The sequence below is a fragment of the Vibrio sp. Vb0598 genome, from assembly GCF_033338935.1.
Lineage (GTDB): Bacteria > Pseudomonadota > Gammaproteobacteria > Enterobacterales > Vibrionaceae > Vibrio > Vibrio alginolyticus.
Genome location: NZ_JAWOTP010000025.1, coordinates 1 through 57671, shown reverse-complemented (window position 1 = coordinate 57671; position 57671 = coordinate 1). Strand labels below are relative to the sequence as shown.

Below are 57671 nucleotides of genomic sequence, written 5' to 3'. Positions count from 1 at the left end.
AACAAGGCGAAGCTGAAGCGTAATTCACGTTTTATAAGTGACGAATAGCCACAGTGCTGACGTCACCGACTCAAATAAAATGCACAGAGCGTCTACCATTCGATGCAATGTGCATTTTTTATTTCTGACAAAAGTTCCTAGTTCCTAATCGCCAGAAGGCGTAAAATTTGACGATTAGGAACTAGATTCTACTAGTAGCAAGACAATTAGGCGGTAGCATGACACAAGCAAATACAAACAATGCTTACGGTAAAGACATCGCAATGACTGTGATTGGCGCAGGCTCATACGGCACCTCTTTGGCGATCTCACTCGCTCGTAACGGCGCGAACGTTGTCCTTTGGGGACACGAGCCAGAGCACATGGCTCGCCTAGAAGCAGACCGAGCTAACCATGCCTTCTTACCAGGTGTTGATTTCCCTGAAAGCTTGATCATTGAATCGGATTTAGAAAAAGCCGTTCAAGCAAGCCGAGATTTGTTGGTTGTGGTTCCAAGCCATGTCTTTGGCATCGTGCTAAACAGCTGTAAACCATTCTTGCGCGAAGACTCTCGCATCTGTTGGGCAACCAAAGGGCTTGAACCTGAAACGGGACGCCTGCTGAAAGACGTCGCTTATGACATTATCGGTGAAAACTACTCACTAGCAGTATTGTCTGGCCCAACGTTTGCGAAAGAGCTCGCAATGGGTATGCCGACTGCAATTTCAGTTGCGTCTCCAGATTCTGAATTTGTTGCGGATCTACAAGAAAAAATCCACTGTAGCAAAACCTTCCGCGTATATGCCAATAGTGACTTTATTGGTATGCAATTGGGCGGCGCTGTGAAAAACGTTATTGCGATTGGTGCGGGTATGTCTGATGGTATCGGTTTTGGCGCCAACGCCCGTACTGCATTAATTACTCGTGGCTTGGCTGAAATGAGTCGCCTTGGTGCTGCGCTAGGTGCACAGCCAGAAACCTTTATGGGCATGGCGGGTTTAGGCGATCTTGTCCTGACATGTACCGATAACCAATCACGTAACCGACGCTTTGGCTTGGCATTAGGCCAAGGTAAAGACGTTGATACGGCTCAAGAAGAAATTGGCCAAGTGGTTGAGGGTTACCGCAATACAAAAGAAGTATGGCTACTTTCTCAACGTATGGGTGTTGAGATGCCGATAGTTGATCAAATTTATCAAGTATTGTATCAAGGAAAAGATGCGCGCTTAGCAGCGCAAGATTTACTTGCTCGTGACAAAAAAGCCGAAGGAAAGTAGCAATCTACCGCCCTTTGCAGCTCATCTGAGAAAAATTGAAGTTGTCGGGTCACGGAAGAACCACTCTGGATATTGAGAATGAAACACTGCGAAAAACAAAAAGTCTGGAACAAAATTGTCTCAGAAGCCCGTGAAATGTCAGAACAAGAGCCTATGCTGGCGAGCTTCTATCATGCCACCATTATCAAGCATGAAAGTTTGTGTGCCGCTCTGAGTTATATTCTGGCTAACAAATTGAACACCGCTTCCATGCCAGCGATGGCTGTGCGTGAAGTGGTTGAAGAAGCCTTTGCGGCTGATCCAACCATCACTGACGGCGCGGCTTGTGATATTTGTGCCACGGTCAATCGCGACCCTGCTGTTTCAATGTACTCAATGCCATTGCTGTACCTAAAAGGCTATCACGCACTGCAAGGCTACCGAGTAGCAAACTGGCTGTGGAAGCAAGGTCGTCACGCTCTTGCGACTTACCTACAAAATCAGATTTCGGTAGCATGTCAGGTCGATATCCACCCTGCAGCGCGCATTGGTAGTGGTATCATGCTCGACCATGCAACAGGCATCGTGATTGGTGAAACTGCCGTGGTCGAAAACGACGTGTCTATACTGCAAGATGTCACCCTTGGTGGTACTGGTAAAGAATGCGGTGATCGTCACCCGAAAATTCGCGAGGGTGTGATGATCGGAGCTGGTGCAAAGATTCTTGGCAATATCGAAGTCGGTGAAGGCGCGAAAATCGGATCTTGCTCTGTGGTATTGCAAGCCGTGCCTCCTCACACAACGGTGGCTGGCGTGCCTGCAAAAATCGTCGGACGTCCAAAAACGGACAAACCCTCTCTCGATATGGATCAAGGCTTTAACGGCAAGTCGCAAAGCTTTATCCATGGAGATGGTATTTAATCGTCAACAAACCTTTTTGACAACAACGTGGTAGGTAACTCTCAAGTGCGAAAACAAAATCACCCTGTTCTACGCTCGGCTATTTTATTAACTTGTGCTTTATCTGCCACTTATCCCATTACCTCCTCTGCTGTGAGTCAGCAAGAGCTCAAAGGCGTATCCAGTGAGATAAGCCGTCAGCGCAAATCGCTCTCTTCCCAAGAAAAGCAGCTCAATGAGTTACAGAAATCACTAAAAGATCAAGAGCTTGGTATTTCTAAGCTTGAGCGTGAAATACGACAAACCAAGTCTAACCTCGCACAAGCAGACAAAAACATAGAAAACCTGGAAGAGAAAATTGCCTTGCAAGAAGCACAGCGTCAAGAGCAAGAAGAAGAACTCAAACAGCTGCTGCAAACGTATTACGTAACCGAGCGAGCGAAGGCCAATGGTCACTTGTTAAATCAAGGTGTGGAAGAAGACCGCATGAGCCAATACTTCCAGCATTTAGCTAAAGCACGTGCTGAAGTGATTGATGCGATCACCAAAATAACCCAAGAATTAGCGCACAACAAAAACCAGCTCGAGCTAGAAAAAGAGCAAATCGAGACTCTGCTCAAGCAGCAATCCGAAAAACGTACAGCGCTAGCGAGTACACAATCCAAGCGTAAGCAAACCCTGAATAAAATTCAGAGCAGTATCAAGAATGACAAACGCTACTTAGCCGAGCTGCAACGCAACGAAACCCGTTTAAAAGCAGAGATCGCCAAAGCAGCGAAGCGTAATGCGGTGCCAATGGACGGACTCGGCAAACAGCGCGGTAAGTTGCCTTGGCCACTCAAAGGCAGTGTGTTACACAACTTTGGTACGCGACAAACTGGGCAGGTAAACTGGAAGGGTATGGTGTTGTCTGCCAACTATGGTCAACAAGTGAAAGCCGTTTATCCTGGTACTGTCGTATTTGCTGAGTATCTGCGCGGATACGGTTTAGTGGTACTGCTCGACCACGGAAAAGGTGACATGACCCTCTATGGTTACAACCAAGCGTTAACTAAAAAAGAAGGCGATCGAGTCACCGCCGGCGAAGTGATTGCTCTCGCGGGTGATACGGGTGGTCAAGACAGGCCATCGCTGTACTTTGAAATTCGTCGTAATAGTGAAGCGCAGAATCCGAAATCTTGGTTAAAACGCTGATGATCTGACTCATAGACTTATAATAAAAAAGGAGCCACTCGGCTCCTTTTTTGTATTCATGTTTTGGAAAATGCTATGCGTAGTAGGTTTCTACCGCATCAATAAAAGCATGCACATCATCTTTGCTTAACGCGTTGATTCCTGCCGCCGCCTCTCGCCCCCCACCTGTCGGGAACTGACCACACACGGCAACGGCACCTTGTTTATTGTTTAATGGGGCGCGGAGTGAAACCGTATAAGTACCATCTGCATTTTCAGTAAGTACCGCATGCGCAGAGTCAGGGGTTTGGTTTGCTAGCCAGTTGCCATAAACACCATTGATTCGGCGTGATGCCGCCGTGTTTGGTAACTCAAACAACTTTAGCTTACCGCTCTCATGCATGGCAGGCACTGCGAGAGCCGCCTCCATGTCTTGTTGGTAAGCCGATTGCAATTGGTAGTATGGCGAGGCCGTATCTTCAATAGCTTCAAATGGTGACATGTACTTCAGCAAAGCTCGGTACAGCTCCGCAGGATGAAAGTGTAAATCTTCGACTTTCGAGCCGTAGCCGTTGTAGTTAATTAAAGTACCCAGCTCTTTTAGCTGCTCTTTCTGTTGCTGCGACAAGCCCGCGTTATTCGCTAACTCATCGGCTTTAGCAATCATGTTATCGCCATAAGCCGCCGTAATCGCCCAGTCATGAAAACGCCCATCAAGCAACTTATCGACAATCAACGCCGTGCACATGTTGGCATCGAGATCGATGTGCGCATACAAATTACCATGCTGAGGAATGTCACCCGCTTTGTGATGGTCGGCGTAAAAGACGTGAGCGCCTTGAGCCAAAGCTTGCTCTAGACCTGCCATGTTCTTTTCCATCGAAATGTCTAACACAGTCAGCTCATCACCCGCTTGCACGTCTACTTTTTCCACCAGTTTGATGTCGCGCTTTACACCGGTTATTAACTGGGCATCGACAGGATCAGCCAAACGTAATTGCAGAAGAGCAATGATGCCATCAGCATCACCATTAAAAATGTCGTACTTCATGGGGCGATAGTTCCTTTATCGAGAATCTTATCCCTGCAAGGGTTTTTAGCGTATGGGACTATTGTGCGCGGCATATTTGACAAGTCAACTCGAGCCACGACTCGAAAATGAGAGTGACTCTCGAAATATTAAGCAGTTTGACGTTTAACTGTGTAGATTGCTAACCGCATCTTCTAATAACAGTAGCTGCTCTAAGCCCTGCTCAGTTGCTAATGGCTTAACGACATTAAGCATCTGCAGCATCCCTTGCTTCACCATTTGCTCGGTAATGTTGGTTTTTGAAGCCATCGCGGATTGATACGCCAACCAACTACACGCAATCAAGTGTAATGTACATACCAATGACTTCAACTGTTGTTGATCGACATTCAACAGCTTCATCGTTACGAACTCTTGCATAATAGCAATGAGGTTCGCTTGCAGCTTCTCTTGCACATCGATGTACTGCTCGTGTAGCTGTTCATCTCGTGACAAGATTTCTGGTAGGTTTGCGTAGAAAAAGCGGTATTTCCACATCAAGGTAAAAATAGAGTCTAGGTAGCTCTTCAGCATAGTCAGGCTCTCTTGCGAACCTTGAATAGGGGTAAATCTTTCTAAAAGTTCTGCTGAATAAAGCGCAAAGATCTCACGAACGATTTCTTGCTTATTGCGGAAGTGGTAATACAGATTACCAGGGCTAATTTCGATGTGATCGGCAATGTGATTGGTGGTGATGTTTCGCTCACCATGTTGGTTGAACAACTCCAGTGCCGCGTAGACGATTTTGTCGCGCGTTTTCATTGTTATCGTGTTCCCTCTTCATTAACGAATCGAGTATAGCGACTTCACCAACCTAGGTCGATAGAGGCTCCAAATACGGTAACATAACAGACCAGTTAAGATGCCAGTTGAGTTGGCGACAAGGTCTAACCAAGAAGTTTGTCGCCCTACATACCCTTGCAACCACTCAATAACGGCGCTGAATAGCAAAATACTAATCGCCACCGCCCAACGTTGACGCCAACGCCACACACAAAAACAACCTAAAAACGCAAAGCCGCTGTACGCCATAGCGTGCTGCATTTTGTCGAGATACGCGATATTGCCCCAGTCTTGCAGTTCACCTGAACTCAGAGATAAAAAAGCGATCAATATGGCGTAGCTAAAGATAACGAAACGTGCAGCCGTCAGGTTCATTGGACGTCCTTATGCAATTGGAAATGGAAAGGCCGTCACTTGATCAATGTGGTCACAGCCTAGCGCCAGCATGATCAAACGATCGATACCCAACGCGACCCCTGCACAATCTGGCAACCCTGCTTCCAGTGCAGAGATCAGATGATAATCGATCGGCTGTGGTTTTAAACCCATTTCGATACGCTTTGCGTTATCTTGTTCAAAGCGCGCTAATTGCTCTTTCGGGTTATCCAGTTCATGAAATCCGTTCGCCAGCTCTATCCCCTTAAAGTACACTTCAAAACGATCCGCGACGCGATGATCTTGAGGATTGATTTTCGCAAGCGCCGCCTGTGATGCAGGGAAGTCGTACACAAAAGCCGGCACGTCCTGACCAATTTTGTTTTCTACTCCCACGCTAAATAGTAGTTGCAGCAGCGTATCGCGATCTTCTTCTGGCTCAGCAATGTCACTCAAACCCAGCTTGCTTGCCGCCGCTTTCAGCTCAGTCATCGAGCCTTCCAGTGGACACACACCCAACACATCAATGAAGGCTTGCTGATACGTCATGCGCTGCGCTGCGCCACACTTCAATACCAGCTGCAACAGGTCATCCATTTCATCCATCAATTTATGATGGTCAAAGCCAACGCGATACCACTCCAACATCGTGAATTCAGGGTTGTGGTAGCGACCATTCTCTTCATTACGAAATGCTTTGTTGATTTGATAAATACAACCGCTGCCCGCAGCCAAAAGGCGCTTCATATGGAATTCTGGGCTGGTCATAAAAAACAGCTTACTGCCATCGGCATAGCCTGGGCCAACAAACTCGGTTTGGAAAGTATGCAAATGGATGTCAGTCACGGTTGCGTGACTCATGGCTGGCGTATCGACTTCCATCACCTGTCGGTCAGCGAAGAATTGTCGAATCGACGCGATTAACGTCGCACGTTGACGAAGTTGGTCAATGGAAGCAGTAGGTTGCCAGTTGGTTTGCATAACAAGTCTCTCAAACTTTAATTCAGCGAGGAAAGGCTCATTCTACATGCTTTTTACTCTTCAAGAAGAGAGGAATATCCCTTCTTCTTTTTACTAATGTGCTCGCCAATTTGAGGCAAGAATTACTCGTGCCGCAGAACAAAAAACACTCAGTTAAAATCCTATTATCCATGCGGTTAATGTCACGCAACACGGGTTTAACATCCCTAATATTAATGCTTGAGGACCAAAACCTCGATGCCGTGATAGCAGTCACATAACCTATAAATTCTATGCCCTTAAGTGCATTACCGAAGCAAAAACCCAATTACATCAATTTTTCTGCCATGTGGCTCATCTACACTAACCCTACTACTTTTGGGGAGTTCTTTTTAAGGAGCGCCTCGTAATGACAATAACAAGCGGATTTCCGCAATCACACACTGGAGGATAACTGTGCAAATTATCACCACAGATATCGCAGTCATCGGCGCAGGCGGCGCTGGTCTTCGTACTGCTATTGCAGCGGCTGAAGCAAACCCAGACTTAGAAGTCGCTCTGATTTCTAAAGTTTATCCAATGCGCTCCCACACGGTCGCTGCAGAGGGTGGCTCAGCAGCAGTTATCAAGGATGAAGATAGCTTAGACAACCACTTCAACGACACTGTTGGCGGTGGTGACTGGCTATGTGAACAGGATGTTGTTGAATACTTTGTAGAGAACGCGACTCGCGAAATGATCCAAATGGAGCAATGGGGTTGCCCATGGAGTCGTAAAGAGAACGGTGAAGTCAACGTACGCCGCTTTGGTGGTATGAAGGTTGAACGTACTTGGTTCGCTGCAGACAAAACTGGCTTCCACATGCTTCATACGCTATTCCAGACATCAATGAAGTACAGCAACATCAAACGTTTTGATGAGTACTTTGTGGTGGATCTGCTTGTTGATGAAGGCGAAGTTCAAGGTCTGATTGCTATTCACATGTCTGAAGGCGAGCTTGTTACTATCAAAGCAAAATCTGTTGTTCTAGCAACAGGTGGCGCGGGCCGTGTTTACCACTGTAACACCAACGGCGGTATCGTAACGGGCGATGGTATGGCAATGGCTTACCGTCACGGCGTTCCTCTACGTGATATGGAATTCGTTCAATACCACCCAACCGGTCTTCCAGGCACAGGTATCCTGATGACGGAAGGTTGTCGTGGTGAAGGCGGTATCATCGTTAACAAGAATGGCTACCGTTACCTACAAGATTACGGCATGGGCCCTGAAACTCCAGTTGGCCAACCGAAGAACAAATACATGGAACTGGGTCCTCGTGACAAAGTTTCTCAAGCTTTCTGGCACGAACAACAGAAAGGCAACACCATCAAACACCCACTGGGTGACGTGGTGCACCTAGACCTTCGCCACCTTGGTGAAGAGTACCTACAAGAACGTCTACCGTTCATCTGTGAGCTAGCAAAAGCTTATGTAAACGTGGACCCTGCAAAAGAGCCAATTCCAATTCGTCCAACCGTTCACTACACCATGGGTGGTATTGAAACGGACGGCGGTTGTGAAACTCGCATTAAAGGCCTATTCGCGGTGGGTGAATGTGCGTCTGTTGGTCTTCACGGTGCAAACCGTCTAGGGTCTAACTCACTGGCTGAGTTCGTGGTATTTGGCCGCGTAGCGGGTGAAAATGCAGTGAAACGCGCAGCAGAATTCAAAGGTTGGAACGACGCGGCAATTGACACGCAAGTCAAAGCCGTTGAAGAGCGCATCGCGAAACTGATGAACCAAGAAGGCGACGAAAACTGGGCAGAAATCCGCACAGAAATGGGCCACACCATGGAAGCGGGTTGTGGTATCTACCGCCAAGAAGATTTGATGCAAGCGACTATCGACAAGATCACTGAGTTGAAAGAACGCTACAAACGCATCAGCATCAAAGACAAAGGTAAAGTGTTCAACACTGACCTTCTGTACGCCATTGAAGTAGGCTACGGCCTAGAAGTCGCAGAAGCGATGGTTCACTCTGCGATTCTACGTAAAGAATCTCGCGGTGCGCACCAACGTCTAGACGACGGTTGTACAGAACGTGATGACGTGAACTTCCTAAAACACTCACTTGCTTTCTACAAGCCAGAGTCAGCACCAAGTATCGATTACAGCAATGTGACCATCACTAAGTCACAACCAAAAGCTCGTCTATACGGTGAAGCAGCAGAAAAAGCCGCGGCTGAAGAGAAGAACGCAGAGGAGCAAGCATAATGTCAGCAAATCGCATTCAAAAAGTAGACATCCTGCGTTACGACCCAGAAAAAGATGCAGAACCATACAAGCAAACATTCGAAGTCCCATTCGATGAAACCATGTCTGTACTTGACGCACTTGGTTACATCAAAGACCACCTAGACAAAGATCTGTCTTACCGTTGGTCTTGTCGTATGGCGATCTGTGGTTCTTGCGGCATCATGGTGAACAACGTACCGAAACTTGCTTGTAAGAGCTTCCTACGTGACTACCCAGACGGTGTGACTATCGAGCCTCTAGCGAACTTCCCAATCGAGAAAGACTTGATTGTTGATATGACGCCATTCATCGAGCGCCTAGAAGCAATCAAACCATACATCATTGGTAACGATCGTAAACCAGAAGACGGTACGAACTTGCAAACGCCAGAACAGATGGCGAAATACAAACAGTTTGCTGGCTGTATCAACTGTGGTCTGTGCTATGCAGCATGTCCTCAGTTTGGTCTTAACCCAGAGTTCATCGGTCCTGCTGCACTAACGCTAGCCCACCGCTACAACCTAGACAGTCGTGACAACGGTAAAGATGAGCGCATGAAGCTTATCAACGGTGAAAACGGTGCTTGGGGTTGTACGTTTGTTGGTTACTGTTCTGAAGTTTGTCCGAAGAACGTTGACCCAGCAGCGGCAGTAAACCAAGGCAAAGTGGAGTCTTCTATGGACTTCGTGATTGCTATGTTGAAACCTGATGGTTCACCAAAGAAAGTGGAGGCATAAGGATGAGCAATCGTAAACCTTACGTTCGTGAAGTAAAACGCACTTGGTGGAAGAACCATCCTTTCTACCGCTTCTACATGCTACGTGAAGCTACGGTGCTTCCGTTAATTCTATTCACTCTGTTCCTAACTTTCGGTTTAGGTTGCTTGGTGAAAGGTCCTGAAGCATGGCAAGGTTGGTTAGCGTTCATGGCGAACCCAATCGTAGTCGCAATCAACATCGTTGCACTACTCGGTAGCCTATTCCACGCTCAAACTTTCTTCAGCATGATGCCACAAGTAATGCCAATTCGTTTGAAAGGCAAACCAGTGGACAAGAAGATCATCGTATTGACTCAGTGGGCCGCGGTTGCGTTCATCTCACTGATCGTTCTCATCGTGGTGTAAGGAGCTGAGCAATGAAACCGAATTATAGTGTAAACACATCACCAAAACGTTCTGATGAGCCAATCTGGTGGGGTCTGTTTGGCGCAGGTGGTACTTGGTTCGCGATGATCACGCCAATCACCGTTCTTGTGCTAGGTATCTTGGTCCCACTAGGCGTGATTGACGCAGAAGCGATGAGCTACGAGCGTGTCTCTGCCTTCGCAACCAGCATCATCGGTGCGCTATTCATCATTGGCACGCTAGCATTGCCAATGTGGCATGCAATGCACCGTGTACACCACGGCATGCACGACCTTAAATTCCACACTGGTGTGATTGGTAAAATTGCATGCTATGCATTTGCAGGCCTCATCACTGCACTAGCAGTTATCTTTATCTTCATGATTTAAGAGACTGACCAAAAAAGAAAAAGCTGGCTAAATGCCAGCTTTTTTATTGCTTTGGGTTACCCATGATCTTTTTGCTTTTTAAGCTTTTGACCACCCATGATCTTATTGCTGTGCGACCTTCTTTGTCTGGTCCATAAGACCCAGAGCACCAAAGCCAGTAATCACATCTAGGTTTGTTTTCAAGCCCGTTTCGTCACTTCCACCAATGTAATTTTGTGGCATCTGAACTTGGAAGTTTTGCAAATTGTTGTACAGCGAGTTCGCTACGTCTCGATTCAATTCTGCCAAGTAAACTTCACGGTTTGCTCCTAACGCCGCATACTTACCTTTTAGGACTTCAGATTCTGCGCGACCTTTCGCTAATATCGCTTTCGCTTCAAACTCAGCAGAAAGTGCGTTCGCTTTTTGAATCGCTAAGTTAGCCTCTGCGATAGCTAGCTCTTTCTCCTTCTCGACTTCAGCAAGTCGTTTGGTTTTTTCCACTTCAACGATTTCACGCTCTGCAATCTGACGTGCAACTTCCACTTCTTTTTGCTGAGCAATAATTGCGAGTTCTTTACCACGCTGAGCGTCTTGCACCTCACGTGTTCGTTGAATCTCTTTGCGTAACTGCTCGGTCTCTGCCTGTGCTTTCGACGTTTCTTGTTCCTGAATCGCGCGAATACGATCCGCCACTAAACGCTTTTTATCTGCCAATAGCTGATCTAATTGCTTTTCTGGCTGCGGGTCACCAATGGTCACCTGCGTCACTTGAATACCGTATTGTTGTAACGGATTGTCTTGACGAATCGGTTGCCCGGTTTTGTCTACGACAGGTACGGTTTTCCAAACCAGTTGATTGGTGCGCTGTAATTGGTTCGGATTAGCTTGATTCGCCCCAACAGGCGCAAGATCCAACTCTTCCACTTCAACCTGACGTCGCTCTGTTAGATAAATCCCCTCTCGTAACTGATCGCCAAGTTTCGATTTGAACTGGTTCAAACCACCTTGGAAAAACTCTTCACCCGTGTATTGGGTTGCGGTAATCACCGTTACGTTACGTGCGTTCTTTACAAGCAGCGCATCGATCAAGTTACTGTTGTTGCGGAACTCTTTATGCATCTTCTTCACCGCTTCAGGGTCATTACTGAGCTTAAAGCGGAATGTTACGGGGATCTGACCAATATAGGTGTCGGCAAATCGAACCTGAATCGCATCAAGACGTTGATAAAAATCTTCGCCCTTGCTGTTACCGAATGACACGGTGATCACTTGGTCATACTTGGTGATTTTGGACAGAAATGGCATACGAAAATGAATGCCAGGTTCAGTAAACACATCCAACTCACCAGTAATATTATTCTGATGCACGTAGCTGTAACCCGCATCGGTCATCAGCACCGAGCTATTAATCGTTAAGCCTATTGCCAACAGCGGTACGCCAAATACGGCTGCTTTTAATCCTTTATGTAGTAACTGACGTCTTTCTTCCACCTTTAAACCCCTTCCTAAACCTCTGCTTTCCATTTTGTTCTCCTTTTTTGGATTGTTACTGAGTTAAATCGATAAAAATCAGATTGCTATGCAACTCAGCAACAAGTACTAATGTATCAAAATGTTACATTAAGGAATAATCGACAGATTCATGGAATAAATAAGATTTTTACGAATAATACAAAATCATCAAAAATTTGCGGAGGATATCGATGTTTTACGCAGAGGGATTAAAAGAGAAGAATCACAGGCAATAAAAAAGGCCGCCGAAGCGACCTTTCTAACAATCATATAAAGTGCTTACTTCACACGACCTACGTATTCAGCAGTACGAGTATCTACGCGAATCACTTCACCAATTGAGATGAACAGAGGAACACGAACAACAGCGCCAGTTGATAGCGTCGCTGGTTTACCGCCAGTACCTTGAGTATCACCTTTCAGGCCTGGGTCTGTGTCTACAACTTCTAGCTCAACGAAGTTTGGTGGAGTAACAGTAATTGGGTTACCGTTCCAAAGAGTGATCATACAAGTGTTGTTTTCTACCAACCACTTAGCGTTTTCACCTACCGCTTTTGCATCCGCTGCGATCTGTTCAAACGTTTCACTGTTCATAAAGTGGTAGAATTCGCCGTCTGAATATAGATAATCTAGGTCGATATCCATTACGTCTGCCACTTCACAAGTGTCACCAGACTTGAATGTTTTCTCTAGCACTTTACCAGAAAGAAGTTTACGAATTTTAACACGGTTGAACGCTTGGCCTTTACCTGGTTTAACGTATTCGTTTTCCAGAATTACACAAGGCTCGTTATCAAGCATTAACTTAAGACCGCCTTTAAATTCATTGGTGCTAACTGTAGCCATTTTTTCCTCTTACATTCTTAGAGCTAAATTCAATGCCGCACATAATAACCCGAAAAGTCGAATCTGTTGAGCAAAACTGGCTCAAACAGTTGGCGAATGGGATCTCTGATCCTGCAAAATTGCTCGAAATACTGGAAATTGATCCTTCACCGTGGCAAGACGGGTTTGCCGCGCGCAAGCTGTTTGCACAGCGTGTACCGCAAAGTTTTGTCGATAGGATGGAGAAAGGCAACCCTAAAGACCCTCTTTTACGTCAGGTTTTACCACTGAGCGACGAATTTGAGGTGCATCCGGGTTACTCCAATGATCCATTGGAAGAGCAGGACAATGAAGTCCCTGGCCTGCTACACAAGTATCGCAACCGCGCCCTGATGATTGTCAAAGGTGGCTGCGCGGTAAATTGCCGTTACTGCTTTCGTCGTCACTTCCCTTATCAAGAGAACAAAAGCGGGAAACAAGCCTGGACCAAGTGCTTAGAGTACATGGCACAACAACCAGAGTTGAACGAAGTCATCTTCTCAGGTGGTGATCCATTAATGGCAAAAGACGATGAGATTCATTGGCTTTTAGAGCACATTGCTCACATTCCTCACATCAAACGTCTGCGTATTCATAGCCGTTTACCTGTGGTGATTCCTGCTCGAGTCACTGATGAACTATGCCAACTTCTGCAAGCATCAAGGTTACAAATCATCCTCGTCACTCACATCAACCATGCCAACGAAATCAATGACGAATTTGCTGAACAGATGTTCAAGCTCAAAAGAGCGGGCGTTACGCTTCTAAACCAAGGCGTTCTGCTGAAAGGCGTGAATGATTCGGTAGAAGCTCAAGTGGCGTTAAGTGAGGCCTTATTTGACGCGGGTATCTTGCCTTATTACCTCCACGTTCTTGATAAGGTGCAAGGCGCAGCGCACTACTTTATTTCGGACGCAGAAGCGAAAGCTATTATGCGCGGACTCATCACGCGTGTATCGGGTTATCTGGTACCAAAACTCACACGAGAAATTGGTGGCAGGCCAAGTAAAACGCCGTTGGATTTGCATTTAGAGTAAGCTCTGACGCTCAATTAAATTTGTCGTCTAGATTGATTATTTTTGTTCGCTTTGCACGGTAAGTCTATGCATACTCCGCACTTTTGGAGGTCAAGATGCATACAGCATTCGAACAAATTTTCGATCTTGGCCCATTCAGTTGGCCTGCCCTACTATGCTGCGCCATTAATGGGCTCATGATCGGTATAGAGCGCCAAACTCGTGGTAAACCGGTTGGCATTCGCACAGCAATATTAATTATTTCAGGCACCTACCTGTTTATGTCGATGGCAGTGTCGTTATCGCCAAATACACTTGATCAAGCACGAGTGCTTGGTCAGATCATTACTGGCGTCGGCTTCTTAGGCGCTGGCGTTATGATGACACTTGATGGAAAAATCCATGGCGTAACATCCGCGGCTGTAATATGGGTACTAGCAGGTTTAGGTTTGATGATAGGTTTGGGTTATTTAACGCAGTCGGTGGTTATTACTCTCCTGACACTAACCGTGTTGTTAGGTGTGGATAAAGCAGAAAACCACATCAAAGCATTACGCCGCGGTGTTCATCAAAGAATTCAACAACGCAAAACTTCATCACGATTAATTAAATAGTTAACGCTCCGAGACACTCGCTTCATCTCATCAGTAATTAAAGAACCCTCGACGAACATCGAGGGCTTTCTGTATATAAAGATTCTGACTTTCTCAGGGATTACTTAGCAAAGTTGATGAGTGGGAAACACTTGAAGAAACCGTTATCCGCACAGTTCAAAAGACCAATTTGCACACCATCGATTTGATCGGTCATGTTGAAGAAACCAAACTGGAAATTAGACTTCTTAGAGATACTCGCTAAGCCCACATCCGCCATGGTGTAACCTTCAGAATAGTTCACCGCGCTCCAGTTCAAGCCTTTTACGTTGTTCGTAATGTTAACAGCACCCAAGTTAACACCCGTCGTCTGACCTTGGTTCCAGTTAACTAAGCCTAAAGACGCGCCTTTCATTTCTTGATTTACTTTTGCTGCGCCAAAAAACAGACCGAAGTTCACACCTGTCGTACGATCCGTTTCTGACATACCAAGCAGTGAAAAGTCGACACCTTTAACCTCATTTACCTGCCCATGCAGCACAGCTAAACGAACGCCACCTACTGAAGAATTAGAGGGTGCGTTTGTGTTGTCGATAGTAGAGAACATCACAGGTGTACTGTCGGCAAAAGCAACAGGTGATGCGATAGCGGCTGCAACCGCCAATGACGTCATAAGCTTTTTCATTTTCATCTCCATGATGGGAAGCAACAATTTACAACATAGTGTAATGTTCAGATTTTGCTCTGTCCCCGTTCAAAAAGTGTTAGCAATAGGTCAGATTTAACCATCTGACTCAAAAGAAAAAATATTTCTCTTCGATTTTTTGCTTCTGAAATGGCGCTTTTTACGCTCAAAAATTTCATGATAAGCCACACCAGAACGTCATGTTTCTCAGGTGATACGCATAAAAAAGTCGAGGCATCTGCCTCGACTTTTAAAGGTTTGGTCGGTTATCTTTCCGCTATAAGGGCTTCCTTAGAGCGATGAGATAAGCTGGCTTACATCATGCCGCCCATACCGCCCATGCCACCCATGCCGCCCATGTCAGGCATCGCTGGCGCGTCTTTTTGCGGTAGGTCAGTAACCATCGCTTCAGTTGTGATCATCAGACCTGCAACCGATGCTGCGAATTGTAGTGCAGAACGAGTAACTTTAGTTGGATCTAGGATACCCATTTCTAGCATGTCGCCGTATTCGCCTGTTGCCGCGTTGTAGCCGTAGCTACCTTCACCCGCTTTCACGTTGTTCGCAACAACTGAGTCTTCCTCACCAGCGTTCTTCGTGATTTGACGGATTGGCGCTTCCATTGCACGTAGTGCAACGCGGATACCAACGTTTTGTTCTTCGTTGTCACCCGTTAGGTGAGCAATCTTAGATGCCGCACGGATAAGTGCAACACCACCACCAGCAACAACACCTTCTTCAACCGCTGCGCGAGTTGCGGCTAGCGCATCTTCTACACGGTCTTTCTTCTCTTTCATTTCAACTTCGGTCGCTGCACCGACTTTGATTACTGCAACACCGCCAGCTAGTTTAGCAACGCGCTCTTGTAGTTTCTCTTTGTCGTAGTCTGAAGTTGCGTCTTCGATTTGTTGACGAATCTGAGCAACACGGCCAGAGATCATCTCTTCTTCACCGATACCATCGATGATAGTCGTGTTTTCTTTCGTGATAGAAACACGCTTCGCTTGACCTAGATCTTCTAGTGCAACTTTTTCTAGCTCTAGACCGATCTCTTCAGAAATCACAGTACCGCCAGTTAGGATAGCGATGTCTTGTAGCATTGCTTTACGGCGGTCACCGAAACCAGGTGCTTTCACAGCTGCAACTTTTACAATGCCACGCATGTTGTTCACAACCAATGTTGCTAGCGCTTCGCCTTCTACATCTTCTGCAATGATAAGCAGTGGACGAGATGCTTTCGCGACAGCTTCTAGCGTTGGAAGAAGCTCACGAATGTTTGAGATCTTCTTATCAACAAGAAGAATGAATGGGTTTTCTAGATCAACACTGCCTGATTCTTGGTTGTTGATGAAGTAAGGAGACAGGTAACCGCGGTCGAACTGCATACCTTCTACTACGTCTAACTCGTCTTGTAGCGCCTGACCTTCTTCAACCGTGATAACGCCATCACGACCCACACGCTCCATTGCTTCTGCAATGATATTACCTACGCTTGCGTCTGAGTTTGCAGAGATAGTACCAACCTGCGCGATCGCTTTTGTGTCGTTACATTCAACAGAAAGCTCTTTTAGTTGCTCAACTGCCGCAGCAACAGCTTTGTCGATACCACGCTTAAGATCCATTGGGTTCATGCCCGCTGCGACTGCTTTTAGACCTTCGTTAACGATAGATTGTGCTAGTACCGTTGCTGTTGTTGTACCGTCACCCGCTGCGTCGTTTGCTTTAGACGCAACTTCTTTAACCATTTGTGCGCCCATGTTCTGGAATTTATCTTCCAGCTCGATTTCACGCGCTACTGATACACCATCTTTAGTGATAGTCGGTGCACCAAAAGATTTGTCTAGAACGACATTACGTCCTTTAGGACCCAGTGTTACTTTTACTGCATCAGCCAGAACGTTTACACCTTCCAGCATTTTAACTCGTGCGTCATTACCAAATTTAACGTCTTTAGCAGCCATCTTTGATTTCCTTTCTAAAATTCTTTGTGTGTAATTTCGTAATTGAATCTGAGCAAAAAATTACTCAATGATTGCTATTATTCAACGATCGCCATGATGTCGTTTTCAGACATGACAAGCACTTCTTTACCGTCGATTTTTTCAGTTTTTGTACCGTAACCTTCAGCGAAGATAACGGTATCACCGACTTTAACGTCTAGTGGCAGTACGGTGCCGTTTTCTAGGATGCGGCCTTTACCCACAGCTAGAACAACACCGCGAGTCGATTTTTCTGCAGCAGAACCAGTCAGAACGATGCCACCAGCAGACTTAGATTCAACTTCTTTACGTTCAACGATAACTCGGTCATGTAATGGACGAATGTTCATCGGTCGTCTCTCCTGAAAATTTCCATGTTTATTTGATAATTGTCCTTAGGGACTGTAGCCCCAGACACGTGATCCCTATATAAGGGGTCGAAGCAGCGATCCCAAGGGGGTGGCACAAAATTTTTGTGACTTAGTTAAAATAACGAACAACTAGGCAACGGTTTGCGTTAGAAATGCTCACTCGCTCGGCATCTCGCTTTCTTGTATCCTTGCAGTTTGCTCACCAGATAGTTGTCACACATGCAGGAAAATAACAAGCTGGAACCCCAAGCGACCGATAAGCATGGTTTGTTGACCGCACCCATTCCTGAAACGCTGCGGAAAATGACCGTACCCATGACCATGGGCATGATCGCAATTTTGATGTTTAACTTGGTGGACACGTTTTTTATCTCGTTGCTTGGCACTCAAGCGCTAGCGGCTATCAGCTATACCTTCCCTGTAACCTTTGCGGTTAACTGCATTACGATGGGGATTGGGATGGGACTATCGACCAATATTGGTCGCTTGCTTGGGCAAGGTCATGCACCACAAGCTGCACGGTTCACCACCCACGGTTTGTTATTAGCCGTGTTACTTGTGGCTATCGCGTCTTCTATTGGCTTTACCACCATTGCGCCATTGTTTCGTTTTCTTGGTGCGTCTGATGATCTCATCCCTCTTATTGAGCAATATATGCAGGTCTGGTATCTCACCATTCCTCTGCTAGTGATCCCAATGGCGGGCAACAGTGCTATCCGAGCTACTGGCGACACAAAAACACCAGCAAAAGTCATGATGTTGGCTGGTTTGATTAATGGCATGCTCGATCCATTGTTGATTTTCGGTTATGGCCCTTTTCCGGAACTTGGCATTCAAGGCGCAGCCATAGCAAGTGCCTTTAGCTGGTTAGGTGCTTTGTGTGGCTCATTCTATGTGCTAATTAAACGGGAAAAATTGCTTGCTCAACCCCAATGGGCTTTGCTGAAACAAGACTGGCAACAGACACTAAAAATTGGTACCCCTGCAGCGCTATCAAACGCGATGAATCCGTTGTCCGGTGCCATTCTGATGATGCTGTTATCCAACCACGGTACGGCGGCGGTTGCTGCTTACGGCGCAGCGCAGCGTATTGAGTCTATATTGATTTTAGTATTGATGTCGCTGACCTCTGCCCTCACACCGTTTATGGCACAAAATTTAGGAGCCAAACAACCGCAACGAGCCTTTTCCGGTTTATTTATTAGCATGCGTTTTGCAGTGGTATTCCAAGGGTTTATCTTCTTGATGATGGTGCCACTGAGCATTCCTCTGGCTGCGCTGTTTTCTCAGGAAGATGCGGTGAAAAACCTGCTTTGGCATTATTTACTGGTGGTGCCATTTAGTTATGGCTTCCAAGGCATCGTAATGATGTTAGTCAGTGGTTTGAATGCGATGCACAAGCCATTGCGTGCATTCCAGTGGAGCTTTATGCGGCTGTTCATTTTTACCTTGCCTTCGGCGTGGGTCGGGAGCCAAATCTACAGCATTGAAGGCTTGTTTATCGGTATCGCGGTTGGGAATACGTTGGGTGGGCTACTGGGATACTTGTTTGCGCTGCGCGAGCGCAAATTAACGCTCATAGAGCAGAGCAGCGTGTCTTAACACTCGTCTATCACTAGTTTCTTTTTGTTGATTCTCAAATACAAAAAACCGCGGAAAGCCGCGGTTTTGTTTATCTATTTCAAGCTTACTTAGAACAGTTCTTCAGCAACTTTGTATAGATCGTTGCGTACTGGACGCTTCATGTTTTCGATTGCGTCGATGATATCGTGGTGAACAAGTTGCTCTTTCACGATACCTACACAACGACCACCATGACCTTCGATCAATAGGTGAACAGCGTAGTTACCCATACGAGATGCTAGTACGCGGTCAAATGCAGTTGGACGACCACCACGTTGGATGTGACCAAGTACTGTTGCACGAGTTTCACGACCTGTCGCGGCTTCGATGTCACGTGCTAGTTCATTAGCATCCATCATTAGCTCAGTAAGCGCGATGATCGCGTGTTTCTTACCTTTAGCGATACCATCTTGGATGTTGCTGATCAGCTTGTCTTTGTCTAGACCAGTTTCCGGAGTGATGATGTATTCACAACCGCCCGCAATTGCAGACATCAGAGTCAAATCACCACAGTGACGGCCCATGATTTCTACAATTGAAATGCGTTGGTGAGATGAAGAAGTATCACGTAGACGGTCGATTGCATCGATAACGGTGTTTAGTGCACTTAGGTAGCCCACTGTGTAATCCGTACCTGCGATATCGTTGTCGATTGTGCCCGGAAGACCGATACATGGGTAACCCATTTCAGTCAGTTTCTTCGCACCCATGTACGAACCATCACCACCGATTACCACTAGTGCATCGATACCATGTTTTTTCAGGTTCTCAATCGCTTTTTCACGAACTTCCACTTGTTTAAATTCAGGGAAACGTGCAGAACCTAGGAACGTACCACCTTTGTTGATCACATCTGAAACGCTAGAACGATCTAGCTTCTCGATGCGGCCTTCGTATAGGCCTAGGTAGCCGTCGTACACACCGAATACTTCCAATCCTTCGGATAGTGCTGTACGTACTACGCCGCGTATCGCAGCGTTCATACCAGGTGCGTCACCGCCACTTGTTAAAACACCGATCTTCTTAATCATGCTCACCCTCGATCTTTGGCAATCAATTATTTAATTTTCTTTTAGGCCCCTTGTTACCAAGCAACCTGCATAATCCAGAACTGTGCGTTATGTTACATTTCCTCTACAGGATTACCAATGAAAACGCACTTTTTTATGTAACTTTTCTACTTATGTAAGAGTATTACAGTTTCTCTATGAAACTTTGTTGATTCATATCAGGATCACGAATCTTAATAAGTATTGATGGAAAGATAGTCAATAAGTACCTGTTTGTCGTCGGGCACTGATGGATTTTTCAAGCCTACCAATCTTGCGCTTTCTGCTCTTTCTCTGGTCCGAAAACGACAGACAATGGATCTTGATGGATCAATACATCCGCATCAGGAAACAGAGCCAATAAATTATCTTCCACTTTATCAGCGATGTAATGCGCCTCAATTAATCGTAAGTTATCGTCTAGCTCTAAATGCAACTGTATAAAGCGCGTCGGTCCTGACATTCGCGTGCGTAACTGATGCACACCCAATACCCCTTTTACGCTCAAACAAGCTTGGTTAATTTGCTCAAGTTCTTCATCGGGCAACTTTCTATCAAGTAAGGTTTGAATCGCTTCGCTGACCATTTTGAAAGCGCTATAAAGAATGAAGACACCAATACCAATCGCAAACACAGCATCCGCTTGAGTCACTCCAAAATAACTGAGCCCCAGAGCCACCATGATCGCAGCATTCATATACAAGTCAGTCTGATAATGCAGAGAATCCGCCGCTATTGCTTGGCTCCCCGTCACGCGAACCACATGTTTTTGGAACATCACCAAGCCAAGTGTGACCACAATCGCAAACAGCGATACATACACACCTAACTCCGGTGCGTGTAAAGCATGTGGGCGGAAAAATCGGTCAATCCCGTTAAGAATCAAAAATACTGCCGAGCCCGAAATAAACATTGCTTGGGCTAGGGCCGCTAAGGACTCAGCTTTACCATGTCCAAACGTATGTTCGCGGTCTGCCGGTTGTAAGGCGTAACGAACCACCACAAGATTCACAACCGAAGCCGCGATATCTAACATGGAGTCAATCAATGACGCCAATAAGCTCACTGAGCCGGTTACCCACCACGTGATGACTTTTACTATCAGAAGAAGCGTCGCCACAATGGTTGCAGTCCAAGCGGCGGTCGTAACTAAACGTGCGTATTGCTGTTTCATAATCAAAGAGTTAACTAAAACCATACGTTGAGTATATTGAATGACCATGAAATAACCAGATCAAAAAGAGGCAACCAATGGCTGCCTCTTTATATAACATCAATTCATGACTTAATTATTGCGCGACTTTTCCATGCGCTTGTGCATTCTGTCGCCACACTCTTGCATACGTTCATTTTGTAGCTCAACAAATTTCGCTTTCTGCTCAGGTGTTAATACGCTAAGCATTTGGTGCTTTCTTTCTAGCATTTGCACGCGACGTTCCGTTTGGCGCTCAACCATCTCTTTTGCTAACTCGGTAGCTTGAGCTTCATCAAAATTATCCGCCAGCAAAAGCGATTGCACTTTTGCGTGATGCGCTTGACGCTCAGCCATACGTGCTTCTTTGCCATCAGCGAATTTTGCTTTCATTTCTGCTTTGTTTGCTTCACGCATTTCTTTTAGCTGATCTTTTTGTGCATCAGTCAGGTCTAGTTGACGCATGACACCTCGGTCCATACCCATGCCGCATTCGTCACGAGGACCTTTATGATGGTTTTTACCACCGTAAGCGAATGCGCTTGCGGCGCCAAGAGTAAGAGGTAGAACAACAGCAGCTAACACAAGTTTTTTTGCAGACTTCATAATACGATTCCTTACACAGGTGAGTGGTTCTTCTGAGCTGTTCTCACAGCGCTTGAGTATAGAATACGACCCGCTAGGTAAAGCGACGTATAGGGAGCGTAAAGAATCGTAAAGAGTGATTTTTCTCCTCTTCGTTGCGCATCATTCCAATGTAATATTAGGCTATCGGTAACTTACTATAGGTGCCCCCATGGCAAACATTCTTTTAATCGATGACGATATCGAGCTAACCAGCTTATTAAAAGAAGTACTCAGTTTCGAAGGGTTTGACGTCAGCGAAGCAAATGACGGTGAAGCCGGCTTAGCCGCGATCAATGATAAGATTGATTTGATTTTGTTGGATGTCATGATGCCAAAACTCAATGGCATGGAAACGCTGAAACGCTTACGTGAAAATTGGGAAACTCCCGTCTTGATGCTGACCGCTAAAGGGGAAGAAATTGATCGCGTGATCGGCTTGGAACTGGGCGCGGATGATTATTTACCAAAACCTTTTAGTGACCGAGAGCTGTTGGCGCGTATCCGTGCGATTTTACGCCGCACTAGCAGCACACAAAAAAATACCAAAAACAGCGATTGCATTGAGTATCAAGAAATCCGCCTCTATCCCGGTAAGCAAGAAGCGTATTGTGAGCAACAGCTACTCGACCTCACGGCAACCGAGTTTGCGCTACTCACCCACTTCGTACAAAACCCAGGACAAGTGCTGACCAAAGAGACACTGAGCTTAGATGTGCTTGGTAAACGACTCGCTGCTTTTGATCGCGCTATCGATATGCATGTCTCGAACTTACGTAAAAAATTACCAGATCAAAGCAATGGCAAGCCGCGAATTAAAACCCTGCGTGGTCGTGGCTACATGCTGCTTGAGGAGGATTAATGCACCTATCACGCATCAAACTGCCAAACATCAATAGCCTGTATGGACGCATCTTTGCCATTTTTTGGTTCACCATGTTATTAGTATTGATAGCCGTGCTATCACTGCCACATTTGGACCCACGCAAAGCTCGCGATATTCCAGAAGAACACTACAAACGTATGGTAGAAACGCGTGACTCAATCCAACAAAAATACAGCCAGCAAACTGATTTAGGCCGCATACTTTTTCGTATCGAGGGCAACCGCCACGGCAAGCACGACCCTCGCCCACGAGTCTTTTTTTCTGACTACAGCGGTAATGTTCTTACGACAGAAAAACGCAGCAATTTTCAATTGCGTGCCATGCAAAACTTTGTCACCAGTATCGAAGATTACAATAATCCAAAGCAGAAGCTGTATGGTCGATACATGATTGCGGGCCCAATTCCTATTACTTTGGCAGGTTCCGATATCTTGATGTACGTGGGCTTCAAATGGAATGAGCCACCACCTCTACTCCTGCGTCTGTTTGATCACCCATTCCAGCTCTTGCTTGCGGTCATGTTGGTTAGTACACCATTGCTGTTATGGCTTGCTTGGGCTTTGAGTCAGCCTGCACGTCGTCTTGAAGCCGCTGCTCAACGTGTGGCGAAAGGTGAATTTGTCACAGACCCAAATTTAGAAAAAGGTACGGCGGAATTTCGTCAAGCAGGTAGCAGCTTCAACCAGATGGTCGAAGCGGTTAATCAAATGATTTCAGGACAACAACGTTTGCTATCCGATATCTCTCACGAGCTGCGCTCACCTTTAACTCGTCTACGCATGGCAAGCGCATTAGCGACGCGTAAACAAGGAGAAAGCCCAGAATTGACTCGTATCGATACCGAAGCGCAGCGCTTGGAACAGATGATCAGCGAACTATTAGAGCTTTCTCGCATGCAGGCGAACAGTCATATGACTCGCGAAACACAGCCATTAGAAAGTTTATGGGAAGAGATCATTAAAGATGCGCAGTTTGAAGCAGAGCAAATGGGCAAACAGCTACACTATTCAGAATTACCTAAGCGCAATATTTCCGGTAACCCTAAACTGCTGATGAGTGCGGTGGAAAATATCGTTCGTAACGCTATTTACTACGGAAAAGATGAGGTACAAATCGACATCAAAGCCGATGACGATACGCTTCGTATCACGGTTGACGATAATGGAGAAGGTGTACCAGAAGAGGAACTGGCCGCGATTTTTCGCCCGTTCTATCGCGTTTCCACGGCACGCGATCGCCACTCTGGCGGCACAGGTCTCGGCCTAACCATTACCGAAAGTGCCATTCGCCAGCACAGTGGCACGATCGCAGCCAGCCGAAGTCCTTTAGGCGGATTGCGCATGAGTATCACCTTACCGATCAATTGTTAGTCTCAATTTGATGAACTAACAATAATTCGCACCATATTTCTAGAGTGAGTGATTAACAGCCCCACCCTCACTTTAGAAATTGGTGAGGCTTCGTAGAATACCCTTACAAAGATCAAAGTTGATAATAATTATCGTTAGCATTAAAGTGAATTTTCCAATTAAGGAGGATTTACTATGTCACATACATTTCCCGCTCTGCCTTATCCGTACGATTCACTAGAGCCGTACATCGACGCGAAAACCATGGAAGTGCATTACAGCAAACACCACAAGACGTACTTTGATAAGTTTGTAAATGCCGTTGAAGGGAGCGAGCTCGAAACTCAGTCATTAGACGAGATCTTTGACAATATCTCTAAGCTCAGTCCAGCAGTACGTAATAATGGGGGCGGCTATTACAACCACATCATTTATTGGAATTGCATGTCACCAAACGGTGGCGGAGAGCCTCAAGGCGCGCTTGCTCAAGCAATTAACGATAAATTTGGTAGCTTTGCGCAATTTAAAGAGGCGTTTGCCCAAGCTGCCATCAATACCTTTGGGTCTGGCTTTGCATGGCTGATCGTAAAAGATGGTGAGATTCACATTACGTCCACCAGTAATCAAGACAACCCTCTGATGGACGTAGTGGATGTGCGCGGTGAACCAATCCTCGCATTAGACGTGTGGGAGCACGCGTATTACATCAGCTACCAAAACCGTCGCCCAGAATATATTGATGCGTGGTGGAACGTCGTCAACTGGCGAGCAGTTGAAGAAAACTATGCTCACGCTCTCTTATAAAGAGCATCACTACTTACGGTATTAACATCCGCGCTAATGCCTGCTTTCATACCCAGGTCAATCTTGCTGAATCTCGCATATCTCGGTGACTTGGGTATATACTGCCCCTCTCTTTGACCAACTCTATTTCAATACCATGTTTGATATCGCTTTATACGAACCAGAAATCGCGCCGAACACCGGCAACATCATTCGACTATGCGCCAACTGCGGTGCAAACCTTCACTTAATTGAACCTCTGGGTTTCGATCTTGAAGAGAAAAAAGTCCGCCGTGCTGGTTTGGATTACCATGATTTAGCTCGCGTAACACGCCATAAAAACTATCAAGCGTTCTTAGAGTATTTAGAGAAAGAGAAGCAAGGTAACTATCGATTGTTTGCCTGCACCACCAAAACCACAGGTCACCACGTTGATGCACAATACCAAGCGGGTGATGTTTTGATGTTTGGTCCAGAAACTCGTGGCTTGCCTGCTGAAATCATCGATAGCTTGCCAATGGAGCAGCGTATTCGCATTCCAATGATGCCAGATGCGCGCAGCCTAAACCTTTCGAATGCCGTTGCGATCATTGCTTTTGAAGCATGGCGTCAAATGGGCTTTGAAGGCGCATTGTAAGCAGCACGAATTCCAAATACAGAAAAGGGCGCTTGGTGCGCCCTTTTGTTTTCTTTACTGTCTAACTCAATCAGTTGAGCTTGTTGCGATCATCATCGTCTTTACGCTCGTATTCCCCTTCGAAGGTCTTGCCATTATCTGACTGGGAATCAAATGGGTCACGACGGAACGGGTCTTGCTCAAATGGCCCCTGGTTAGAGAAACCACCTTGGAAGCCACCACCATGCATGGTTTTCACCACCATTTTGCTCATCAAGTATTTAGCTATCGCGGCGCGTGGCGCAGGAAGCAACACCAACATACCAAGGGCATCGGTCATAAAGCCCGGGGTTAACAGTAGCACGCCAGCCACCGCTAGCATTACGCCTTCAAAAATTTGCTGGGCTGGAATTTCACCTTGTTCAAGACGCCCCTGTACTGACATCAGTGTTTGTATACCTTGGCTACGAACCAACGACGCACCAACAAATGCAGTGATTAAGACTAGTGCAATGGTCGGCCATAAACCTAAAAAGCCGCCCACCTGAATAAATAAGCCGATTTCAATGATCGGAACAAAAATAAACGCTAATAATAAGATAGGAAACACACGCCCTCCTTTGTTTAATTCAGTGTAATGGTAAAAGCAGACTAAGCTCAAACGAATCGTTGTAAAAAAGCGTGTTCATACTGGTCTCCTTCTTTTTTAGACAAAGTAGCGGGAGCGCGTTTCATTCAATTGCATACCGATTTTTTCGTGCTTTTAAAGTGCTAATTTCGAACTCTAAAAACTCATGTTTGTCGAGGAAAATCGAGTACCCATAAAGGGTTATTAATAACCCGTTCATACTTTGCAAATTATTGACTCATGAAAAACGAAAAAGGTGATCTAGTTACTATTTTTATGCGCTAGGTGCAGTATCATGTGCCACATAAGTCAGGACGGATTTTCCAGCCAAAAATTCTGATGAATGGATTCTAGATTGCAGAAATGGCTAATAAATAACTTTATTATCAGAATTATCATCTAAGGATCCTGCTATGGCTACCCTATCTGATGCTCCAAAAACAGCAAACCCAGCCACTCGTATTGAAGAAGATCTATTAGGTCAACGTCATGTCCCTGCAGATGCGTACTACGGTATTCATACGCTACGTGCGATCGAGAACTTCAACATCTCTAATATGACCATCTCTGACGTACCAGAATTTGTACGCGGCATGGTAATGACCAAAAAAGCAGCAGCGTTAGCAAACAAAGAACTTGGCGCTATTCCAAAAGACGTTGCAAACTACATCATCGAAGCGTGTGATTTGATCCTAGAAACTGGCAAGTGTATGGATCAGTTCCCATCAGACGTATTCCAAGGCGGTGCAGGCACTTCAGTTAACATGAACACGAACGAAGTGATCGCAAACGTCGCGCTTGAGTTGATGGGTAAAGAGAAAGGCCAATACGAATTTGTTAACCCAAATGACCATGTAAACAAGAGCCAATCAACCAACTGTGCGTACCCAACAGGTTTCCGTATTGCAGTATACAACAGCGTACACAAGCTAATGGAAGCAATTGAGTACCTAAAAGGCGCATTCGAACTTAAAGCCGTTGAGTTTAAAGATGTACTGAAAATGGGCCGTACTCAGCTTCAAGACGCAGTACCAATGACAGTAGGTCAAGAGTTCCATGCGTGGGCGGTAACACTAAACGAAGAGATTCGTGCTCTAGATTACACATCTAAACTCCTCCTAGAAATCAACCTAGGCGCAACCGCAATCGGTACTGGTCTAAATACACCAACTGGCTACCAAGCGCTTGCAGTAAAACACCTAGCGGAAGTAACAGGCCTTGACGTTGTTGCAGCAGAAGACCTTATCGAAGCAACGTCTGACTGTGGTGCATACGTAATGACTCACGGCGCGCTAAAACGCCTAGCAGTGAAACTATCGAAGATCTGTAACGACCTTCGTCTACTTTCTTCTGGTCCTCGTGCGGGTCTAAATGAATTGAACCTACCTGAAATGCAAGCAGGCTCTTCAATCATGCCAGCTAAAGTAAACCCAGTTATCCCAGAAGTAGTAAACCAAGTTTGCTTCAAAGTTCTCGGTAACGACAACACGGTTTCTTTCGCAGCAGAAGGCGGTCAGCTACAGCTAAACGTAATGGAACCTGTGATCGCACAAAGTGTGTTTGAGTCTATCTCTCTACTACACAACGCGTGTGTGAACCTACGCGATAAATGTATCGACGGCATCACTGTGAACAAAGAAGTTTGCGAAAACTACGTTTACAACTCTATCGGTATCGTCACTTACCTAAACCCATACATCGGCCACCACGAAGGTGACATCGTAGGTAAGATTTGTGCAGAAACTGGTAAGAGTGTTCGTGAAGTCGTGCTAGAGCGCGGTCTGCTTACAGCAGAGGAGCTTGATGAAATCTTGTCAGTAGAAAACTTCATGCATCCTACTTACAAAGCAAAACGTTACGAGTAATAACGAATCTGAAGGGGGCCACTCAGGCCCCTTTTTTAGGCTCTCATACGGTTAACCACATTTTTTATATGCTTTTATTGCCGCTAAACCACTAGGTTCTCATTCTCTGAGCATTTACTCCTGTTCCTGAGTGTTCAAAAAATCAGAATCAAATAAAAAACTAAAGAGGTATCAATATGGTCATGGTCGAACTCTTCGTGGTTCTGCTCTTCATCTATTTGGGGGCAAGAATCGGTGGTATCGGCATTGGTTTTGCCGGTGGTGCTGGGGTCATTGCGTTGTCTTTGATCTTGGGCGTACCAACAAGCCAAGCTTACATTCCCGTTGACGTAATTTTGATCATCATGTCTGTAATCACCGCTATCGCAGCAATGCAGGTAGCGGGTGGTTTAGACTGGATGGTGCAAGTTGCTGAAAACTTTTTGCGCAAGCATCCTGAGCGCATCACCTTTTATGCGCCTATCGTAACTTACCTAATGACATTAATGGCGGGTACTGGCCACACGGCATTCTCTACTTTGCCAGTGATTGCAGAAGTAGCGAAAGGCCAAGGCGTGCGCCCTTCTCGTCCACTGTCTATCGCGGTCGTAGCATCGCAAATCGCTATCACCGCATCACCAATCTCAGCGGCTGTTGTAGCGTTCGCGGCAATGCTGCACCCATTTGGCGTTGACTACCTAACACTACTAGCAATCTGTATCCCAACGACGTTCATCGCGTGCATGATCGGTGCGTTCGTGGCGAACTTCATGGGCTGTGAGCTAAAAGACGATGCTGAATACCAAGAGCGTCTAGAAAAAGGCTTAATCAAGCTAAATACAGAAGCAAAACGCGAAATCCTACCAACAGCGAAGAAAGCAACATTCATCTTCCTAGGCGCAATCGCATTTGTCGTGTGTTACGCAGCAGCAATTTCTGGCTCTGTTGGCCTTATCGAGAACCCTGCTCTAGGTCGTAACGAAGCTATCATGACGGTAATGCTAGCAGCTGCGGCAGCTATCGTAATGAGCTGTAAAATCGATGCTGGCAAAATCCCAGCCGCAGCAACATTCCGCTCTGGTATGACAGCGTGTGTGTGTGTTCTTGGTGTGGCATGGCTAGGTTCTACGTTCGTTAACGCGCACGTTGACGGCATCAAAGAAGTGGCTGGTGCGCTACTAGCAGACTACCCATGGATGCTAGCACTTGTTCTATTCTTCGCTTCAATGCTGCTTTACTCACAAGGTGCAACCACTGTTGCGCTGATGCCAGCAGCACTAGCAATCGGTGTCGCACCACTTACCGCAGTTGCATCTTTCGCAGCAGTAAGTGCGCTATTCGTGCTGCCAACTTACCCAACGCTACTTGCCGCGGTTGAGATGGACGACACGGGTTCAACTCGTATCGGTAAGTACGTATTCAACCACCCATTCTTTGTACCTGGTGTGGTAACCATCGCTTCTGCGGTAGCACTTGGCTTCGCATTCGGTGGTCTACTGATCTAGTAGAAACAGAGTCTTACTCGGGGAGCTTCGGCTCCCTTTTTTATTGCCTGTTGTCTTGATTTATGCTCAATAAATCTTCATTTTCATGAAACTTATTGACTCGCCTCCGGGTCTGATTGAGTTACACTAACGGCAATTATCTAAGATGAATTGACTCTTTTATGCGCGCATTACTTTCCGTTTTACTCTTAGGGCTCATTACCTTTTCCACTCCGTCTTTAGCTTTATTTGGCAAAGACCAGTTTAACAGTAGCCAGAACAACAGTTTTGGTAGCAGCAGCGACAGCTTTGTTCCGGTTGATCAGGCGTTTCCATTTAACTTCTACCAGCAAGATGACAAATTGATGCTCGATTGGCAGGTACGTGACGGGTACTACCTATATCAAGAGCGCTTGTCTGTAGCTGGTGAGAAAGTATCGCTAGGCGAACTGCAAATGGAAGACGGCACACCGCATAAAGATGAATTCTTTGGTGACGTGCATATCTATACTCAACCTCTCTTCGTTAATGTACCAATGCATGATTGGCAAGACGGTGCGCGCGTGGTGGTGCAATACCAAGGTTGTGCGAAAGCAGGCTTCTGTTACCCGCCAGAAACTCGCGTGATTCCTATCAGCGCGTTTACTTCGTCGAACTCAGATTCAACAGCGGCGACGACAATACCAAAAGCAGAACAAGCACCAACAGCAACGCCACCAGCGGCGCAATCATCTACGTCTGATGACACATCATCAGCGCCAGTAACACAGCAAGATAGCCTTGCAGCCAACCTTGCTGATAACTGGTGGACACCACTTCTGTTCTTGGCGCTTGGTGTGGGCTTGGCGTTTACACCTTGTGTGCTGCCGATGTACCCAATTCTGACCAGCATCGTGCTTGGCAGTGGCAAACTGAGTCAGCGCCGTGCGCTAGGCTTGTCGTTTGTCTATGTACAAGGCATGGCGCTGACTTACACCCTACTCGGCCTTGTGGTGGCATCTGCAGGTATGCAGTTCCAAGCAGCAATGCAACACCCTTATGTGCTGATTGGCTTGAGCGTACTGTTCATCGCACTCGCTTTGTCTATGTTTGGTCTGTACTCATTACAGCTACCAAGCAACGTTCAAACATGGTTGAATAACTTAAGTAATAAGCAACAGGGCGGCAGCAGTGCAGGCGTATTCGCCATGGGGGCGATTTCTGGACTGGTTTGTTCTCCTTGTACCACGGCACCTCTGTCTGGTGCGCTGCTTTACGTAGCACAAAGTGGCGACTTACTCACCGGTGGGGTCGCCCTTTACGCACTAGCGATGGGCATGGGTATTCCGCTGATCCTTGTAGCGGTATTTGGCAACAAGTTGCTACCAAAAGCCGGCGGTTGGATGGACCGAGTGAAAACACTCTTCGGCTTTATTCTGCTTGCCGCACCTATCTTCTTACTAGAACGCATCATGCCAGAAATGTGGTCAACGATTCTGTGGTCAGCACTGGGTATTGCTGCTTTTGGTTGGCTATACCACATCAAAAACAGTCTAGAGTTTGGTGGCTGGAAACAAAGTGCCGTGGGCATAATCGCCGTCTTAGGTTTGCTAGCCTCAGCACAACCTACCTTAAATTACTGGTTTGGCAACAGCACAACACAAACTCAGCAAGCCACTGTTAGCTTTACTCGCATTGCTAACGTGGCGGAGCTTGAAGAACAACTGGCACTTGCGAAAGCGGCAGGTAAACCCGTCATGCTCGATTTCTACGCCGATTGGTGTGTAGCATGTAAAGAGTTTGAAAAGTACACCTTCCATGACCCAAGCGTCGAAGCCAAACTGCAAGACTTCGTTCTTCTGCAAGCGGACGTGACCAAAAACCAAGTGCAAGACATCGAACTACTGAAGCACATGAGTGTGCTTGGTTTACCAACAATTGAGTTTTGGGATGCCAGTGGTGAACACGTTTCAAACGCTCGTTTGACGGGCTTTATGCAAGCCGAGCCTTTCTTAGAGCATATCAAGCAGTTCTGATAACCAGATATTCAAACGCCAGTGATGTCCACTGGCTTTTTTTGTTGCTCAGATTTGAATAAGAACATTGCGTTTATATGCAATTTTCCTAATAAAAGTCGATTTGGTTCAGACTTTTAGCGAATAAATATTGTCCACTCTCTCAAAGCTGGACAATAATAAATTTAACGAAATAGTCAAAAGTGTTTAACGTCATGGATTCGACCTACACCATCATTATTGCAGATGATCACCCACTCTTCCGGAATGCCTTGTTTCAATCTATCCACATGGCTATTAGTGGTGCAAATTTGCTGGAAGCGGACTCACTCGACGCACTTCTGGCTTTGTTGGAGCGAGAGGAAGAACCAGATTTAGTGCTATTGGATCTCAAAATGCCAGGAGCAAATGGTATGTCTGGCTTGATTCATTTGCGAGCAGAGCATCCAGATTTACCTATCGTCGTCGTTTCAGCGAGTGAAGAGCCGGCGATCGTGACGCAAGTGAAAAGCCATGGTGCATTTGGTTTTATTCCCAAGTCCAGCGACATGCGCGAATTAGTGAACGCGCTCAATCAAGTGCTGAATGGCGACCCATACTTCCCTGAAGGGTTGATCACCAATAACGCGGCATGTAATGACTTAGCGGAAAAGATTGCTGCGCTAACACCGCAGCAATATAAAGTGTTGGGAATGTTGTCCGATGGCTTGCTGAACAAGCAAATCGCTTACGAATTGAATGTTTCAGAAGCCACCATAAAAGCGCACATGACAGCGATTTTCCGTAAGCTCGGTGTAAAGAACCGCACGCAAGCCGTGATTATGCTGACGGAAATGAGCGACTAGATTGACGTCTTATCGTCAGACTTACTTTTTTCGTTTGGCAATCGGATACCGACTTTAGTGACCTGCTGATCAACAACATCAGCGACGATCCAATGCAAACCTTGCCACTCGAAATGGTCTCCCAATACTGGCGTGCTACCTAATTGCTCTTCGACAAGGTTTCTCAAGCTTTTATCCAGCGGTTCATCCCCCAGATTCAAACCATACATCACGGCAATATCGGCAAGCTTCACTTCAATATCGAGGAAGAAGTCACCGAAGAATCGCGCTAGCGACGCTTTCTCTGGGGCTTCACTAAACAGTAAGCTCAGTGCATCTAAATCCTTTTCTTGTGCTAATACACACAAGGTATCATCTTCCTCAAGACGTGTACTGCCGGATGGGTGCAATAGCTCTTTACTGCGAAATACAGCGGCGATACGCGTTCCTTCCGGCATCGAAAGACTACGTAATGGCTCACCAATGCACCATTTATCTGCTTTAAGTCTATAGATAAACAGCTCCCACTCACTGGTCGGGTAAATCTCTACACCCGTACGCGAAATTGGCTCAGGCTTAGAAGGTAGCTCGACCTTTGCAAGAGACATCGCCTTAGTCAACGTGCCCCCTTGTACTATCAAAGACACCATTACTACAAAGAATGCCAAATTGAAGTACAGTTGAGCATCTGGCAACCCTGCCATCATTGGAAATACCGCGAGGATGATAGGTACAGCGCCACGCAATCCTACCCAAGAGACAAACCACTTTTCACGTGGCGTGAAACTCTTGAATGGCAGTAAACCAATCCAAACTGAGATTGGTCGGGCAAACAAAATCATCCCGAAAGCAAGCGCAAGACCTGGCAACGCAATAGAGAGTAAATTGGATGGTGTAACCAACAAGCCAAGCACCAAGAACATACCAATTTGAGCTAGCCACGTCATACCATCTAAAACATGAAGAATAGAATGGCGGCTGCGTGTTGGACGGTTACCTAATAAAAGACCAACAAGGTAAATCGACAAAATACCACTGCCACCCAAAGTGTTAGATAAAGCAAAAATAAGCAAGCCACCACTGACCGTTAAAATAGAATACAGCCCATCTGGTAATTGATTGCGATTGATAACTTTCCATAAGATCCAGCCACCAGCGAAGCCAAGTAACGCGCCGATACCAAACTGCTTAAGAAAACTGAACGCCAAAAAGCCCGCACTTAAATCTGCGCCAGGGTTCGCTAAAATAGCAATCAGAGTTACGGTCAGAAACACCGCCATTGGGTCATTGGTGCCGGATTCAATTTCCAGCGTTGAACCAACACGTTCGTTCAGGCTACGACCTTTGAGTAGAGAGAAGACCGCGGCAGCATCGGTGGAACCAACAATCGCACCAACCAATATGCCTTGCAATAAATCTAAGTCGAATAACCACGTTGCCATCAGCCCGGTCAAAATGGTGGTGATCGCAACGCCAAATGTCGCCAAAGAGACCGAGGGCCATAACGCAACCCTAAAGCTGGCGACCCGCGTTCTCATCCCACCATCAAGCAAAATGATGGCTAATGCGAGGTTACTAACCAAATAAGCGATCGAAAAGTTATCGAATAAAATGCCGCCTAAGCCGTCTTCCCCCGCTAGCATTCCAACGGCTAAAAATACCAAAAGAATTGGGATTCCCAACTTAGAAGACACTGGGCTTAAAAGAACGCTAAGTGCGATTAACAACGCACCTATTAGAAAAAAACTGTTAATGGTGTCTGCGTCCATTCTCACCCTCCCTTAATGAAAAACGATAATAATTGTGATGAGCAAGGCTACTTCGTTAATGAGGTAATGCCCTAATCTGCCTCCCCTTTACACCGTCTCAAAATGCGAGGTTGTACGAGAATGACTCAGTTATATTACTTTATTGTGCGTTAAAACGGTGATTTGATGCGAAAACTTTATGTAAATAAATTACTTGTGAGCTTTCTTATCTACGCCTTCTCTCTTTAAGAGCCACAAGATCACCACCAATACTTACACAGCATCTCCAAGTTCAATGAAGAAAAGATTAATGGCCCGTCTTAATCATGCCTGTTTATCCAATCAACCTTTAGACCTTTGGCTAACTTAACAGTTTATTAACATAACGTTTTACCCCTTTGTTCGCTGCAAAAGCCCATAATATGGGGGTTCTTCATTTTTAACACCCCGACTAAAGTTGAAAAGAGTTATTGCCAACACCTTGCTAATGTACATATTGAAACATTTCATTAACAACAATACCAATCGTAAGGAGACGGCAATGGCATTTGAAAGCGAAGAAAGAGCCAAAGCCTATTGGGACAAAAACGTGAAGCTCATGATCGGCCTAATGGTCATCTGGTTCGTCGTGTCTTTCGGCTGCGGCATTTTATTTGTCGACGTACTAAATCAATTTCAACTAGGCGGTTACAAACTCGGTTTCTGGTTTGCTCAACAAGGCTCCATCTATGCCTTCCTAGGAATTATTTTCTATTACGCATGGAAGATGCGCCAAATTGACCGTGAATTCGGCGTGGACGAATAAGGAGTCACTCAGATGGATTTGAAAACTATTACCTACCTGGTCGTTGGCGCCACGTTCATCCTGTACATCGGGATTGCTATTTGGGCTCGCGCCGGCTCAACCAAAGAGTTTTATGTTGCTGGTGGCGGTGTAAACCCGATTGCAAACGGTATGGCAACCGCAGCCGATTGGATGTCCGCAGCGTCGTTTATCTCAATGGCAGGCTTAATTGCCTTCATGGGCTATGGCGGCTCAGTATTTCTAATGGGTTGGACTGGTGGTTACGTTCTGCTTGCGCTGTTGCTAGCACCTTACCTACGCAAATTTGGGAAGTTTACGGTGCCAGAGTTTGTTGGTGAACGCTTTTACTCCAATACCGCACGTATCGTAGCGGTTGTTTGTCTTATCATCGCATCAGTGACTTATGTTATCGGTCAGATGAAAGGCGTAGGTGTTGCGTTTGGTCGCTTCTTAGAAGTGGACTACTCCACTGGCCTATTAATTGGTATGTGTATCGTTTTCATGTACGCGGTTCTTGGCGGCATGAAAGGCATCACTTACACGCAGATTGCTCAATATTGCGTACTCATTCTTGCTTACACTATCCCTGCAATCTTTATCTCTCTGCAACTCACTGGTAACCCAATCCCACAAATTGGTCTGGGGAGTACCATGGCTGGTACCGATGTCTATCTACTCGATCGGCTTGACCAAGTTGTGACCGAACTCGGATTCAGTGAATACACGACCCAAGTACGTGGCGACACACTTAATATGTTTGTCTACACCATGTCACTGATGATTGGTACTGCCGGTCTACCACACGTAATTATCCGTTTCTTTACGGTGCCGAAGGTTCGCGACGCACGTACATCAGCAGGCTGGGCTCTGATCTTCATCGCAATCCTTTACACTACTGCACCAGCGGTATCAGCGATGGCTCGCCTCAACCTAATGAATACGGTAAATCCAGCTCCGGGTCAGCACCTAGCGTATGACGAGCGTCCTGCGTGGTTCAAAAACTGGGAAACAACTGGACTACTCGGTTTTGACGATAAAAATGGCGATGGCAATATCCAATACACTTCAGATGCGTCCACCAACGAACTGCGCGTTGATAACGACATCATGGTATTGGCTAACCCAGAGATCGCTAAACTACCAAACTGGGTGATCGCACTTGTGGCAGCAGGTGGTCTTGCAGCTGCACTATCTACCGCAGCAGGTTTACTACTCGCCATTTCTTCAGCTATTTCCCATGACTTAATCAAAGGGGTTATCAATCCGAACATATCCGAGAAAAAAGAGCTACTTGCTAGTCGAATATCAATGGCAGTAGCGATAGCAGCCGCAGGCTATCTCGGTTTAAATCCGCCTGGATTTGCCGCAGGTACGGTAGCACTCGCCTTTGGTCTTGCCGCTTCATCCATCTTCCCTGCATTGATGATGGGCATCTTCAGCAAGAGCATCAACAAAGAAGGCGCAATCGCCGGTATGATTGCAGGTATCAGTATTACGCTGTTCTACGTATTCCAACACAAAGGCATCCTTTTCGTTGCTGATTGGAAATATCTAGAAAGCTGGGGAACAAACTGGTTCCTGGGTATTGAGCCAAACGCGTTTGGTGCTATTGGCGCACTATTTAACTTCATCGTCGCATTCGCTGTCTCCAAAGTAACAGCAGAAACGCCACAAGAAGTAAAAGACCTAGTCGAACACGTTCGCGTGCCAGTAGGTGCTGGTAGTGCAGTGGATCACTAAAAACTAATCAAAACCACAAAAGCCCCGTTTGGAACCAGCCGTCCGGGGCTTTTTTATTCTCACTTTTCAGTTACCATATTCGCAGTATGTCGTTGCAAGGAAGCCAAGATGTTCAAAAACAAGCACTTTATTCTCGCTCTACTGATTGCGCCAGTTCTCTCTTTGATCGCTTACTTCGGTACCGATATGGCCCTCAGCGAGAAGCCCCACGCGGCGCAAGAAGGGGAAACTTACAAACTCGCGAGTAAGTCTAATTGTCGTTACACCAGCGGTCTGTGTGATATGGAAAATGGCGATTTTAAAGTGAAATTTCGCTCGGAAAAACTCACTAAAAATAACTTAGAATTGTCACTCAACGCCGCTTACCCACTCGAAGGGGTTAAAGTTTCTATTGTGAGTGACAAAGAGAAAAACGCTCAACCGATTGATATGAAGCCCGCCGATCAAGCAGGCCAAAGCTGGTACATCACCTTACCAAAGCCTGCATCTGCAGAAAGCTGGTTAAGAGTCGTCATTCAATCAGGCGGCACACTGTATTATGGTGAAACGCAAACCGCATTTGTGAAGTACGAAACCTTATTTACTGAATAACGCTGACAAGCTAATTCACTGGTCTTCAAATGACAGTGACTTAGTTTCACTCAGCATAAATGAACTCCTACTCAGCCGACGCCTTTGCGTCGGCTTTTGTTTCCGTAAGTCTTTCTTCAACAACCTCTTACTGTAAAAAGGGTTGCCAACTCACAAGTTAATTGATAATAATTATCATTACATTTAATGAGAGGTGGTTATGGACAACAAACGGGACATCTTTAACGCATTTTTTAAAGCCCAAGATAGATTCCTTCTCGCCGCACCACATGGCTTTGAGCCAGACGTGATTCATGACTATATTCATTGGGGAATGGTGTTGTCTTCCTGTTATGAACACGATGCCGATGAAGAAAATCTATTGTTGTGTGAGCTGTTTTTACGTCAGGTTTATTTCCATTTACTAGACGCAATTCAAGACTCAACTCGCAGTCGTATCTTCCGTCGTGTCTGTCTCGATTCTATCCATACGCCATTATTTTGCCTCAAACGCTATTACTACCAGTTTGAACAAGGCGACGTGAAATTTCTCGCACTACAACAACAATTACGCCTGATTCAAATCTCACTCGATTAACCAAAAGGATCCCTACCATGAGCACCGAATTCCGCATAGAAACTGACAGTATGGGCGAAGTAACGGTCCCTGCAGATGCTCTCTACCAAGCCCAGACTCAACGCGCCGTCGATAACTTCTCATTCAGTCAACATAAAATGCCATCTGGTTTTATCAAAGCGTTAGCACACATCAAGCAGACTGCGGCACTCACCAACGCACAGCTAGGGCTGCTTGAGGGAGATATTGCCAACGCGATTGCTGACGCAGCTCAAGCAATTATCGAAGGCAATCATATTGAGCAATTCCCAATTGACGTGTTCCAAACGGGATCTGGCACTAGCTCAAATATGAATGCGAATGAAGTAATTGCAACACTGGCCTCCCAGCATCTAGGCGGCACTGTCAGCCCTAATGATCACGTCAACATGGGGCAAAGCAGCAACGATGTGGTACCAACGGCCATTCAAGTTAGCGCAGCATTAGCCATCGAAAAACAGCTCTTCCCGGCCCTGTCACACCTCAGCCAAACACTAGAGTCTAAACAGCAAGCATTGAAAGATGTTGTAAAAACCGGTCGCACCCACTTAATGGACGCGATGCCAATTACCTTTGCTCAAGAACTTGGCGGTTGGCAGTTCCAAATCGAGCATGCAAAACAAGCGATTGAACAAGCTCTTCCTGCTGTAAAAGCCTTAGCCCAAGGTGGTACGGCGGTTGGAACGGGGATCAATGCCGATCCACGCTTTGCAGACTTATTCGCTAGCAACCTAACCCAGTCAACTCGTATTCAGTTCACGGCCAGTGATAACTTCTTTTTCAATTTAAGCAGTCAAGATGCGATCGTCGCTCTGTCGGGACAGCTCAAAACAGCAGCAGTTGCGATCATGAAGATCGCAAACGATCTTCGTTGGATGAATTCAGGCCCATTGGCTGGTTTAGGTGAGATTGAATTACAAGGCTTGCAACCGGGTTCTTCCATCATGCCTGGCAAAGTAAATCCTGTGATCCCAGAAGCCGCAGCGATGGCATCAGCGCAAGTCATTGGTAATGACACCACCATTACCGTCGCAGGCCAAGCGGGCAACTTCCAGCTTAACGTCATGCTGCCAGTTATTGCTCATAACGTATTGGAGAGCGTCGAGTTACTCTCTAACAGCGCAACCGCTTTAGCTGACAAAGCCATTGCGACGTTTGAAGTTCGCCAAGATAACTTGGATGTAGCACTCGCCAAAAACCCTATTTTGGTCACGGCTCTCAACCCGGTCATTGGTTACCTAAAAGCGGCAGAAGTCGCGAAAAAAGCCTACAAACAGGGACGCGCGATTATTGATGTCGCGGAAGAAGAAACTGATTTGGATAGAGCCACACTAGAGCGATTACTTAATCCAGCCAAACTGACTCAAGGCGGCGTCGCAGAATAAGCGGCAAACTCAGCCTATCAACTAAGATTACAAACATCGAGACCTCCATTCGGAGGTCTCTTTTTATAGCGATTTTTCAAACACTCCAATCCTAAGCGACTCGATTGAGCACCGAACGCAGCTTAAGCGGCTTAACTGGCTTAGCAATAAAGCTGAACCCATTTGCTTTGATGCCATCAAGCATATCATCGGTACGATCTGCACTGATGATGACGCCTTCAAAGCTGTGGCCTAATCTCAGGCGGCATTGCTGTAGCACTTCTAAACCAGTACGACCATCATCAAGTCGGTAATCGGAGAAAATTACATCCGGAATCCAACCATCCTCAAGCGCTTGTAGACTTTCAACTAAATCAATCGCAACTCGTGTATCGCAGCCCCATCGGGAAAGTAAGTTTTCCATGCCGACTAGAATGTCAGGCTCATTATCGACACATAGGATTCTCAGATGACCAAGTTCAGATTGCTTACTCATTGCCACGTGAACTGGATGAGGCTGAACATGATCAGCTTTATCTAGGGTGATGGAAAAAACACTGCCTTTTCCAACCCAAGAGCGCATCGAAATTTCATGCCCAAGTACCTGAGCAATTCCTTTCGAAATCGCCAAACCAAGTCCGAGACCTTGGTCGGAACGAACTTGAGTTCCGCGATTAAACTCTTCAAAAATCTCTTGCTGCTTCTCTTCTTCAATCCCCACTCCATTATCCCATACATCAATACGCACTCGCCCTTTCACGCGGCGAACACCGAGTGCGACTTTGCCATTCGGGTTATAACGAAACGCATTGGTCAGGAAGTTTTGCACCACACGGCGCAGCAGTTTGGGATCCGACTTAACCATGAGTGAGGACGGAATCATGGTGAACTCTATACCTTGCTGTTTGGCTAACGCACTAAACTCAGCATTCAAATTCGATAACACATCATTTAACGCAAAGCCATGCACGTTGACTTCCAACTTGCCCGATTCCAAACGCGAGATATCCAGCAAATCTCCAATTAAGTCTTCGGCAGCCTCTAAAGCACTTTCAATGTGTGCTGACAGCTTTTTGGCTTCGCTGTCTTTGGCGACTTCCGATAGTGAAGAAGCGAATAGACGCGCCGCGTTGAGCGGTTGCATCAAGTCATGGCTTACTGCCGCCAAGAACCGTGATTTGGATTTCGATTCCAAATCCGAGCGCTGCGTCGCTTCCACCAGCTGCTTGTTAAGTTGTTCTAATTCTCGAGTCCGCAGACGTACCCTTTCTTCCAATGTCTCGTTGGCGTCTTTCAGTGCTTGCTCTGCATCACGGAATACGGTGATGTCGGTAAAGCTCATCACAAAGCCACCACCTGGCATTGGGTTACCTTGCACCTCTATCACGCGACCATCGGGACGAACCCGAGAAGAGGTGTGCCGAGTCCCTTGCTCAAGGTGATAAACACGGCGACGAACGTGGTCATCAGGGTCACCAGGGCCACACAACCCCTGCTCTGCATTGTGCCGAATCACATCCGCAATCGGTCGACCTACTTGAATCAGGCCTGGCGGAAATTCAAAGAGTTCTAAATAGCGTTGGTTCCACGCTACCAAGCGTAGTTGCTTATCGACGACCGCAATACCTTGTCCAATATGCTCAATCGCGCCTTGGAGTAAACCCCGACTAAAATCGTACAGTTCAGAGGCTTCATCGACGATAGTCGCCACCTCTTCAAGCTGCATGTTTCTTCCTTGCAGAGCGGAAGTAAGTACTAACTTAGCAGAAGATGCTCCAAATACCCCTGCTAGCACACGCTCCGTATGCCGAATCAGAGAAGATGGCGCTTGTTGATTCGGCATCAACTCTTCTCGTTGCTGGCTCCAGTAGGCTTGAAACGCCGCTTTAACTCGCGTTCGTCCTACAAATCTGGACGCTAGCATTTCCAGTTCTGCAACCGTAACGCGGCTCTGGTACAGACTCATATTTTCGCTTTCAGGCAACGGTGTACCAACGAATGATGCCGATTGTAAGCGCTCACTTAGGCTTGGTCGGGTAGCCATAGAAACCACAACAAAACACACTGCATTAGCGACCACGCTGAGGATCATCCCCCAATCTGAAATCGCGATATCAAAACTAGCCAATACCTCTGGTGGCGTAATCAACCAGATCAGGAAGTTATTACTGGCGTCTCCGGCAAGCATGTCTGTTTGGCTCATTAACGTAATCAACCAGGTAGCAAAACCCACCGCGAGGCCAACATACACACCTTTCTTATTCCCTTGACGCCAATACATACCGCCAACCAGCGCAGGAGCGAATTGCGTGATAGCCGCGAACGAGAGAAAGCCGATAGCAGAAAGTGAATGAATGGTGTCCAACGCTTGATAGAAACACCACGCGCCAATCAACAAAACTAAAATCAAACCACGGCGGATCCGCAGTAATAATTCAGAAAAATGGTGATGGTTACGCTGCGTCAGTCGCATGCGACGCAATAGCAATGGCATAACCAAGTCATTCGAGACCATGATCGCTAAGGCAATCGTCGATACGATAACCATGCCACTTGCCGCTGAAGTACCGCCTAGAAACGCAAGCAAGGCGATTTCACTCGCCCCGACCGACATCGGCACACTGATGACATAAGTATCAGGCGAAGCGCCACTCAAGAGACCTTGCCCTACCCACGCAATAGGTAAAACAAAAATCCCCATTAAGATCAGATAAATGGGGAACAACCAACGAGCCACATGCAAATCTTGAGCACGTTCATTTTCCACCACCATCGTATGGAATTGTCGCGGAAGGCAAACGATCGCCAGCATCGTGAGTACAGTATGAATCAATATAGTCGGGATATTTGGTGACTGATACGTCTGTGCGGCAACATCAATTAAGCTCAAATTCTCGGTGTTCATCGCCAACCAAACAATGAAGACACCAACCACTAAAAAAGCCAGCAGTTTGATAATGGATTCGAAGGCAATTGCCATCATCATCCCACGATGGTGTTCCGTGTTATCAATGTGGCGGGTACCGAATAGCATCGTAAAAATCGCCAATGCGACCACAACAAACCACGACACGCTATCGTTTTGATAACCAAAATCAGTAGCCAGCTCCGGAGCAATAATTTCAAGCCCCATAGTGATACCACGCAGCTGTAAAGCGATGTACGGCAAAATTCCCGCAACCGCTATGAGCGTAACAACCACGGCCAAACCTTGGGATTTACCGTAGCGTGCTCCGATAAAGTCAGCAATCGACGTGATGTGTTCCCGTTTAGCAATCAAAATAAGCCGAGCTAAAACGCGCCATCCGATGGTAAACACTAAAATGGGAGCAATATAGATGGGTAAGAAAGACCAAGGATTACTGCTGGCCTGCCCGACCGTGCCGTAGAAGGTCCACGATGTACAGTACACCGCAATGGAAAGGCTATAAATCCAAGGCCGCCAGCGCGCTAGCCACCTTTTCTGAATGTCGCCGTACCACGCGATGATAAATAAAGCTCCCAAATACGCTAAAGAAACGGGAACCACCAGCCATCCTTGCATCCGATATCCTTTCTTGCCTTTCTTGCTACTTTTAAAGCAAGAGAATAAAAAAACCTCTCCATGAGGGAGAGGTTTCATTTAACACTGCTTTGATAACGGAGACAAAGCTTAGTTTTTAACCTTTGTTACATAAGTCTAATTCTGTGTTTCAAGTGGCTTGTCTGATACATCAACCACCTGATGTGGGTCTTGCGAATCAAGCTTGATGAACAGAGCCAATAACCCCATCGCGGCCATGCCCCAGAACACAAGCGGTCCCCAGTGCTCATAACCCCAGCCACTCAATACGGTCATTAACGCGATAAATGCGCCCAACGGAATCGCGTTATACAACGCTTGCAACGCTACGATCTTATTTTCTTCGGAGTTTTGGATATATTGGATCGCGGCAATGTGTGCGGTAGCGAAAGTCACACCATGTAGTAGTTGAACAATCACCAAAGCAATAATCGATGTTGTCGACGCCGTAATACCCCAACGCATCATTACACCAACGGCAGCAGCAATAAACAACGCGCGTATTGACCAACCTACGAATAAGCGCTTACTCAGTGCAAACACTGCCACTTCTGCGGCCACTCCTAAGCTCCACAAGTAGCCAATGACATCTTCCGAGTGACCAGCGGCCTTCCAGTGAATCGCACTAAAGCCGTAGTAAGCCGCATGACTGCCCTGAATTAGTGACACCAACACTAAGAATTTTAGTATCGGCTTGTCGGTCAAAAGAGCGGTCAGCTTTGGACGTTCTGCGCTTTGCCCACCATGCGTTACAGGCATTGGGTTAGTCGGTCGCATAGCAAACAGCAACGAGATAAACACGCCGAACATCGCAGTGTACAAGATCATATCGGAGCCAAATTCAGCCACCAGGTAGCCCACTGCCGTCGAGCCTGCGATAAAGGCGATCGAACCCCATAGCCGCGTGCGGCCATAATCGAGCATTTTCAGGCGAGCGTAGTAATTTGCCATCGCGTCCGACAACGGAATAATCGGTCCACAACAAAGATTGAACAACACTGTCGCTAGTGCCATTAACCAAAAGCTACCACCCGTAAAAAAGTGAAATCCAACAAAAAGGAGGGCAGCGAAACTCAACCAACGTAAAGCAGGCATAAGATGTTCGACTTTGTGTACTCGTGGGGTGATCACGATATTGGCAACACAACGTGTCGCAAGGCCTAACCCGACCAGCAAACCGATATCTGTCGAAGATACTCCTTGCTCCTTAAACCAAAGTGACCAAAATGGCAGATACACGCCATACGCAAAGAAGAATCCGAGAAAGTACTGGGAAATCCAGCCATACGGAGAAGGTTTCAACATTACTAATATCCTAAAACGGGAACACCAACGTTCGAGCCGGGAATTATGGATCGCCATGCGTATTATAAAAAGGGAAGAATAAGAAACTTATCGTTTCCTCGATGGAATACTAACTTTGCGACATTTGGCATCTTCAAGCGAAAACATCGTAATTTAGACCAAAGTCGTCTGGCTTCCGGTAAGAAATTTGTCAGACTTAGAGAGTGTTCCTTCCATCATTATTGGGTGTTCTCATGCCTGACAAATTTAACATGCAATCTCCACCGTTCGATCGCTTAACTGAAGCACAACAAACGCGACTGCGATCGTCTCTGGACGTTGCCTACTATCGAGCTCGAGATGTTATTTTATCCTGCGGACAGAAGAACCCCCACTTACATATTCTGATCAAAGGCGCGGTAGAAGAGCGCTCCAACGATCAACAGGAAGTGTTCGCACATTATGCCAACGACGATATGTTCGATGTACGCTCGTTACTTGAAGACAAGGTACGTCATCACTACATCGCGCTTGAGGACACGCTCTCTTACCTACTGCCGAAAGAAGTTTTCCTTGCCCTTTACAACGAAAATGGCCAGTTTGCAGCCTATTTCGATAACAATTTATCGAAACGGCAAGAGCTCATCGAAGCGGCCCATCAACAGCAAAACTTAGCGGAGTTTATTCTCACTAAAGTTGACCGCAGCATTTATCACCCACCGATGATCCTTGAACCAAATACACCAATTAACGAGGTAACACGTTCCTTAAAAGAAAATGGGATTGACGCTGCATTGGTTCAACTCCATGGCGATGATCCACGATTGGAAAAATGGCCATCAGCCCACCCGTACGCAATAGTGACTCGTACTAATATGCTGCATTCTGTGATGATAGATGATTGCGCGCTCGACACACCAGTGGGTGAGATCGCGAGCTTTCCTGTTTATCACGTTGATGATGGAGACTTTCTATTCAACGCCATGATCACAATGACCAGAAATAGAATGAAACGCCTCATGGTATGTGAAGGCAACAGAGCTGTCGGCATGCTGGATATGACCCAAATTCTCAGCGCATTCTCAACCCACTCTCACGTGTTAACGCTCAGTATTGCTCGAGCAAGCAGCGTGGAAGAGCTCGCCTTGGCCTCAAACCGCCAACGTCAATTGGTCGAGAGCTTATTGAAAAACGGCATCCGCACTCGCTTCATCATGGAGCTTATCTCAGCCGTAAACGAACAAATTATCGAGAAAGCGTTCGAGTTAGTGATACCACCAGCCTTGCACGACCATTGTTGCTTGATCGTACTCGGCTCTGAAGGCCGAGGAGAGCAAATTCTCAAAACTGATCAAGACAATGCCCTGATTATTCAAGATGGTCTGGAATGGCCTCATTGCGAACAAGTGATGCAATCCTTCACACACACCCTACAACAGCTCGGTTATCCACTTTGCCTTGGCAAAGTGATGGTTAACAACCCGAAGTGGGTCAAAACACAGCAAGAATGGATAAGCACCCTAAACCACTGGATAGCTAAAGCCGAACCAGAACAAATCATGGACTTAGCCATTTTCAGTGACGCCCATGCTGTTGCTGGGAATTGCGAGCTGCTGGCTCCAATTGCGGCGCATCTTCGTGACACAATGAAAGATCGCATGTTGATATTGTCTGATTTTACTCGCCCTGCCTTGCAGTTTTCTGTGCCCCTAACTCTATTTGGCAACGTAAAAAGTGCTAAAGACGGATTGGACATTAAACGCGGCGGTATTTTCCCAATTGTACACGGCATTCGCACCTTGTCTTTGGAATATGCCATTGAGGAGAAGAACACGTTTGAGCGCATTGAAGCTCTGAGAAATAAGCGCATCTTAGAATCCGAAACGGCAGATAATCTCAACGAAGCACTGAAATTGTTCTTTAAACTTCGTCTTAATCAGCAACTCAAAAAGCAAGAAGCGTTGAATAACATTGATATTAAACAACTGGATAGAACTGAGCGTGATTTGCTTCGCCACAGCTTACATGTGGTGAAGAAATTTAAGCAATTTTTAGGCTTCCATTATCAAATTCGTGATTAACCCTGATTTTCATAAATCACAGAGGCGTAAGCAATGAACTGGTTACAACGCAAATACTGGCATTACAAATTGAAAGGCTCGCCTTATCAGTCGCTGTTTTGCACGCCAGATAAAACAGAATACGTCTCTCTTGACTGCGAAACCACCAGCCTTGACCCAAATCGCGCCGAGCTGGTGACTATTGCAGCCACCAAGATCATCGACAACCGCATCATCACCAGTCAACCATTTGAAGTCCGCTTACGCGCGCCGCAATCGCTCGACTCAGGCTCGGTCAAGATCCATCGAATTCGCCACCAAGACTTAGTCGATGGCATCAGTGAAAAAGAGGCGCTGCTCGAGCTGCTCGACTTTATCGGCAACCGACCACTTGTGGGCTATCACATTCGTTACGATAAAAAGATCTTAGACCTTGCTTGTCTGAGGCAACTTGGCTTCCCACTTCCTAACCCACTCATCGAGGTCAGTCAGATTTATCACGATAAGTTGGAACGACATTTGCCGAATGCCTATTTCGACTTAAGTCTGGATGCCATTTGTAAACACCTCGAACTTCCTATCCAAGACAAACACGACGCCTTGCAAGACGCGATTTCTGCCGCTTTGGTCTTTGTCCGCTTAACGAAAGGCGATTTACCCAACCTAACCGCACCGTATACATAAAAATCAGTTGACCTAGCTCCCAGAAATACTTTTGTTTCAGCGATTTCCCGGCGCTTCTATCACTCTCATCCTAAAGTCTAATTGTGGAAATACGCGCGGTGACTGACAGTTATAAGCACAACGTCGTCATTACCACGACCAAGTTATTTAGAACCAAAAAACAGCCCTACAAAAATATATTCAAAATCTTATCTAGATTGGTGTAAGGCCGAGAAATAAGGCACAAGGAGAGAAGCCATGAGCGAAGCCCACGTTTATCCGGTAAAAGAAAATATTAAAACTCATACACACGCGGATAATGATACTTACTTAGCCATGTATCAGCAGTCGGTAACCGATCCAGAGGGCTTCTGGAACGAACACGGCAAAATCGTTGATTGGATCAAACCTTTCACCAAAGTAAAAAGCACTTCTTTCGACACTGGCCATGTTGATATTCGCTGGTTTGAAGATGGCACACTGAACGTCTCGGCTAACTGTATTGACCGTCATCTTGCAGAACACGGGGATGACGTCGCCATCATTTGGGAAGGCGACGATCCAGCCGACGACAAAACACTCACTTTCAACGAACTGCACAAAGAAGTGTGTAAATTCTCCAACGCATTGAAAGAGCAAGGCGTACGCAAGGGCGACGTGGTGTGTCTATACATGCCAATGGTGCCAGAAGCCGCAGTGGCTATGCTCGCTTGTACCCGTATTGGTGCGGTTCACACCGTAGTATTTGGCGGTTTCTCACCAGAAGCACTATCCGGCCGTATCATCGACTCTGACGCTAAAGTCGTGATCACCGCTGACGAAGGCGTACGTGGCGGACGCGCTGTTCCACTGAAAAAGAACGTGGATGAGGCACTAACCAACCCAGACGTGAAAACCATCAGTAAAGTCGTCGTGCTTAAACGTACAGGTGGTGATGTTGAATGGCATGAACACCGTGATGTTTGGTGGCACGAAGCAACAGCCAACGTTTCTGACGTTTGCCCACCAGAAGAGATGAAAGCCGAAGACCCGCTGTTCATCCTCTACACATCTGGCTCGACAGGTAAACCTAAAGGCGTACTACATACTACAGGCGGTTACCTCGTCTACGCGGCAATGACCTTTAAATATGTCTTCGATTATCAACCAGGTGAAACCTTCTGGTGTACCGCGGATGTGGGCTGGATTACAGGCCATACTTACCTAATTTATGGTCCACTAGCGAACGGGGCCAAAACCATTCTGTTTGAAGGTGTTCCAAACTACCCAAGCACGGCTCGTATGAGTGAAGTGGTTGATAAGCACCAAGTGAACATTCTCTACACTGCGCCAACCGCTATTCGTGCACTAATGGCAAAAGGTAACGAAGCGGTAGCAGGGACATCTCGTTCAAGCTTACGTGTGATGGGTTCAGTAGGTGAGCCTATCAACCCTGAAGCGTGGGAGTGGTACTACAAAACGATTGGTAACGAGAGCTCGCCTATCGTTGATACTTGGTGGCAAACAGAGACCGGCGGTATCTTAATTGCACCACTACCAGGTGCAACAGATTTAAAACCAGGCTCAGCAACTCGACCATTCTTCGGAGTCCAACCTGCACTGGTTGATAACATGGGCAACATCATTGAAGAAACCGCAGCAGAAGGTAACTTGGTGATCCTTGATTCATGGCCAGGTCAGATGCGTACTGTTTATGGCGACCACGAGCGCTTTGAACAGACCTACTTCTCAACCTTCAAGGGAATGTACTTTACTAGTGATGGAGCTCGTCGTGACGAAGACGGTTACTACTGGATCACGGGCCGTGTTGATGACGTACTAAACGTGTCGGGTCACCGCATGGGTACCGCTGAAATAGAATCGGCTCTTGTCGCACATCATAAAATTGCTGAGGCCGCTATTGTGGGCATTCCGCATGATATCAAAGGCCAAGCTATCTACGCTTACATTACCTTGAACGATGGTGAATTCCCGTCAGCAGAGCTACACAAAGAAGTGAAAGATTGGGTGCGTAAAGAGATTGGTCCAATTGCAACACCAGATGTACTGCACTGGACGGATTCCTTACCGAAGACTCGTTCTGGTAAGATCATGCGTCGAATCCTGCGTAAAATTGCAACGGGTGATACCAGCAACCTCGGAGACACATCAACGCTTGCCGATCCGAGCGTTGTAGATAAACTTATCGCAGAGAAAGCAGAATTGGCATAAATTCAACCAACTGTTTTAAAAGCACTTTAAAAACCGCCATCACTCATGGCGGTTTTTTGCTTTAGTGCACAAATTGGCCACACAAAAAATATGGCAATTATGTTGTTTTTGTTAACTTGGTTACAGAAACGAGAGTGGCTATTAGGAGATTAGACCAGTAAATTGCTGCTAATTGCTATGAATTAGCTATAATCTTGGTCGATTTTTTAAAATTTGCTCGGTTTTAACAAAAAAATCGTGCTGAACTATCGTATATTTGGGAATATAAACGTTCCACTCACGATAAGGGAAGATAGCAACACAATGTCTGCAAAGTCACGGATTCTTGTTCTAAACGGACCAAATCTTAATCTATTGGGTCTGCGCGAACCGACACACTATGGTCACAGTACCTTAGCTCAAGTTGTGGATACTCTTACAGAGCAAGCCCATAACGCTGGGGTAGAACTGGAACACCTACAATCAAATCGTGAGTACGAACTGATTGAAGCCATTCACTCTGCCTATGGCAAGATTGACTTCATCATCATCAATCCAGCGGCTTTCACTCATACTAGTGTGGCGCTGCGAGATGCATTACTTGGCGTCGCCATCCCATTTATTGAGGTGCACTTATCAAATGTGCATGCACGTGAACCATTCCGTCATCACTCTTATCTGTCAGATAAAGCAGAGGGTGTGATTTGCGGTTTAGGCGCACAAGGTTATGAATTTGCTCTGTCTGCAGCGATCAATAAGCTACAGGCAAAGTAACCCTAACACTCTGCAACCCTACGAGGGTTGTCTTAATCACAAGATAAAAGAGAAAGAAAAGATGGATATTCGTAAAATCAAGAAGCTAATTGAGTTAGTTGAAGAGTCTGGTATTGCTGAGCTAGAGATCTCTGAAGGTGAAGAGTCAGTGCGCATCAGCCGTCATGGCACTGCAGCCCCTCAAGCACCAATTCACTACGCAGCAGCTCCAGCAGCGGCACCTGCTCCAGTAGCAGCGGCACCAGTAGCGGAAGCACCAGCAGCAGAAGCTCCAGCAGCAACACCTGTAGGTCACCAAGTTCTTTCTCCAATGGTTGGTACTTTCTACCGCTCTCCAAGCCCAGACTCTAAAGCATTCGTAGAAGTGGGTCAGAAAGTAAATGCTGGCGATACTCTATGTATTGTTGAAGCAATGAAAATGATGAACCAAATCGAAGCGGACAAATCTGGCGTTGTTACAGCAATCCTAGCTGAAGACGGCCAACCAGTTGAATTCGACCAACCTCTTGTTGTAATCGAATAAGCGGGGCTTGCCTTATGCTAGACAAAGTAGTCATCGCGAACCGAGGTGAAATTGCACTTCGTATTCTTCGCGCTTGTAAAGAATTAGGTATTAAGACCGTCGCTGTTCACTCAACAGCTGACCGCGATCTTAAGCACGTACTACTCGCAGACGAAACCGTATGTATCGGCCCTGCTCGTGGTATCGACAGCTACCTAAACATTCCACGCATCATTTCTGCAGCAGAAGTGACTGGTGCTGTGGCTATCCACCCAGGTTACGGCTTCCTGTCTGAGAACGCAGACTTCGCAGAGCAAGTTGAGCGCAGTGGTTTCATCTTCGTTGGTCCAAAGGCAGACACTATCCGCCTAATGGGCGATAAAGTATCTGCTATCAATGCAATGAAGAAAGCAGGCGTTCCTTGTGTACCGGGTTCTGACGGCCCTCTAGACAATGACGAAGAGAAAAACAAAGCATTTGCTAAGCGCATTGGTTACCCAGTAATCATCAAAGCATCTGGCGGCGGCGGCGGTCGTGGTATGCGTGTTGTTCGCGCAGAGAAAGACCTTATCCAAGCCATTGCAATGACACGTGCTGAAGCAAAAGCGGCGTTCAACAATGACATGGTTTACATGGAGAAATTCCTAGAAAACCCTCGTCACGTTGAAGTTCAGGTTATTGCTGACGGTCAAGGCGGCGCAATCCACCTTGGTGAGCGTGACTGTTCAATGCAACGTCGTCACCAAAAAGTAGTGGAAGAAGCTCCAGCACCTGGTATCACAGAAGAAATGCGTAAGTACATCGGTGAACGCTGTACTCGTGCATGTATCGAGATCGGTTACCGCGGCGCAGGTACGTTTGAATTCCTATACGAGAACGGTGAGTTCTACTTCATCGAAATGAACACTCGTATTCAGGTAGAGCACCCAGTAACAGAGATGGTTACTGGCATCGACCTAATCAAAGAACAGCTTCGTGTTGCAGCGGGTCAGCCTCTGTCATTCACTCAAGATGATATTAAGATCCGTGGCCATGCGATTGAGTGTCGTATCAACGCAGAAGACCCTGAGCGCTTCCTACCATCTCCGGGTAAGATCGAGCGTTTCCACGCTCCTGGTGGTATGGGTGTACGTTGGGAATCTCATATCTACACAGGCTACACAGTACCACCTCATTACGATTCAATGATTGGTAAACTGATCACTTACGGTGAGAACCGTGATGTAGCGATTGCACGTATGAAAAACGCACTGGGTGAGATGATCATCGAAGGCATCAAAACTAACGTGCCACTGCAATTCTCCATTATGAATGACGAAAACTTCCAACACGGTGGTGCAAACATCCACTACCTAGAGAAGAAGCTTGGCTTACAATAAGCCTAAGCAAACGTCTTAAAAAATGCCCACTCCCGTGGGCATTTTTGTTTTATATGTACGCAAAGGGCTCAACATATAAATCGGCTTATTTGGGTATATACTCAAACAAATCGTAGAGTTCTGGTAAACTCTGCGCCACTTCATTCACTTTAAGAGCAAAAACCAATGCCTTGGATTCAAATCAAACTCAACGCGACCAATGAAAACGCTGAGCAAATCGGCGATATGCTAATGGAAGAGACTGGCGCGCTGTCTGTTACATTCTTAGACGCGCAGGATACACCTGTATTCGAACCTCTACCTGGCGAAACTCGCTTATGGGGCGATACTGATATTCTGGCACTGTATGATGCAGAAGCAGACACTAACTTCATCATCGACCAAATTAAAGCGAGCAATATGCTGGCTGACAATTTTGCTTACAAAGTAGAACAGCTTGAAGATAAAGACTGGGAACGCGAATGGATGGAAAACTTCCACCCAATGAAATTTGGTGAACGCTTATGGATTTGTCCAAGCTGGCGCGACATTCCAGATCCTGACGCTGTTAATGTTATGTTGGATCCAGGCCTTGCATTCGGTACGGGTACTCACCCTACAACAGCACTTTGTCTTGAGTGGCTAGAAAGCATGGACTTAAGCGGTAAGACCGTTATCGACTTCGGTTGTGGCTCAGGTATTCTTGCGATCGCAGCGATCAAACTGGGCGCTGAAAAAGTGATAGGGATCGACATTGATCCTCAAGCCCTGCTTGCTTCAAAAGACAATGCTGAGCGTAATGGCGTTGCAGACAAACTAGAAGTTTACTTACCGCAAAATCAACCAGAAGGTCTCGTCGCTGACGTCGTTGTGGCCAACATCCTTGCGGGACCTTTACGTGAACTAGCACCAATCATTAAAGGCCTAGTTAAACCAAATGGCGACCTTGCAATGTCTGGCGTATTAGACACCCAAGCTGAAGATGTTGCGAACTATTACCGTGACGAGCTTCACATTGACCCGATTGTTGAGCAAAGTGAATGGTGTCGCATCTCTGGTCGTAAGCAAGGCTAGACAAGGTTTTCAGAGCTAATTGTTTGAAATTCATACAATTTACAAAAACAATTTGTAAATGCTCAAATATTAGTCTTTTCACGCAGTGAAAAAATGCGTAAAATGCGCGCCCTTGCTGGTACAGAACTGTGATGACGTTTTGAAAATCGGAAACTATCAACTTAAGAACAATCTAATCGTAGCCCCTATGGCTGGTGTAACGGATAGACCGTTTCGCGAGTTGTGTCTTCGCTATGGTGCGGGAATGGCCGTCAGTGAAATGATGTCTGCTAACCCAAAACTATGGGGAACGTCAAAGTCGAAACAGCGCATGGTACACGAGGGCGAATCGGGCATTCGCTCTGTACAGATTGCGGGTTCCGATCCACAGCTTATGGCGGACGCAGCTCAATTCAGTGTTGAGAACGGTGCACAAATCATCGACATCAACATGGGCTGCCCGGCAAAAAAAGTGAATAAGAAGCTAGCGGGCTCTGCTCTGCTTCAATACCCAAACATTATCGAAGAGATTTTGAAAGCGGTCGTGAATGCAGTGGACGTTCCTGTAACGTTAAAGACTCGAACTGGCTGGGATACAGACAACAAGAACTGTGTCCAGATCGCTAAATTAGCCGAAAACTGCGGCATACAAGCTCTTGCTCTGCATGGCAGAACGAAAGCATGTATGTACAAAGGTGAGGCCGAATATGACAGCATTAAAGCGGTAAAAGAGGCGATTTCAATTCCGGTTATCGCGAACGGTGATATCGATAGCCCGGAGAAAGCCAAATTTGTACTGGAGTACACCGGTGCGGACGCTTTAATGATTGGACGCCCTGCCCAGGGTCGTCCTTGGATTTTCCAGGAAATCCATCACTATTTGGAAAACGGCACCACAATGGAGGAACTTCCAACTGAGGAAGTGAAAACCATTATGCTTGGTCATGTAAATGCTCTGCATGAGTTTTATGGGGAGTTCTTAGGTCCACGTATCGCGCGCAAGCACGTTGGGTGGTACCTGAAAGAGCATGAACAGGCAAGTGAGTTTCGCCGTACCTTCAACGCTATCGACGCAGCTCCGCTGCAAATTGAGGCGTTAGAAGGTTATTTTGATAACGTTGCATCATAATTAAGAGAAGAGCTAGACCGAATATGTTCGAACAAAATCTGACTTCAGAAGCATTAACAGTAACTACAGTAACGTCACAAGACCAGATTACTCAGAAGCCTTTACGTGACTCTGTTAAAGCGTCTCTTAAAAACTACCTTGCTCAACTAAACGGCCAGGAAGTAACAGAACTATACGAATTAGTTCTAGCTGAAGTTGAACAGCCACTACTAGATACTATCATGCAGTACACTCGCGGTAACCAAACTCGCGCAGCAACTATGATGGGTATCAACCGCGGTACTCTTCGCAAGAAACTTAAGAAATACGGCATGAACTAAGACCGTTTTTCAAAAAGTATTTGGAACAAGCCGTTACCTTTTTAGGTAACGGCTTTTCTTTATCTACTAAAACACTACGAATAACGCTCACTTTGTTCAGTATTACCAACTGGCTTTAAGATAACTACTGCTGAGCCAAACAATAGCAAAGCCACGAAAGCGACCCATTCATTGCCTACAGAATACGCGAAGCCCGCCAAGGCAGACCAAATCGCGACACCAAAGTGCATCATACTCATTCCAAAAGACATCAACACACCTCGATATTCATCAGATAAGCTTGCGATATGTGCTTGTAATGCCGGAGAACCAACCCCTCCAGCGAGAGACCAGAGCACTAGAGCTGGAAGATAAGCGGTCACCGTACTCATCTCATTTGAGAACACCCATGCACTACAAGGTATGCACACCATTAAGGCCACTCGCATAACGGCTCGAGAGCTACCAAGCCAGCGAGAAGCTCTTGCCACGCACATATTTCCAACCACACTCACGATCCCTAGATCTGCATAAATAGCGCCCACCCAACCGAGCGCCAAATCGCTGGTATCTCGAATATGAAGGCCTATCAGGTTAAATACACCAATACCTCCCCCTAGAGCTAAACACATCGCTAAAATCGCCCTCAACGCGCCAGGAACATGAATTACACCTGTTATAGGTGGCAGAGCATCTGACATTTGGGACTCATCATGCTGGTCATTCATGAACACTACGCTCATAGCACTGACAAGAAGAGCCGCAACGCCCAAAATAATAAAAGCGGCACGCCATGATAAAAGCTGGGTCAACAATGCTCCGATCGCAGGGCTAGTTATCATACCTAGCGTTAATCCCGCCTGAACCATCACAATTTGACGCATCGCTCTATTACCCTTCGCGTCTCCCGCTAACGCGAATGCAATTGGCAACATGCCTGCACTTGCAATACCAGTGATCACTCGAGTTGCAATAGCAAGTTCAAAATCATGAACTATGCCCGTCGTAATAGACGCAACCCCAAATACAAAGCAAGCAGGCACCATGATACGAATACGCCCAACTCGGTCTGATAAACGGCCCAAGTAAGGAGCACAAATTGCTATGGCTAAACTATATGCCGTAATAAATAAGGTAACCTGACTCGGTTGAACACTTAAATCATTTCCGATGGGTTCAAGAATAGATCCAAGCATCAACTCATCAGCACCAACAAGAAAAGCAACGAGAAATAGGATCATGGACTGCATCATAGCTCCACCTCCTGTTCTGTTTTCGATTCAGCACAAGTGAGCAACGAAATATCTAAAACTCTATCAGGCCAAGATTGCAAAAATGCCTTCTCATGAGATACCACAATCACGCTACCGGAAAAGCGCTGGAGAGCCTCTTTAAGCGCATTTTTGCTGCTGCTATCCAAATGTGTTGTTGGTTCGTCCAACAGCAAAACATGGCATTTCTGAACCGATAAACAACACAGTTTCACCCGAGTTTGCTCACCACCGCTCAATGTATCTAAGTGGCGCTGCGTCTTATCCCCCGTGATCCCAAAGCGAGCTAATAGCTTGCGTGACTCTTTGCTTGAGATTGTTGGCGCACAAGAGCACAGCTCCTGTTCAGGCGTGTTCTGAGGATGGCGCCAAGACAAATCTTGAGAAAAATAACCAATCATTGCACCTTTTGCCAATACCACCTCACCAGAGAGTGGCTCGATCTTCCCCATCAGGGTTTTAAGTAAGGTCGACTTACCCACGCCGTTAAAGCCAGCAACAACCAACGTTTCCCCGCGCGCTAACTTGATATCACATACTGGAAGCAGAGGCTGCTGATAACCTATCATCAACGCTTTTGCGTCAATCACATACTGTTGCCCAATGGGCTGGTGAGCAAAGTCAAACGTCGATACTTTCTCTACATGATTCAGTTGAATACGTTCGATTTTATCCAGTCTCTTCTTACGCCCTTTAGCAAGACTGGCGTTAACTCCTGCACCATTTTGGGCAATAAATTTCTCTAACTTTCGAATTTCACTTTGCTGAGCCTTATATTGCTTTTCTAATAAAGCACCGTCGTGCTGCTTTTGCTGCATTGCTTTGACATAAGTACCGCTGTATTTTCGAACCGTTTGATAATCAATATCACAAATACTGGTCGCTACTTGATTAAGAAAATCAACATCATGAGAAACCAGTAAAACGGTACCAATGTAATCATTGAGAAACGTGACTAGCCATTCAATGTGCGGAGCATCAAGATAGTTTGTCGGCTCATCAAGAATTAACACATCGGGGTTGCGAAGTAACAACCTGCCTAAAAGGACTTTGTGCCTTTGACCGCCACTTAGCGAGATAAGCGGTGTATCTAAGCCAAATTGATAAATACCAAGACCTACAGCAACTCGTTCAATTTTGGTATTAATTGCATAGAAGTCTTCATCTTCTAAATATGCCTGTAGCCGAGCGACTTGGCTTAAAAGAGATGTAGAGTGAGACTCGGTCATCGCATGATACAAAGTCCAAAGCTTTTGCTCTGCAGCGTATAAACTCTCAAAAGAGCCCTTTAAACACTCATGAACTGTCAGCACATTATCGATCTTAAAATGTTGTTCTAAATACCCCACCTCAAGGTTTGGTAACCATTCAATGCAGCCCTTATCTGCAGATAATTCACCGAAAAGCAGTTTCAATAAGGTGCTTTTTCCAACACCATTCGCTCCGGTGATACCTATTTTCTCTCCCACGTTAATACGAAAGGTCACGTTGTTGTATAACGTCTTATCAGCTATCTGATAAGACAAATTTTTAACTTGTAAAATACTCATGTTTTCAACCAAATAAAAAAGGCCGGTGATCAATACCGGCCCTTATTTCAATACTGGGTAATGCTTTGTAGCTGCTTAACAGATACAAAAAGGCCGATGATGAAATATCACCGGCCATCTCTTCTCTTTTATCAGGTGTACAAGCTCCTGCGTATAACTTCAGCGAAGCTACCCACACATAAAACACCTGATGAAGATTAATTTAAGACTCCGAGCAACACTTCATCGCGTTTTTTGCACGGAGTTCAGCCTTCTTACAAAGCTTTTAAACAAGAGATATAACATGATTTACTGTCGAAAAAACACTCGATGTGAAGCGTACACCTTTAGAATAAAAAGTACCAGATAATTATTAAAACTATCGTGACTTACACGAAGGTCCACTGAAAGAAGACTTTTCCTCAGTCAATGTGCTAGGTGAACGACTTACTCAGCAAACACAGCTATGAAAGCACCTATACCGCTCACGTTATACGAATGTAGTGGTGGCTTTGTAGGTTGGAGAGGGTTAGAGGGAAGAAGTAGCGAATACACTTTAAGACACTGGCTTAAATAGATCGACAAAACAAAATCCATGTTTGGAAAGTTTTAAATGCGCTGAGTTTATATTAATAAGCGCCTATGGCTAAATCAAAACATCTAAAGCAGAGAAATCTCCCCCGAAAATAACATAACCTAGTGAATAAATTTTCCAGGTAATAATAAAGGAAGCTTTGGTAAGTAAGCATAAGGGCTGAGAACTAGCGCTCGATACTAGGACCCGGTTCAGTAGAAACCACACAAAACTGAGTTCCACTTCACTCATAACAGGGCTTAGAAAGCATCGCCAGAGGGAAGCCTGCCTCTCGATGCAAGGTTTCAATATGAAAGTGGGTTTAAGGTAAGTCGGGGAACCAAAACGAAAAAAGCCTCAGTCTTTTGACTGAGGCTTAATATAAGTGGCGGAGTGGA

General features: G+C 46.2%; 51 protein-coding genes (1 of these 51 running past the window's edge). 33 read left to right on the top strand and 18 right to left on the bottom strand.

Features of this window, described 5'->3' with window-relative positions:
* The 4 genes from secB to R7Q38_RS20100 form a co-directional block, all read left to right on the top strand.
* Positions 1-23, top strand: partial view of a protein-export chaperone SecB gene (gene secB, locus R7Q38_RS20115; RefSeq protein WP_005386410.1) — the end only. 442 nt of this gene lie to the left of the window's left edge; only the last 23 of its 465 coding nucleotides appear in the window; its start codon lies off the left edge, out of view; it ends in the stop codon at positions 21-23.
* A 195-nt stretch (positions 24-218) separates the two neighbouring features.
* On the top strand, positions 219-1256 hold the full coding sequence (gpsA, locus tag R7Q38_RS20110; RefSeq protein ID WP_005381474.1) for an NAD(P)H-dependent glycerol-3-phosphate dehydrogenase: 1038 nt from the start codon (positions 219-221) through the stop codon (positions 1254-1256).
* Between the two features lie 78 nt (positions 1257-1334).
* Entirely contained in the window at positions 1335-2156 is an 822-nt protein-coding gene (gene cysE / locus R7Q38_RS20105) for a serine O-acetyltransferase (protein ID WP_005381475.1), read from the top strand.
* 27 nt (positions 2157-2183) lie between these two features.
* Entirely contained in the window at positions 2184-3329 is a 1146-nt protein-coding gene (locus tag R7Q38_RS20100) for a murein hydrolase activator EnvC family protein (protein ID WP_005381476.1), read from the top strand.
* A 73-nt stretch (positions 3330-3402) separates the two neighbouring features.
* Here R7Q38_RS20100 and R7Q38_RS20095 read toward each other — a convergent pair whose 3' ends face one another.
* The 4 genes from R7Q38_RS20095 to epmA all read right to left on the bottom strand — a co-directional run bounded on the left by R7Q38_RS20095 (position 3403) and on the right by epmA (position 6516).
* Positions 3403-4359 carry a DHH family phosphoesterase gene (locus R7Q38_RS20095; RefSeq protein ID WP_239938453.1) on the bottom strand — a complete coding sequence of 319 codons (957 nt, stop codon included), beginning with the start codon at positions 4357-4359 and terminating at the stop codon, positions 3403-3405.
* A 144-nt stretch (positions 4360-4503) separates the two neighbouring features.
* A complete protein-coding gene (locus R7Q38_RS20090; RefSeq protein WP_005381480.1) occupies positions 4504-5139 on the bottom strand; it encodes a TetR/AcrR family transcriptional regulator in 636 nt (211 codons plus the stop codon).
* Positions 5140-5160: 21 nt separating this feature from the next.
* Positions 5161-5535 carry a VanZ family protein gene (locus tag R7Q38_RS20085; protein WP_017635567.1) on the bottom strand — a complete coding sequence of 125 codons (375 nt, stop codon included), beginning with the start codon at positions 5533-5535 and terminating at the stop codon, positions 5161-5163.
* Between the two features lie 9 nt (positions 5536-5544).
* Positions 5545-6516, bottom strand: a complete 972-nt coding sequence (epmA, locus tag R7Q38_RS20080; RefSeq protein ID WP_005381485.1) for an elongation factor P--(R)-beta-lysine ligase — start codon at positions 6514-6516, stop codon at positions 5545-5547.
* Positions 6517-6951: 435 nt separating this feature from the next.
* On the opposite strand from epmA, the gene frdA reads away from it, so the two are divergent.
* From frdA to frdD, 4 genes are read left to right on the top strand one after another with little or no spacing between them, the layout of a single operon-like run.
* Positions 6952-8751 carry a fumarate reductase (quinol) flavoprotein subunit gene (gene frdA, locus R7Q38_RS20075; RefSeq protein WP_054575300.1) on the top strand — a complete coding sequence of 600 codons (1800 nt, stop codon included), beginning with the start codon at positions 6952-6954 and terminating at the stop codon, positions 8749-8751.
* Positions 8751-9509, top strand: coding sequence for a succinate dehydrogenase/fumarate reductase iron-sulfur subunit (locus R7Q38_RS20070; protein WP_005381489.1), 759 nt, complete (start codon positions 8751-8753; stop codon positions 9507-9509). Before frdA ends, R7Q38_RS20070 begins: the two co-directional genes overlap by 1 nt.
* A 2-nt stretch (positions 9510-9511) precedes the next feature.
* Positions 9512-9895 carry a fumarate reductase subunit FrdC gene (gene frdC, locus R7Q38_RS20065; RefSeq protein WP_005381491.1) on the top strand — a complete coding sequence of 128 codons (384 nt, stop codon included), beginning with the start codon at positions 9512-9514 and terminating at the stop codon, positions 9893-9895.
* 11 nt (positions 9896-9906) lie between these two features.
* Positions 9907-10284 (top strand): fumarate reductase subunit FrdD, encoded by a 378-nt coding sequence (gene frdD, locus R7Q38_RS20060; RefSeq protein ID WP_005381493.1) that lies wholly within the window; start codon positions 9907-9909, stop codon positions 10282-10284.
* Positions 10285-10386: 102 nt separating this feature from the next.
* On the opposite strand, the gene R7Q38_RS20055 is transcribed toward frdD, so the two are convergent.
* Positions 10387-11790, bottom strand: coding sequence for an SPFH domain-containing protein (locus tag R7Q38_RS20055; protein WP_005386397.1), 1404 nt, complete (start codon positions 11788-11790; stop codon positions 10387-10389).
* Between the two features lie 267 nt (positions 11791-12057).
* Entirely contained in the window at positions 12058-12624 is a 567-nt protein-coding gene (efp, locus tag R7Q38_RS20050) for an elongation factor P (RefSeq protein ID WP_005381500.1), read from the bottom strand.
* Between the two features lie 32 nt (positions 12625-12656).
* Between efp and epmB the strand changes: the two genes are divergently transcribed.
* A complete protein-coding gene (gene epmB / locus R7Q38_RS20045; protein WP_213877749.1) occupies positions 12657-13679 on the top strand; it encodes an EF-P beta-lysylation protein EpmB in 1023 nt (340 codons plus the stop codon).
* 95 nt (positions 13680-13774) lie between these two features.
* Entirely contained in the window at positions 13775-14272 is a 498-nt protein-coding gene (locus R7Q38_RS20040) for an MgtC/SapB family protein (protein ID WP_005381504.1), read from the top strand.
* Between the two features lie 100 nt (positions 14273-14372).
* Here the strand turns inward: R7Q38_RS20040 and R7Q38_RS20035 are convergent, their stop codons facing one another.
* The 3 genes from R7Q38_RS20035 to R7Q38_RS20025 all read right to left on the bottom strand — a co-directional run bounded on the left by R7Q38_RS20035 (position 14373) and on the right by R7Q38_RS20025 (position 17265).
* Positions 14373-14936 carry a VC2662 family protein gene (locus R7Q38_RS20035; RefSeq protein ID WP_005381507.1) on the bottom strand — a complete coding sequence of 188 codons (564 nt, stop codon included), beginning with the start codon at positions 14934-14936 and terminating at the stop codon, positions 14373-14375.
* Positions 14937-15250: 314 nt separating this feature from the next.
* Complete coding sequence (groL, locus tag R7Q38_RS20030) at positions 15251-16897, bottom strand: chaperonin GroEL (RefSeq protein WP_005381509.1); 1647 nt, start codon at positions 16895-16897, stop codon at positions 15251-15253.
* A gap of 77 nt (positions 16898-16974) precedes the next feature.
* The gene (locus tag R7Q38_RS20025) at positions 16975-17265 is read right to left on the bottom strand and encodes a co-chaperone GroES (RefSeq protein WP_005381516.1); all 291 of its coding nucleotides are present in this window, start codon (positions 17263-17265) and stop codon (positions 16975-16977) included.
* A gap of 240 nt (positions 17266-17505) precedes the next feature.
* Between R7Q38_RS20025 and R7Q38_RS20020 the strand changes: the two genes are divergently transcribed.
* A complete protein-coding gene (locus R7Q38_RS20020; protein ID WP_017635565.1) occupies positions 17506-18888 on the top strand; it encodes an MATE family efflux transporter in 1383 nt (460 codons plus the stop codon).
* Between the two features lie 89 nt (positions 18889-18977).
* On the opposite strand, the gene pfkA is transcribed toward R7Q38_RS20020, so the two are convergent.
* The 3 genes from pfkA to R7Q38_RS20005 form a co-directional block, all read right to left on the bottom strand.
* Positions 18978-19940: a 6-phosphofructokinase gene (gene pfkA, locus R7Q38_RS20015; protein WP_005381521.1), complete on the bottom strand. Its 963-nt coding sequence runs from the start codon at positions 19938-19940 to the stop codon at positions 18978-18980.
* Between the two features lie 283 nt (positions 19941-20223).
* Positions 20224-21132, bottom strand: a complete 909-nt coding sequence (fieF, locus tag R7Q38_RS20010; RefSeq protein ID WP_025768809.1) for a CDF family cation-efflux transporter FieF — start codon at positions 21130-21132, stop codon at positions 20224-20226.
* A gap of 111 nt (positions 21133-21243) precedes the next feature.
* The gene (locus R7Q38_RS20005; RefSeq protein ID WP_047104268.1) at positions 21244-21756 is read right to left on the bottom strand and encodes a CpxP family protein; all 513 of its coding nucleotides are present in this window, start codon (positions 21754-21756) and stop codon (positions 21244-21246) included.
* A gap of 190 nt (positions 21757-21946) precedes the next feature.
* Here R7Q38_RS20005 and R7Q38_RS20000 point away from each other — a divergent pair, with 190 nt between their 5' ends.
* From R7Q38_RS20000 to trmL, 4 genes are all read left to right on the top strand, one after another.
* Positions 21947-22636 carry a response regulator gene (locus R7Q38_RS20000; RefSeq protein WP_005382384.1) on the top strand — a complete coding sequence of 230 codons (690 nt, stop codon included), beginning with the start codon at positions 21947-21949 and terminating at the stop codon, positions 22634-22636.
* On the top strand, positions 22636-24030 hold the full coding sequence (gene cpxA / locus R7Q38_RS19995; RefSeq protein WP_054579327.1) for an envelope stress sensor histidine kinase CpxA: 1395 nt from the start codon (positions 22636-22638) through the stop codon (positions 24028-24030). The genes R7Q38_RS20000 and cpxA overlap by 1 nt, the downstream gene beginning before the upstream one ends.
* A 174-nt stretch (positions 24031-24204) precedes the next feature.
* Positions 24205-24813, top strand: coding sequence for a superoxide dismutase (locus tag R7Q38_RS19990; protein WP_005382382.1), 609 nt, complete (start codon positions 24205-24207; stop codon positions 24811-24813).
* 136 nt (positions 24814-24949) lie between these two features.
* Positions 24950-25429, top strand: coding sequence for a tRNA (uridine(34)/cytosine(34)/5-carboxymethylaminomethyluridine(34)-2'-O)-methyltransferase TrmL (gene trmL / locus R7Q38_RS19985; RefSeq protein WP_005382381.1), 480 nt, complete (start codon positions 24950-24952; stop codon positions 25427-25429).
* 70 nt (positions 25430-25499) lie between these two features.
* Here trmL and R7Q38_RS19980 read toward each other — a convergent pair whose 3' ends face one another.
* On the bottom strand, positions 25500-26018 hold the full coding sequence (locus R7Q38_RS19980; protein WP_005386383.1) for an FxsA family protein: 519 nt from the start codon (positions 26016-26018) through the stop codon (positions 25500-25502).
* A gap of 431 nt (positions 26019-26449) precedes the next feature.
* Here R7Q38_RS19980 and aspA point away from each other — a divergent pair, with 431 nt between their 5' ends.
* From aspA to R7Q38_RS19960, 4 genes are all read left to right on the top strand, one after another.
* A complete protein-coding gene (gene aspA / locus R7Q38_RS19975) occupies positions 26450-27901 on the top strand; it encodes an aspartate ammonia-lyase (protein WP_005382379.1) in 1452 nt (483 codons plus the stop codon).
* Between the two features lie 176 nt (positions 27902-28077).
* Entirely contained in the window at positions 28078-29385 is a 1308-nt protein-coding gene (locus R7Q38_RS19970) for an anaerobic C4-dicarboxylate transporter (RefSeq protein WP_005382378.1), read from the top strand.
* Positions 29386-29546: 161 nt separating this feature from the next.
* On the top strand, positions 29547-31379 hold the full coding sequence (locus R7Q38_RS19965; protein WP_064368833.1) for a protein-disulfide reductase DsbD: 1833 nt from the start codon (positions 29547-29549) through the stop codon (positions 31377-31379).
* Between the two features lie 194 nt (positions 31380-31573).
* On the top strand, positions 31574-32203 hold the full coding sequence (locus R7Q38_RS19960) for a response regulator (protein ID WP_005382375.1): 630 nt from the start codon (positions 31574-31576) through the stop codon (positions 32201-32203).
* On the opposite strand, the gene R7Q38_RS19955 is transcribed toward R7Q38_RS19960, so the two are convergent.
* On the bottom strand, positions 32200-33951 hold the full coding sequence (locus tag R7Q38_RS19955) for a potassium/proton antiporter (RefSeq protein ID WP_005382374.1): 1752 nt from the start codon (positions 33949-33951) through the stop codon (positions 32200-32202). The genes R7Q38_RS19960 and R7Q38_RS19955 overlap by 4 nt on opposite strands.
* A gap of 520 nt (positions 33952-34471) precedes the next feature.
* Between R7Q38_RS19955 and R7Q38_RS19950 the strand changes: the two genes are divergently transcribed.
* The 5 genes from R7Q38_RS19950 to R7Q38_RS19930 all read left to right on the top strand — a co-directional run bounded on the left by R7Q38_RS19950 (position 34472) and on the right by R7Q38_RS19930 (position 39046).
* Positions 34472-34735, top strand: a complete 264-nt coding sequence (locus tag R7Q38_RS19950; protein ID WP_005382373.1) for a DUF4212 domain-containing protein — start codon at positions 34472-34474, stop codon at positions 34733-34735.
* 12 nt (positions 34736-34747) lie between these two features.
* On the top strand, positions 34748-36475 hold the full coding sequence (locus R7Q38_RS19945) for a sodium:solute symporter family protein (RefSeq protein ID WP_005382372.1): 1728 nt from the start codon (positions 34748-34750) through the stop codon (positions 36473-36475).
* A 108-nt stretch (positions 36476-36583) separates the two neighbouring features.
* Positions 36584-37066: a hypothetical protein gene (locus tag R7Q38_RS19940; RefSeq protein ID WP_005382371.1), complete on the top strand. Its 483-nt coding sequence runs from the start codon at positions 36584-36586 to the stop codon at positions 37064-37066.
* 199 nt (positions 37067-37265) lie between these two features.
* Complete coding sequence (locus R7Q38_RS19935; protein ID WP_005382370.1) at positions 37266-37643, top strand: hypothetical protein; 378 nt, start codon at positions 37266-37268, stop codon at positions 37641-37643.
* Between the two features lie 17 nt (positions 37644-37660).
* Complete coding sequence (locus tag R7Q38_RS19930) at positions 37661-39046, top strand: class II fumarate hydratase (protein WP_176311193.1); 1386 nt, start codon at positions 37661-37663, stop codon at positions 39044-39046.
* 91 nt (positions 39047-39137) lie between these two features.
* On the opposite strand, the gene R7Q38_RS19925 is transcribed toward R7Q38_RS19930, so the two are convergent.
* Both R7Q38_RS19925 and R7Q38_RS19920 read right to left on the bottom strand, forming a co-directional pair.
* A complete protein-coding gene (locus tag R7Q38_RS19925; protein ID WP_054577283.1) occupies positions 39138-42569 on the bottom strand; it encodes a PAS-domain containing protein in 3432 nt (1143 codons plus the stop codon).
* Positions 42570-42704: 135 nt separating this feature from the next.
* Positions 42705-43892 (bottom strand): 3-phenylpropionate MFS transporter, encoded by a 1188-nt coding sequence (locus tag R7Q38_RS19920; protein ID WP_213877756.1) that lies wholly within the window; start codon positions 43890-43892, stop codon positions 42705-42707.
* Positions 43893-44125: 233 nt separating this feature from the next.
* On the opposite strand from R7Q38_RS19920, the gene R7Q38_RS19915 reads away from it, so the two are divergent.
* The 9 genes from R7Q38_RS19915 (at position 44126) to fis (ending at position 53920) form a co-directional block, all read left to right on the top strand.
* A complete protein-coding gene (locus R7Q38_RS19915; RefSeq protein ID WP_213970965.1) occupies positions 44126-45952 on the top strand; it encodes a DUF294 nucleotidyltransferase-like domain-containing protein in 1827 nt (608 codons plus the stop codon).
* Between the two features lie 33 nt (positions 45953-45985).
* Positions 45986-46615, top strand: a complete 630-nt coding sequence (locus tag R7Q38_RS19910) for a 3'-5' exonuclease (protein WP_005382363.1) — start codon at positions 45986-45988, stop codon at positions 46613-46615.
* Positions 46616-46852: 237 nt separating this feature from the next.
* The gene (acs, locus tag R7Q38_RS19905) at positions 46853-48805 is read left to right on the top strand and encodes an acetate--CoA ligase (protein ID WP_054575311.1); all 1953 of its coding nucleotides are present in this window, start codon (positions 46853-46855) and stop codon (positions 48803-48805) included.
* Between the two features lie 303 nt (positions 48806-49108).
* Positions 49109-49558 (top strand): type II 3-dehydroquinate dehydratase, encoded by a 450-nt coding sequence (aroQ, locus tag R7Q38_RS19900; protein ID WP_042523695.1) that lies wholly within the window; start codon positions 49109-49111, stop codon positions 49556-49558.
* A gap of 61 nt (positions 49559-49619) precedes the next feature.
* On the top strand, positions 49620-50081 hold the full coding sequence (gene accB / locus R7Q38_RS19895) for an acetyl-CoA carboxylase biotin carboxyl carrier protein (protein ID WP_025768820.1): 462 nt from the start codon (positions 49620-49622) through the stop codon (positions 50079-50081).
* A 14-nt stretch (positions 50082-50095) separates the two neighbouring features.
* Positions 50096-51439: an acetyl-CoA carboxylase biotin carboxylase subunit gene (accC, locus tag R7Q38_RS19890; protein WP_005382509.1), complete on the top strand. Its 1344-nt coding sequence runs from the start codon at positions 50096-50098 to the stop codon at positions 51437-51439.
* Positions 51440-51604: 165 nt separating this feature from the next.
* Positions 51605-52492, top strand: coding sequence for a 50S ribosomal protein L11 methyltransferase (gene prmA / locus R7Q38_RS19885; RefSeq protein WP_005382507.1), 888 nt, complete (start codon positions 51605-51607; stop codon positions 52490-52492).
* 139 nt (positions 52493-52631) lie between these two features.
* A complete protein-coding gene (gene dusB / locus R7Q38_RS19880; protein ID WP_005382505.1) occupies positions 52632-53600 on the top strand; it encodes a tRNA dihydrouridine synthase DusB in 969 nt (322 codons plus the stop codon).
* Positions 53601-53623: 23 nt separating this feature from the next.
* The gene (gene fis / locus R7Q38_RS19875; protein ID WP_000462885.1) at positions 53624-53920 is read left to right on the top strand and encodes a DNA-binding transcriptional regulator Fis; all 297 of its coding nucleotides are present in this window, start codon (positions 53624-53626) and stop codon (positions 53918-53920) included.
* Positions 53921-53994: 74 nt separating this feature from the next.
* Here fis and R7Q38_RS19870 read toward each other — a convergent pair whose 3' ends face one another.
* Complete coding sequence (locus tag R7Q38_RS19870; RefSeq protein ID WP_318114330.1) at positions 53995-55152, bottom strand: MFS transporter; 1158 nt, start codon at positions 55150-55152, stop codon at positions 53995-53997.
* Complete coding sequence (locus R7Q38_RS19865) at positions 55149-56720, bottom strand: ABC-F family ATP-binding cassette domain-containing protein (protein ID WP_318114329.1); 1572 nt, start codon at positions 56718-56720, stop codon at positions 55149-55151. Before R7Q38_RS19865 ends, R7Q38_RS19870 begins: the two co-directional genes overlap by 4 nt.
* Positions 56721-57671: the final 951 nt, after the last annotated feature.

Bases quoted from the DNA above. Each gene is read 5' to 3' on its own strand.
- R7Q38_RS20005 (WP_047104268.1), bottom strand. From the start codon at position 21,756: ATGAAGTCTGCAAAAAAACTTGTGTTAGCTGCTGTTGTTCTACCTCTT.
- epmB (WP_213877749.1), top strand. From the start codon at position 12,657: ATGCCGCACATAATAACCCGAAAAGTCGAATCTGTTGAGCAAAACTGG.
- R7Q38_RS19960 (WP_005382375.1), top strand. From the start codon at position 31,574: ATGGATTCGACCTACACCATCATTATTGCAGATGATCACCCACTCTTC.
- R7Q38_RS20095 (WP_239938453.1), bottom strand. From the start codon at position 4,359: ATGAAGTACGACATTTTTAATGGTGATGCTGATGGCATCATTGCTCTT.
- R7Q38_RS19970 (WP_005382378.1), top strand. From the start codon at position 28,078: ATGGTCATGGTCGAACTCTTCGTGGTTCTGCTCTTCATCTATTTGGGG.
- R7Q38_RS19965 (WP_064368833.1), top strand. From the start codon at position 29,547: ATGCGCGCATTACTTTCCGTTTTACTCTTAGGGCTCATTACCTTTTCC.
- R7Q38_RS19910 (WP_005382363.1), top strand. From the start codon at position 45,986: ATGAACTGGTTACAACGCAAATACTGGCATTACAAATTGAAAGGCTCG.
- accB (WP_025768820.1), top strand. From the start codon at position 49,620: ATGGATATTCGTAAAATCAAGAAGCTAATTGAGTTAGTTGAAGAGTCT.
- R7Q38_RS20085 (WP_017635567.1), bottom strand. From the start codon at position 5,535: ATGAACCTGACGGCTGCACGTTTCGTTATCTTTAGCTACGCCATATTG.
- fis (WP_000462885.1), top strand. From the start codon at position 53,624: ATGTTCGAACAAAATCTGACTTCAGAAGCATTAACAGTAACTACAGTA.
- aroQ (WP_042523695.1), top strand. From the start codon at position 49,109: ATGTCTGCAAAGTCACGGATTCTTGTTCTAAACGGACCAAATCTTAAT.
- cysE (WP_005381475.1), top strand. From the start codon at position 1,335: ATGAAACACTGCGAAAAACAAAAAGTCTGGAACAAAATTGTCTCAGAA.
- efp (WP_005381500.1), bottom strand. From the start codon at position 12,624: ATGGCTACAGTTAGCACCAATGAATTTAAAGGCGGTCTTAAGTTAATG.
- R7Q38_RS19925 (WP_054577283.1), bottom strand. From the start codon at position 42,569: ATGCAAGGATGGCTGGTGGTTCCCGTTTCTTTAGCGTATTTGGGAGCT.
- cpxA (WP_054579327.1), top strand. From the start codon at position 22,636: ATGCACCTATCACGCATCAAACTGCCAAACATCAATAGCCTGTATGGA.
- epmA (WP_005381485.1), bottom strand. From the start codon at position 6,516: ATGCAAACCAACTGGCAACCTACTGCTTCCATTGACCAACTTCGTCAA.
- fieF (WP_025768809.1), bottom strand. From the start codon at position 21,132: ATGAAACAGCAATACGCACGTTTAGTTACGACCGCCGCTTGGACTGCA.
- frdC (WP_005381491.1), top strand. From the start codon at position 9,512: ATGAGCAATCGTAAACCTTACGTTCGTGAAGTAAAACGCACTTGGTGG.
- groL (WP_005381509.1), bottom strand. From the start codon at position 16,897: ATGGCTGCTAAAGACGTTAAATTTGGTAATGACGCACGAGTTAAAATG.
- R7Q38_RS20025 (WP_005381516.1), bottom strand. From the start codon at position 17,265: ATGAACATTCGTCCATTACATGACCGAGTTATCGTTGAACGTAAAGAA.
- R7Q38_RS19940 (WP_005382371.1), top strand. From the start codon at position 36,584: ATGTTCAAAAACAAGCACTTTATTCTCGCTCTACTGATTGCGCCAGTT.
- R7Q38_RS19955 (WP_005382374.1), bottom strand. From the start codon at position 33,951: ATGGACGCAGACACCATTAACAGTTTTTTTCTAATAGGTGCGTTGTTA.
- R7Q38_RS20000 (WP_005382384.1), top strand. From the start codon at position 21,947: ATGGCAAACATTCTTTTAATCGATGACGATATCGAGCTAACCAGCTTA.
- frdD (WP_005381493.1), top strand. From the start codon at position 9,907: ATGAAACCGAATTATAGTGTAAACACATCACCAAAACGTTCTGATGAG.
- R7Q38_RS19950 (WP_005382373.1), top strand. From the start codon at position 34,472: ATGGCATTTGAAAGCGAAGAAAGAGCCAAAGCCTATTGGGACAAAAAC.
- R7Q38_RS20035 (WP_005381507.1), bottom strand. From the start codon at position 14,936: ATGAAAAAGCTTATGACGTCATTGGCGGTTGCAGCCGCTATCGCATCA.
- R7Q38_RS19935 (WP_005382370.1), top strand. From the start codon at position 37,266: ATGGACAACAAACGGGACATCTTTAACGCATTTTTTAAAGCCCAAGAT.
- R7Q38_RS20055 (WP_005386397.1), bottom strand. From the start codon at position 11,790: ATGGAAAGCAGAGGTTTAGGAAGGGGTTTAAAGGTGGAAGAAAGACGT.
- aspA (WP_005382379.1), top strand. From the start codon at position 26,450: ATGGCTACCCTATCTGATGCTCCAAAAACAGCAAACCCAGCCACTCGT.
- prmA (WP_005382507.1), top strand. From the start codon at position 51,605: ATGCCTTGGATTCAAATCAAACTCAACGCGACCAATGAAAACGCTGAG.
- R7Q38_RS19990 (WP_005382382.1), top strand. From the start codon at position 24,205: ATGTCACATACATTTCCCGCTCTGCCTTATCCGTACGATTCACTAGAG.
- gpsA (WP_005381474.1), top strand. From the start codon at position 219: ATGACACAAGCAAATACAAACAATGCTTACGGTAAAGACATCGCAATG.
- R7Q38_RS20090 (WP_005381480.1), bottom strand. From the start codon at position 5,139: ATGAAAACGCGCGACAAAATCGTCTACGCGGCACTGGAGTTGTTCAAC.
- R7Q38_RS19920 (WP_213877756.1), bottom strand. From the start codon at position 43,892: ATGTTGAAACCTTCTCCGTATGGCTGGATTTCCCAGTACTTTCTCGGA.
- R7Q38_RS19870 (WP_318114330.1), bottom strand. From the start codon at position 55,152: ATGATGCAGTCCATGATCCTATTTCTCGTTGCTTTTCTTGTTGGTGCT.
- trmL (WP_005382381.1), top strand. From the start codon at position 24,950: ATGTTTGATATCGCTTTATACGAACCAGAAATCGCGCCGAACACCGGC.
- acs (WP_054575311.1), top strand. From the start codon at position 46,853: ATGAGCGAAGCCCACGTTTATCCGGTAAAAGAAAATATTAAAACTCAT.
- R7Q38_RS20040 (WP_005381504.1), top strand. From the start codon at position 13,775: ATGCATACAGCATTCGAACAAATTTTCGATCTTGGCCCATTCAGTTGG.
- accC (WP_005382509.1), top strand. From the start codon at position 50,096: ATGCTAGACAAAGTAGTCATCGCGAACCGAGGTGAAATTGCACTTCGT.
- R7Q38_RS19865 (WP_318114329.1), bottom strand. From the start codon at position 56,720: ATGAGTATTTTACAAGTTAAAAATTTGTCTTATCAGATAGCTGATAAG.
- R7Q38_RS19930 (WP_176311193.1), top strand. From the start codon at position 37,661: ATGAGCACCGAATTCCGCATAGAAACTGACAGTATGGGCGAAGTAACG.
- R7Q38_RS20070 (WP_005381489.1), top strand. From the start codon at position 8,751: ATGTCAGCAAATCGCATTCAAAAAGTAGACATCCTGCGTTACGACCCA.
- R7Q38_RS19915 (WP_213970965.1), top strand. From the start codon at position 44,126: ATGCCTGACAAATTTAACATGCAATCTCCACCGTTCGATCGCTTAACT.
- R7Q38_RS20020 (WP_017635565.1), top strand. From the start codon at position 17,506: ATGCAGGAAAATAACAAGCTGGAACCCCAAGCGACCGATAAGCATGGT.
- pfkA (WP_005381521.1), bottom strand. From the start codon at position 19,940: ATGATTAAGAAGATCGGTGTTTTAACAAGTGGCGGTGACGCACCTGGT.
- R7Q38_RS19945 (WP_005382372.1), top strand. From the start codon at position 34,748: ATGGATTTGAAAACTATTACCTACCTGGTCGTTGGCGCCACGTTCATC.